This is a genomic window from Mesorhizobium sp. P2_D1, from assembly GCF_056404455.1.
In genome coordinates, this window is the sequence record NZ_JBFUDZ010000007.1 from 115,344 (window position 1) to 172,389 (window position 57,046).

Below are 57,046 nucleotides of genomic sequence, written 5' to 3' on the forward strand. Positions count from 1 at the left end.
CGCGGGCGTCGATTCTTTCCGGGTGGCGCGCGAAGCCATGCAGGAAGTCGGAGCATGACAACCCGTCCGCCGCTGGCCACGGAAAAGCTCTCGATGCTGATCGGCGGCCGCTCGGCCGCCGCGCAGTCGGGTGACTATTTCGAATCCTTCGATCCCTTCACCGGCAAGGCCTGGGCTCTCGTTCCGCGCGCCGGCGTAGCCGATGTCGATGCGGCCGTTCAGGCAGCCGCCGCCGCGTTCCGCGGCGAGTGGCGGACGATGACCCCAACCGCGCGTGGGCAGATCATGACGCGCTTTGCCGACCTCGTGGCGGAGGAGGCCGAAAACCTGGCCGTTCTCGAAACCCGCGACAACGGCAAGCTGATCAATGAAATGCGGATGCAGTGCAAATACATTCCGCAATGGTTCCGCTTCTTTGGCGGCCTTGCCGACAAGATCGAAGGGCGTGTGATCCCGATCGACAAGCCGGGGGTGTTCAATTACACGCGCCGCGAGCCGCTCGGGGTTGTGGCCGCGATTACGCCGTGGAACTCGCCCTTGATGCTGGCGACGTGGAAGCTTGCCCCGGCGCTCGCTGCCGGCAACACGATCGTCTGGAAGCCGTCGGAATTTTCCTCGGTGTCGGCATTGTTCTTCGGCCGGCTTTTCGAGAAGGCGGGCTTTCCCAACGGCGTCGTCAACATCGTCACCGGCTTCGGCCATGAAATCGGCGACCGCCTCGTCACGCATGCCGATGTCGCGAAAGTGGCGTTCACCGGTGGTGATGCAACCGGCCGCCGCGTCTATCAGGCTGCCGCCGGCGGGCTTAAGAAGGTGACGCTCGAACTCGGCGGTAAATCCGCCAACATCGTTTTCGCCGACGCCAAGATGGATGCCGCCATCCCCGGCCTCGTTTCCGGTATCTTCGCCGCGACGGGGCAGACCTGCATCGCTGGCTCGCGCGCGCTTGTGCAGCGCTCCGTCTACGACCAGGTGACGGAGAAGCTGGTCGCCTTCGCAAAGACCGCGAGGATTGGCGATCCGCTCGATCCCGAGACCCAGGTCGGTCCGATCACCACCCTGCCGCAGCGCGCGAAAGTGCTCGACTACATTGGCATCGCCAACGGTGAAGGCGCCGCGCAATTGCTTGGCGGCAAGATACCCGAGGACACATCGATTGCCGACGGCTGGTTCGTCGAGCCGACGATCTTCGGTAACGTGAAGCAGTCCATGCGCATCGCCCAGGAAGAGGTCTTCGGACCGGTGCTGTCGGTCATTCCCTTCGAGGATGAGGACGAGGCGGTGGCCATCGCCAATGACACCATCTACGGGCTTGCGGCCGGTCTTTGGACGCAGGACCTCGGCCGCGCAATCCGCCTGCCCGAGCGGCTCGAAGCCGGCAGCGTCTGGGTCAACATGTACCGCGCCACCAGCTATCTCTCGCCTTTTGGCGGCTACAAGCAGTCGGGCATCGGCCGGGAGAACGGCCAGACCGCTATCTACGAATATCTTCAGGAAAAGAGCATCTGGATTGATGCCGGGAACTCCATTCCCGCGCCGTTCGTCCAGCGCTGATCGAAGAGACCCTTCGGAGGAATCATGAACATACGTTTCGATGCCGTGCCGCCGCTCGCTCCGAAGGTGGCGGCGTTCGTCGGCGGCAGGCACGCGATGCTGATCGGCAGCGCATGGCTTTCTGCGGCCTCCGGGCAGTCGCTCGACGTCATCGATCCCTCGAACGGCCGGGCCATCGCGAGGGTGCCAGCCGGCGATGACGCCGATGTCGATCTGGCGGTCAAGGCCGCGCGGACTGCGATCGACGGTCCTTGGTCGAAAATGGTGCCGGCCGAGCGCGCCAGGCTGATCTGGAAACTCGCCGATCTGATTGATGCCAATGTCGATATGCTGGCAACGCTCAATTCCTATGAGAGCGGCAAGCCGATCGGCGATTCCCGCAATGGCGAGGTGCCGTTCACGGCTGAGACGTTCCGCTATTATGCGGGGTGGGCCACCAAGATCAATGGCGAGACGATGACCATCAACGCGCCGGGTGACTGGCACGCCTACACCCGCCGCGAGCCGGTCGGCGTCGTCGGCCAGATCATCCCGTGGAATTTCCCGCTCAGCATGCTCGCCTGGAAGGTGGCGCCGGCACTGGCGGCCGGCTGCACCGTCGTGCTCAAGCCGGCCGAGCAGACGCCGCTCGGAGCGCTCTACTTCGGTAAGCTGGTCCAGGACGCCGGCTTTCCGGAAGGCGTGGTCAACATCCTGACCGGCTTTGGCGAAACGGTTGGGGCGGCGATGGCGGCCCATCCAGATATCGACAAGGTGGCTTTCACCGGTTCGACCGAAGTCGGCCGGTTGATCGCGCGCGCCGCGACCGGCAATCTCAAGAAGGTCAGCCTGGAACTTGGCGGCAAGGCGCCGATCATCGTTCTCGGCGACGCCGATATCGACATGGCGGTGGCAGGCGCATCGAGCGCGGCATTCTTCAATGCCGGCCAGAGCTGCGGCGCGGGAACACGGTTCTTCGTTCACAAGAAGATCTACGACAAGGTCATGTCCGGCATTGCCGAGCGTGCCGAAAAGCTGAAGCTCGGCGCCGGGCTTGATCCCTCAACCGAGCTCGGCCCCGTCGTCTCTCAGCAGCAGATGGAACGCATCACCAGGTTGATCTCGGAAGGCAGGAGCGACGGTGCCGAAATCGTCACCGGTGGCGCGCGTGCCGGCGACGTCGGCTATTTCGTCGAGCCGACGGTCATTTCCAGGACGCGGCCGGACATGTCGGTGATCCGCGAGGAGATATTCGGGCCGGTGGCCTGCGCGATGCCGTTCGACGACGAGGATCTGGACCAACTTGCCAGGGATGCCAACGACACCGAGTATGGCCTGGCTGCATCGATCTGGACCAACAATCTGGGCGCCGCGCATCGGCTGGCCGCGAAAATCAAATCCGGCACGGTCTGGGTGAACTGCCACAACTTCAACGACGTCACCATGCCGTTCGGTGGTTTCAAGCAATCGGGGTGGGGGCGCGAACTTGGCGAACAGGCGCTGCAGCTCTACACCGAGACCAAGACCGTCGCGATCCGGCTGCCATAGGCGAGGCGGTCGATGTCCTGCTACGAGACGATCGATGCGCGGTTCGGGGAGCTGATCGATCCGGTCGCATTCCTCGAAACCATCCATACGGGAAATCGCTGGGCGGAGGGGCCGGTCTATTTCGCCGACCTTCGCTCGCTGATCTGGAGCGATATCCCCAACGACCGCATGCTGCGGTGGGACGAGGAGACGGGGGCGGTTTCGCTGTTCCGAAGCCATGTCTCAAATCCGAACGGCAACACGCGCGACCGTAGTGGAAGGCTGGTCACCTGCATGCAGGGGGAACGCCGTGTGGTGCGCACCGAATGGAACGGCTCGATCACGGTGCTGGCCTCCGCATACGATGGCAAGCCGTTGAACTCGCCGAACGATGTGGTCGTGAAGTCCGACGGCAGCATCTGGTTCACCGACCCCAACTACGGGATCATTTCGGACTATGTCGGGCGCAAGGGCCTGCAGGAGCAACCGGGCTGCCGCGTCTACAGGATCGATCCCAGCTCGGGAGTAGTCACCGTTGTTGCCGATGATTTCTCTATGCCGAACGGGCTAGCCTTCTCGCCCGACGAGAAGCACCTTTATGTTTCGGACTCCGGCTTCCTCACAGACCGCAGCGCCCCGCATCACGTCAGGCAGTTTGACGTTGACGGTGACAAGTTGGTAAATTCCCGCGTCTTCGCCGACATATCGCCTGGCATTCCGGATGGCTTTCGCGTTGACGTTGCGGGCAATCTCTGGATCAGCGCGTGGGATGGCGTACAGTGCCATACGCCCCAAGGTGAGCTCATCGGGAAAATTCAGGTGCCGGAAATGGTTGCGAACCTGACCTTTGGTGGACCGCGCAACAATAGGCTGTTCATCACAGCGACAACGTCGGTCTATGCCGTTTTCCTAAATGTCCGGGGCCAGCAGTACCCGTTCGGCATGTGACACGGACACCACTGAGTCAGCCTGGAAGCTCTGTAGCAGTGGATGGTTAGGGCGAAAGTTGGACACGAAACAGCTACAGGTATTCATCGCCGTCGGTGCGGCTGGCAGCTTCTCGAAGGCCGCGCTCGACCTCAACGTCACCCAGCCGATGGTCACGCGCCATATTCGCGGGCTTGAGGAGGAACTCGGCGTCGAGCTGTTCTATCGCAACGGCCGCGGCGTCGTGCTGACCGAGGCGGGCGTGCTTCTGAAGGCCCATGCCGACGAGATCGTCGAGCGGATGCGGCTGGCGCAGAATGCAGTATCGAACCTCAAATCCTCGCCGAAGGGGAGGTTGGTGCTGGCCGTGCCGCCCTCGGTTGGCACCGTGCTGACCGTGCCCTTGGTCAAGAAGATCAAGAACGAGTTTCCCAATGTCGCGCTGCAGGTGATCGAAGGCTTCAGCGGCCATATCCTGGAATGGCTGATCGCCGGTCGCATCGATGCCGCCGTGCTCTACAATTCGCCGAACCATCCTTCCGTGCTGACCGAACCGCTGGCCGATGACGAGCTGTTTCTGATCGGGCCGGTCTTGTCCGAGCGCGTGCTGCCGCGCGGGCCGGTCGGCCTCAACATCTTCGCCGAGCTGCCGATGATCCTGCCCAGCCGCCCGCACGGACTGCGGCGGCTTATCGATAACACCTTGGCGGAGCATGGCATCTATCCGCGTGTAGAGATGGAGCTGGAGGCAATGCCTTCAACCTTGCTTCTGGTCGAGGAGGGAACTGGCTATACGGTTCTGCCCTACGCTTCCGTCCACCTCCTTGTGGAGGCTGGCCGCATCGAGGTCTGGCCATTCGACCCGCCGATTACCCGACAGCTGATCCTCGCGACCTCCTCGCAGCGACCGATGTCCTCGAACTTTCGCCCGCTCTTCCGCACGGTTCGCACCGAGCTGCGCGACATCATATCGACACACATCTGGAAACCGACAAGCCATATCGAATAGCTGCACGAGCAGGATAGTGTGCAATTCGGCTGCCTGCTGCCAACCAATAGCTCCCGATGGAAAGAATTTGATGCGGAACACGATGCTGGGCTTCGCGGCACTTGCCCTGGCCGCGTGCCAATCGGCTCCTGTGGAGCCGCGACCCGCCGCTGTCGAACCTCCTTCAGGTCCCGTTGCCTGACTACGAGGGGATTCAGGCACAGCGCAACCGCGACTGGAAACCGACTTTCGGACGATAGACTAAGCGGGCCTTTAGAGCCGGCAGACCAAGGACTTCAGTCTTACAATGGTAGTTGTGACGACTATTCTGGCCGCGCTGCGTTCCCCTTTAGCCCTTGCGGCATCGCCATTTCCTGATTAAGCGGCAACATCCAAAAAGAGGTACAGTTAGCAGCCAAAAGCATCAGCAGGGGGCCGGCGCTCGCGCGGGAAAGTGGCAGCACGATCGCAAAGGATAAGTCTGATCACAACGCGGTGCGAGCCCGTCTGTGCTCTTTAGGCTGCTGCTGTTCTTTAGGCTGCGCGGGCGAAGCGATCGACCCTGAAGTCGTCGAGCGGCGTTTCGCAACGGTCGGTCATGACGAGTTCGGCCATGGTGTCGCCCACGCCCGGACCAAGCTGGAAGCCGTGTCCGCTGAAGCCGAAGGCGTGGAACAGGCCTGGCGTCGTCGCCGAGCGTCCCATGACCGGCAGCATGTCGCGCACATAGCCCTCGCAGCCGGACCAGGTGCGGATGACCGCGACCTGCGCGATTGACGGCAGCAGCCGCGCGACCGCGCGCAATTGCAATGGAAGGCGCATGGGATCGGCGACCGCGTGGCCTGGATCCAGGTCCACCGGCACCCTTTCGGCCGCGCCGCCGAAGACGATGTTGCCCCGCTCGACCTGACGCAGATAGGCGCCATGGTGCTTATCGCGCGTCCAGATGCCGACCACCGGCAGGACCCGATGCGGCAGCGGCTCGGTCACGCCCATCTGCGGGCCGCGGGCGTCGAGCGGGATCACTTCGCCAAACTGCGCGGCGATGCGCGCGCCCCAGGCTCCGGCAGTGTTGAGCAGGCAGCCGGCGGCGAATGTACCTTTTGAACTGGCTACAAGGAAACCGGAGCCCGTGCTGGTGATCTTCCCGACTTCGGCTCCCTCGACGATTTCCGCGCCCAGCTTGCGGGCAGCCTCGGCAAAGGCAGGTGCGATCAGCCGCGGATTGCCGCTGCCATCTTGCGGAGAGAACGACGCCGCGATCGCTTCGGGACCGAGGCCGGGAAAGCGGGCATGGATCTCGCGCGGGCCGAGTTCCTCTAGCTCAAGGCCCCAGGGGCGCGCCGCCTCGGCATAGGTCCGCATGTCTGCGAGCCCGCCTTGATCGAAGATCAGCCGGATATGACCGGTGGCGCGGAATTCCACGTCGCGGCCAAGCATTCTTTCGGCCTCGCCCCACAGCCTGAGCGAACGGTGGGCCAATGGAAGCTGGGAGAGATGGCGCCCGGTGCGCCGGATGTTGCCGAAGGAGGCGACGGTTGCACCGGTGCCGATCCGATTGCGCTCGACCAGCGTCACGCGTGCCCCGCGCCTGGCGAGGAAATAGGCCGAAGCCGTCCCCATCAGTCCGCCGCCCAGCACGATCACATCCATAGTCGTTCCTTAGCGTAGAGCAGCTGATCCTTGGATGTATCCATCTTGTCTGCGCCACGGCATTGCGTCAAAGATGGGTTTGGATAACAGCCATAAGCTTTACCTATGGAGTGGCAATGCGGGCCCGGCAGCTCGAAGTGTTCATCGCCGTCATGCGTGCGGGCACCGTGACCGCCGCGGCGCGGATGCTGAACATCTCCCAGCCTGCGCTCAGCCAGATCCTGCTCCACACCGAGGACGAACTCGGCTTCACGCTGTTCGAGCGGGTGAAGGGCCGGCTACGGCCGACCCCTGAGGCGCTGGAGATTTTCGCCGATGCCGAGAGGCTGTCGGCAGGGCTCGAGGGCTTGCGCCGCAAGACCACCGACCTGCGTCTGGGCCGAACTGGGCTGGTGCGGGTCGCGGCTTCGCCGCCGCCGGCCATGGCGATATTGCCGCGCGCGTTCACCGGATTCCGGGCGCAGCATCCCGATATTTTGCTACGTTCCCATATGGCGCCGATCGCCGCGATCATCGACATGCTGCGCGCCGGCGATGCCAGCCTCGGCGTGGCCATGGACGACCGTCTGCCTCCCGATATCGAGGCGGAAGTGATCGGCAGCGTCGGATTCGCATGCCTTTTGCCCATACGGCATGCGTTGGCCAGGAAAACCGAGCTGCGGCTCGCCGATCTCGCCGGCGAGGGATTGATATCCTATCGCGGAAACACCCGTCCCGCCGACGAACTGGCCCATGCGGCCCGCGCGCAGGGTGTGGCGCTTTCGCTGTCGCTCGAGATCGACGTGTCCATCTCCGCGGTGGGCTTCGTCCAGGCCGGTCTGGGTATCGGCCTCGTGGACGCGCTGCTGCCGTGGCACCAGTTCGCCGGGCTTGCCGTCAGGCCGCTCGCGGCGGGGCCGGAATTTCCGATCGCGCTGCTGACCTCGCGCACACGGCCACTTTCGCGGGCCGATGAGATGATGCGCGAGCAAATCCGTGCTGCCTGTTCGGTGGTCCTCGGCGAACATCGCGCCAAAGCATAAGCAAGACTTATATCCTTGCCTCTCATCCATCTTGGACCCTGACCGTCCGCTCGTGCCAGTTTTGGTCGACAGACAGGAAGGGACGCATCATGGACGGTGGCATCGCGGTAAATGGGGCGCGGAAAGAGGCCGACTGGAAGGTCGGCGTCGATATCGGCGGGACATTCATCGACTTTTGCGCGCTCGAGGCCCGGTCTGGACGGGTCGCCTCGCTGAAAGTGCTGACGACGCCGGAAGATCCGGGCGCCGAACTGATGACGGGCCTCACCCTTCTGGCTGAACGCGAGGGTTTTGATCCAACTCTTATGACGCGTTTTGTGCACGGCACGACCGTCGGCATCAACACGATCATCCAGCGAAAGGGTGCGCCGCTCGCGCTGTTCACCAATGCCGGCTTCGAGGACGTCATCGAACTCGCGCGGCTGCGAATGCCGGACATGTATTCGCTGTTCTGCTCGCGGCCGGATCCGCTAATCTCGCGTGACATGGTGTTTGGCATTCCGGTTCGCATGCGTGCCGATGGAAGCGAATCCCAGGCACCGGACATGGCGGCGGTGGCCACCGCGGTGGCACTGGCGAAAGCGAACGGGGCGCAAGGGATCATCGTCTCCTTCCTCCATTCGTGGCGCAACGCCGCGCAGGAGGCCGCCGTCAAGGCAACGATCGCGCGTCTCGCGCCAGACCTCTTCGTCTTCTCCTCGGCCGAGGTATGGCCGGTCATCCGCGAATACGAGCGCAGCTCGACCGCCATCCTCAATGGCTATGTCCATCCGCGCGTCTCGTCCTATCTGACGGCGCTGGAAGAGAGACTGAAGGACCGCGGCGTGCCGGCCCGCCCGATGCTGACGAAGTCGAACGGTGGGCTGATGAACGCTGCCGAAGGCAAGCGTGCCTGCGTGAACATGCTTTTGTCGGGAACGGCCTCCGGCGTCATCGGCGCCTCGTGGCTGGCGCGCCAGGCAGGCGAGGACAAGGTCCTTACCCTCGACATTGGCGGGACCTCGGCCGACTTCGCGCTCATCATCGGCGGCGAGGCGCAGTTCGGGACAGGCGAATTGATCGGCGAATTTCCGCTCCATATCCCCTCCGTGTCGGTGAGCTCGATCGGCGTCGGCGGCGGCTCGATCGCCAGTGTCGACGCACAGGGGGTGCTGCGGGTCGGGCCGGAGTCGGCCGGTTCCACGCCAGGACCGGCATGCTACGGCCGTGGCGGCGAGCGGCCGACGGTGACGGACGCCATGGTGGTGTGTGGATGGCTTGGTCACAGCGAGATGGCCTACGGCCAGCTCAGGATCGATACCGGGCTGGCGCATCGCGCAATCGGCGAACTTGCCGCTCGCCTCGGCCGTCCAGTCGAGCAGACCGCGCAGGCGATCCTCGACATTGCGGTGTCGGAGATGTTCGTCGAGGTCGAGAAGCTCGCATCGCGCGCCGGCGTGGACTTGCGCGATTTCACGCTGATGCCCTTCGGCGGCGGCGGTCCGATGCTCGGCGCCTTCCTTGCCCGCGAACTCGGGATGAAGCGTGTCATGGCACCGCGCCGCCCCGGCGTGGTGTCGGCGCTGGGCGGGCTGGTGTCGGATCTGCGCGGGGACTTCATTCGCACCATCTTCAGCCCTCTGTCGGGCATGTCGCTCGCCGGAATTCGCAATGCCTTCGAGGCCCTCGCCCAAGAGGGTCGCGACTGGCTCGCGGCGCAGGGGCATGAGGGGGCGGCCGAACTCAGTCTATCCTGCGACATGCGCTATGTCGGGCAGAGTTATGAGATCGAGGTCGTCCTTCAGCCGGAATGGCTGACGGACGGCAATGCGACCGCCATCGCAAAAGCCTTCCACCTCACCCATGAGCAGCTCTACGATTTCCACGACCCGGACGGCGAGATCGAACTTGTGAATGTCCGGCTGTCCGCAGTGGGCGCGGGGCCGAAACTCCACTTCCCGGTGGTCGACGTGATCGACGCCCCGGCCATTCCGGCGCGCCGTCTCCCGGTCTACACGGGCGCGAGCGTAGAGACCGTCGATCTCCACGACCGGCAGGCCCTCGTGCCGGGCAGCACGTTCCATGGGCCTGCCGTGGTCGTTCAGGAAGACACCACTTTTGCCATTCCCGCGGGAGCGCAGGCAAGGGTCGACCGTCACCTCAACCTTCTGCTGACCTTCCCGGAGTGATGCCATGTTTGACCGGACAAATCTGCAGGTTCTGGCGAACCATGCCCGCGCGGCCGCCGAGAACATGGCCCACACGTTGCACCGCACCGCGCACTCCGCCTTCGTCAAGGAGACGCAGGACTTTACGGTGATGCTGATGGACCGTTCAGGCGCGACCTTCGCCGTGCCGATGGACCTCGGCGCCACATGGTATCCGGGGCTTTCGTATCACCGCGCTATCGCGATGGTCGACAACTACCGGCCGGGAGACGTCGCGTTCACCAACGATCCCTATTCCGGCCACGTCGCCACGCACGCGCCCGACACGCATCTGTGGAAGCCGGTCTTCGTCGACGGCGAGATCGTCGCCTGGACCGGAGGGCATATCCACAACACCGACATGGGCGGGGCTGTGCCGGCTTCGCTCAGCCGGGCGCTGACCGAAATCCATCAGGAAGGTATCCGCTTTCCCCCGATGAAGCTTGTGAACGAGGGCGTCTTCGACGAGACGATCCTGCGGATCATGAGCACCAATGTGCGCAAGCCCGACCTCAACATCGGCGACATCAAGGCGCTGGTCGGGGCGCTCAACACCGGCGAGCGCAAGATCCAGGCAATGGTGAGGAAGTTCGGCAAGGCCGGCTTCATCGAAGGCGTTTCCGCTCTTCTCGACCATGCCGAGGCGCAGGCGCGCGACGTGCTGCGCTCCATGCCCGACGGGACGTGGGAATTCGCCGACTATGCCGACGAGGATTCGGTCGAGGCCAATCCCTGCCGGCTGAAGCTGACGCTGACGATCAGGGGCGACGAGGCGGTGCTCGACTTCACCGGCTCCGATCCGCAGCTCGGCTCCTCGCTCAACGTGCCTTCAGGCGGCGACCCGCGCCACACTATGCTGCTGGTGGGCGTCTACTATGTGCTCTACACGATCAACCCGAAGATCCTGCTCAATACGGGCCTCACCCGACCGTTCACCTGCATCGCACCCACGGGTTCGGTGCTGAACCCGGTATACCCCGCCGCCGTAGGCATGCGCTCGCTCACCTGCGCCCGGCTGCGGTCGGTCATCTTCGGCGGCTTCTCGCAAGCGGTGCCGGAGCGCCTGCCAGCGGCACCCGCCGGCAACAACTGCATCGTCAATGTCATGACCACGGACGAGCGGACCAGCCGGACCGTCATCGCCGCGGTCAATCCCGTCGTGGGCGGCGGCGGCGCCATGCCCCATCGCGACGGAACCAACGGATCGGGCGCCGATGCGGCCTATCTCAAGAACACGCCGATCGAGATCACCGAGACCGAGACTCCGGTCGAATTCGTGAAATACGGGCTCGCCAGGGACAGCGGCGGCGCGGGCCGCTGGCGCGGCGGGCTGGCGACCGAGATGGCCTTCCGTGTCTTCGCCCCCGACTCAAGGATCACGGCGCGCAACCGGGACCGCAGCTTCTTTCGTCCCTGGGGCGTGCTGGGCGGCAAGGCGGCCGGCCTGTCTGACATGGTCGTCAATCCGGGAACCGAGCACGAGCGGCGACTGGGCAACATCGACACGGCGGTGCTGCAGCCCGGCGACGTGCTCGATATCCGTTCCGCCGGAGGCGGCGGGCGCGGCGATCCGCATGGGCGCGAGCCCTGGCGCGTCGCGCAGGATGTGCGGCGAGGCTATGTCTCGCCAACGGCTGCCGAGCGCGACTATGGCGTCGTCATCCGCGACGGCGAGGTCGACGAGCAAGCGACGGAAAGGCTGCGCGCACGCCAGGGGCCAGCCGCCGGCCATTTCCATTTCGGTCCGGAGCGCGACGGTTACGAAGCGCAGTGGACCCCAGCGGCCTATGACCGGCTTACCGCCATACTGAGGGACTTGCCGATCCATTGGCGGTTCTTCGCCAAGACGGAGATCTTCCGCCGCATGAAGGGACGTTCGGGGCCGGAGGGCGTCCAGGCGGCGTTCGATGCGGCCTGCGAGCGGTTCCCCGAACTGCCTCGCCCGAACCCGGTACGAGAGGCGGCGGAATTATGACCGCCGGCCGCATCGTTCGGCTGGCCGAGTGCGACCGGGCCGAGGTGTATTTTTTTCTCGACGGGCAGATATGCAGTGCTCTGGTGGGCGACACCGTGCTGACCGCCATGCTGGCTTCTGGGTACGCGCTGCGAAAGTCCGAGTTCGGACCCGAGCCGCGGGCCGGGTTCTGCCTGATGGGAGCCTGCCAGGATTGCTGGGTGTGGCAGGACGAGGGACCGCGGATAAGGGCGTGCTCGGCATTTGTCACCCAGGGCATGCGTTTACACACAACGCAGCCGGAGAGCTGGCCGTGAGCGAGACCTCATCGCAGCGGGTCGTGATCGTGGGCGCCGGTCCAGCCGGCATAAGGGCCGCTGCGGCGCTGGTCGAGGCCGGACTTCACCCGGTGGTGATCGACGAAGGGCATTGCGCGGGCGGGCAGATCTATCGCCGCCCCCCTGCCGGCTTTACCCGCACGGCAGAGCAGCTCTACGGGCCAGAAGCGCCGAAGGCGCGCGCGCTGCATATGCTCTTCGATCGGCTGGCCAAGGAAGGGCGGCTCACCCATTGCGCGGCGAGTTCGGTCATCGCAGCGCAGGAGGGTCGGCTGCACGTGCTGGGGGAAGGCCGCGTGCAGATGATCGGCTATGACCGCCTGATCCTTGCCACCGGCGCATCCGACCGCGTGGCGCCGGTTCCCGGCTGGCAGAATGCCGGCGTCTATAGCCTTGGCGCGGCGCAGATCGCGCTCAAGGCGCAGGGCGTCGCTCTTGGGCGGCGGATCGTCCTTATGGGATCGGGGCCTCTGCTGACGCTGGTCGGCGCCCAACTGGTCAAGGCTGGAGCGGATGTGGCAGCAGTGCTCGACACGTCTCCCTGGCATCAGCAGATGCGCGGGTTCTGCCAGCTTGCCGCCCGGCCGTTCGTCACGCTGCGCGGTCTGGCCCTGCGGACGAGACTCGGCGGCCGCTACCATGCGGGCGTGACGCTCGAACGGATCGAGGCCGACAAGCAAGGTGTCGCGGCGATGCGCTGGCGCGACGCAGGCGGCCGGGAGCACCGCACCCCTTGCGACATGATCGGCATGGGCTGGCACCTGCGGGCGGAGACGCATCTGGCCGACCTGGTCGGATGCGCCTTCATTTATGATGAGCAGTGGCGGCAATGGTTGCCGAAGACCGACCCGATGGGTCGAGCCGGCAACGGAGTCTATCTTGCCGGCGATGGGGTTCGTCTTCTGGGAGCGGATGGCGCGGAGATCGCTGGGCGTCTCGCGGCTGCGGCATGCCTTGCCGATCTCGGAATTCCTGCGTCCGCCACCGGCGTCGATTTGCGCAAGCTGGCACGGCTCGAGCGCTTTGCTCGCGGCCTGGCTTACGCCTTTCCCTGGCCGGCAGCGATGGCGCGGGCACTTCCCGATGAGGCGGTCGTCTGTCGCTGCGAGAATGTGACAGCCGGAGCCGTACGCCAGAGCGTGGATTTCGGCGGCGGCGAGGCCAACAGGGTGAAATCGCTATCGCGCGTCGGCATGGGGCGATGCCAGGGGCGCTACTGCCAGTTGGCTGCGGTCGAACTCGTGGCGGCGCAGGCCGGCTGTACGGCCGACGCTGTCGGCCGGTTTCGCGGACAGGCGCCTGTCCGACCGGCGCCTGTCGGTGCCTTCCTCCGGGACGGCTGATGCAATTCCGGAGTCGACACCAGGAAGACATGGATCACGTCTTAGAAATCGGCGACCTTCCCCCAGGCTGAAGCGTCGAAGCGCTGGGGATCATAGGAATTCGGATCGACGATCGGTTCCGACCCGGTCACCAGATCGGCGACGAGGTGACCGGCGCCCGGGCCGATGCCGAAGCCGTGTCCCGAAAATCCGGCAGCCAGGAAGAAACCCGGCACCGTTTGAATCTCGCCGATGGCGGGCACGCCGTCCGGCGTGCTGTCGATGTAGCCGGCCCAGGCCGCGCTGATCTTTGTTTGGCGCAGTGCCGGCAGCAGCTCGAGCGCCCGGGTGTGCGTCAGGCGGATGGTCGCCTGATCCGGGGTCGGATCGAGGATGCGCATCCGTTCCATCGGCGTCGGCTGGTCGAGCCGCCAGCAACCGAGTGTTTCGTGGCCCGAGCGCATGCCCTGCAGACCGCCGGGTGCGAGGCTGCGCCAGCGCTTCAGGAACATGGGCAGGAACTGCGACGAGAAGCGCAACTGCTGCGGCGTCACGTCCACCCGGCCGCGTCCGCTTATGGCGAGCGTGTAGCCGCCGTCGCCGCGACGCGTGGCCGAGATCCTTGCCGTGTGCAGCGCATCCGGCAGACCTTCGGCACCCGGCGAGACGGACAGGATGGAGGAACGGATCGACGCCTGCGGAAAGCGGAAGTCGAACTGCCGGCAAAAAGAGGAGGCCCAGGCGCCGCCGGCTAGGACGGCCAGCTTCGTCCGGATCGTTCCGCTTTCGGTGACCACGCCGCTCAGGCGGCCGCCCTCGATCTCGATACCGCGCGCGGCGCAGCTCTGGTGCACGGAGCCCCCAAGCTTGAGAATGGCACGGGCGACCGAGGGCGCGGCGCGCGACGGGTCGGCGGTGCCGTCGGTCGGCGAGAAGACGCCGCCCTTCCAGGTCCGGCCCGTGGCGCGGCCCCGCTCGCTGGCCGCGGCGCTGTCGAGCATATGCGTGGTAACGCCGGCCGTTTTGGCGAAATCACGCCAGCGCGCCCAGCCGGCCAGTTCCGCCTCGTCGTCGCTGAGATAGAGCAGGCCGCAGCGGCGAAAGCCGGTGTCTTCGCCGGTTTCCGTCGCGAAGCTGTCCCACAGATCAAGGCTTCGGGTTGCCATCGGCAACTCGCGGGCGTCACGATTCTGCTGGCGGCACCAGCCCCAGTTCCTGGAGGACTGCTCGGCGCCGATGCGTCCCTTTTCGACAAGCACGACCTGCATGCCGCGCCTGGCCAGATAGTAGGCCGCGAAGGCACCGACAATGCCGCCGCCGATCACCACCGCGTCCGCGGACTTGGGCAGTTCGCCGGATGTCTCGATTTGCTGCAGCGGCGCGCGCATGGTCCCTCAACCTTTGAAGCGCCAATCCTAACGCGTTGCGCAGGCAGCCGCTGCCGCAGTTGAGGCCGAAGCAGAATTTTATTCCGGCAGCCCGGTTGAAATCGGGAGTCGCTGCGTTTCAATGCGGCATCGCTTGGATGGACAGGCCAGCGGGCTGTGGTAGTGTCAATGGCTACTTGCAAGGCAGCATTTTGTGCTGTGGCGTGCGTTCTGCGGAGACGGCCGTGAAACTGGATCGGATCGATATCAAGATCCTATACGAGTTGCAGAAGAACGGCCGCATCACCAATGTGGAATTGGCCGATCTGGTGCATCTGTCGCCAAGCCCGTGCCTGATGCGGGTGAAGAAACTCCAGTCGGAAGGCTACATCGAGGGCTATTCCGCACAGGTCAATATCGGCAAGCTCGGCCAGACGCTGACCGTGTTCACCGAAATCACCTTGAAGAACCATCGCCAGGTGGACTTCGCCCGTTTTCTCGCCGTCGTCGAGAAGATCGACCAGGTCATCGAATGCCACCTCGTGTCGGGCGGCTACGACTATTTGATGAAATTCGTGACCGCCGGCATCGGTGAGTACCAGACGATCATGGAGCGGCTGACCGACATGGACATCGGCATCGACAAGTATTTCAGCTTCGTGGTGCTCAAGTCTCCCATCGTCAAGGCGCACATGCCGCTGCCCAGCCTGTTTCCCAGATAAGGCGGCTGCTTCCTGAAACGGTGGCCCCTTTGTCGATGTAGTCAGCGGTGGCCGTACTGGCTGACGAGTTCGGGGTCGCGGACGAGGCCGTCCAGCCAGGTCGGGTCAAGCTTCGGCACCGAGGAGAACAGAAGCTTGGAATAGGGGTGAGTGGGCGCCGTCAGCTTGTCTGGGGTGATCTGCTCCACCCGTTCCCCGTTGTACATGACCATGATCTCGTCGCAGATGGCCTCGACGACGGAGAGGTCGTGGCTGATGAAGATGTAGGAGAGTCCCAGCTCGCGCTGCAGCTCCTTGAGCAGCTCGATCACGGCAGACGCCACCACCGTGTCGAGGGCCGAGGTGATTTCGTCGCAGATGATCAGCTTGGGGTTGGCCGCCAGCGCCCGTGCGAAATTCACGCGCTGCTTCTGGCCGCCAGAGAGCTCCGACGGGTGACGGTAGCGCAGGCCCCTTGGCAAGCGCACCATGTCGAGCAGCTCGTCGACGCGCTTCGCGCGCGCCTGCCTGTCGAGCCGGTGATAGAAGGCGAGCGGACGGGAGATGATGTCCTCCACCGGCTTGGCCGGATTGAGCGCAGTATCGGCATATTGGAACACGATTTGCATCTCGCGCAGCTGGTCCTGGCTGCGCTTCCTGGCGGCTCGCTGCAGTTGCTTGCCGTCGAAGACGATGTCGCCGGCCGCCGCCGGGTGGATACCGGCGATGACGCGCGCCAGGGTCGATTTTCCGCAGCCGGATTCGCCGATGACGCCGAGATTGCGCCCCTTCTCGACGACCAGGCTGACGGAATCGACCGCGCGGATGAGTGGCAGTCCGTCATCCCGAACCGGGCCGTAGCCGGCCGTCACATTGTCGATACGCAGCAACTGCTTGGTCCCGGCATCTGCGTCCGCATGTGCTTGCCGCGGCTTCGGTTCGAAGGCGGCCAGCAGTTCGCGCGTATAGGGATGCTGGGCAGCCGAAAGGATTGCCGCGGTAGTGCCGGTCTCCTGCACTTCGCCGCCCTTCAGCACCACGATGCGGTCGGCGATCTGGGCCACGACCGCGAGGTCATGGGAAACATAGACACCCGCCACGCCGCCCGCCCGCATGACCGACTTGAATGCCTTCAGCACGTCGATCTGCGTCGTCACGTCGAGTGCCGTCGTCGGCTCGTCGAAGATGACCAGCTTGGGATCGCTGATGAGCGCCATGGCCGCCGACAGCCGCTGCAACTGCCCGCCCGAAACCTGGTGCGGATAACGGGTACCGATCCCTTCCGGGTCGGGCAGCGACAAGGCCCTGAACAGCTCGACCGCGCGCTGCCGCGCCTGTTCGGGCGGCATCAGCTTGTGGATCCGCGTGACCTCGATGACCTGCTCCATGATCGTGGAGGAGGGGTTGAACGAGGCGGCTGCGCTTTGCGGGACATAGGCAATGTCGGTGCCGCGCAGCCTGGCGCGTTCCTTTTCGGAAAGGGTGGCCATGTTCTTGCCGCCAACATTGATCTCGCCGCTGGTGATCCGGCAGCCGGGCCGCGCATAGCCCATCAGCGAGAGCGCCACCGTGGTCTTGCCGGAGCCGCTTTCTCCGATCAGGGCGACGATCTCGCCGTCGGCGATGTCGAGGCTGACGCCCTTGATGATTTCGACAAGTCGTCCGGAGTCGGTTTTCGCCTCGATCCGCAGGTTCCTGACCTCGACGAGATTGCTCATGCGTCCCGGTCCCTGATCTTTTGCGGCAGGTTGTCGATCAGCAGGTTGACGCTGATGGTGAGGCTGGCGATTGCCAGCGACGGCACGATGACGGCGGGGGCCGCGAAAGGCAGGCCGCCGATGTTCTCGCGCACCAGCGCACCCCAGTCGGCGAGCGGCGGCTGGAGACCGAGTCCCAGGAAGGACAGGCCGGAGAGCAAAAGCACGATGAAGACGAAGCGCAGGCCGAAGTCGGCCAGCACCGGGCGGATGATGTTGGGCAGGATTTCGGACCCGATGAGGTAGAGCGTGCTCTCGCCGCGGACACGGGCGACGGTGATGAAGTCCATGGTGTTGATGTTGACGGCGAGCGCGCGCGCAAAGCGGTAGGCGCCGGGGATATAGATGACGGCCAGCGTCAGAATCAGCACCGGGATCGACGAGCCGACCGCGGCGACGACCACAAGGCCGAACAGCTTGCTGGGGATGGAGTTCATGGCGTCCAGGAAGCGGCTGAGGCAGGTGTCGAGCCAGCCACCGGTGACGGCCGCAATCATCCCCAGCACAACGCCCGAAAAACAGGCGATGGAGACGGCGGCGAGCGATATGCCGACGGTGTAGCGGGCGCCCATCAGAACTCGCGAGAGCATATCGCGCCCAAGATAGTCCGAGCCGAGCCACAGTCCCTGGCGCATCGGGCCGAAATAGTCGTCGTCGACTATGTCGCCGATCGAATGGGGAATCACGTAGGGCGCAAGGATCGCGACGAGCGTCCAAGCCAGAATGACCAGCGCGGCCAAGACGCCCACGAGGCTGTAGCTGTGGCCCAGGAAGGACCGCCGGGAGGTTGTCACGCGCGCTGTCGTCATCTGAGCCTCGGGTTGGACATGATGGCGACGACGTCGGCGGCGGTGATGAGAAAGAGATAGCCGAGGCAGAAGATCATCGCGCAGCTCTGGATCAGCGGCAGGTCGCGGGTGGCGACCGCATCGACCATCAGCTTGGCGATGCCGGGATAGTTGAAGATCGTCTCGACGATGATGACGCCGCCGACCAGATAGGAAAGCGAAAGCGCTACCGCGTTGACGATCGGCCCGAGCGCATTAGGGAGCGCGTGCCTCAGGACCATGCGGCTGCGCGAGGCGCCTTTCAGAAGCGCCATCTCGACATAAGGCGTGGAGAGCGTCTCGATCACCGCGGCGCGGGTCATGCGGATCATCTGGGCGGAGATGACGAAGGTGAGCGTGATCACCGGCATTGCATAGATGCGCACGAGATCGGTCAGCGAATGCGCCTCGTTGACCGAGGACAGCGCCGGCAGCCATTTGAGATAAACGGCGAAGAGCAGGACCGCGAGGGTCGCGACCATGAATTCCGGCACGGAGATGACGCCGATCGACAGGATGGTGACCGTGCGGTCGTAGACGGAGCCGCGCAACATGGCGGCGGTGATGCCGAGCGTCAGCGCCAGTGGCACCGAAAGCAGCGTGGTGATGCCGGCGAGCTTCATGGTGTTGACCAGGCGCCCGCCGATCAGCGCCGCAACAGGCATCTCGTTGGCATAGGAGGTGCCGAGGTCACCATGGAGCAGGCCGAGAAGCCAGAGCAGGAAGCGCAGGATCGCCGGATCATTAAGATGCATAGCCTCACGTAGGCCGGCGACCGCTTCAGGAGTCGCCGCCTGGCCGAGCAGGATCGACGCGGTGTCGCCGGGTAGCATGCTGGTGGCGAAGAACACGGCGAACAGCACGATCAAAAGTGTGACGGCCGCGATCCCCAGCCGCTTCAGCACGAGGTTGAGAACCCCAGATGTCATGGAAGCGCTCCCTGCGGTTGTTCGGCCAAGCAATCTTGCGCAATGAACTGCCGGGGGCTGGCTGACCGGCCCCCGGCAGGCGTCTCTCAGGCTTCAAGCCAGAGATATTCCGCCATTGCGTAGCCCATCATGCCACCGAGCGGGTTCGCCTCCAAACCCTTCACCTTGCTGGAGAGGGCATCCACGTTGGAAATGTAGGCCGGGATGATGGTGCCGGCCTCCTCGGAGACCATAGCCTGCATCTGGCCGTAGATCTCCTTGCGCTTGGCCTGGTCGAGAGAGCCGCGCGCCTCGATGAGCATCTTGTCGAACTTTTCGGACTTGTATTGGCTTTCGTTCCAGGGCGCGTTGGAAGCGTAGAGGAGCGAGAACAGGATGTCCGGCGTCGGGCGCGGATTGATGTTGCCGAAATGGATCGGCGCCTTGAGCCAGTAATTGTCCCAATAGCCGTCGGCCGGGACGCGCTGGACGTCGAGTTTCATGCCGATATCCGCGCCGGCGGCCTGGATGATCACCGCCATGTCGATCGACGAGGTCGCCGCGTCGGAAGCGATCACCGGGATGGACTGGCCGAGCAGGCCTGCCTTCTGGAAGTGGAACTTCGCCTTGTCCGGGTCGAAAGCCTTCGGCTTGATATCGGGATTGTGGAAGATGTTTGCCGGCGAGACAGGCTGGTCGTTGCCGATTTCGCCAAGGCCGCGCAATGCCGATTTGACGATCTGCTCGCGGTTGACGAGATACTTCATGCCGGCAACGAAGTCGGCCTTGCTGCCCGGATCCATGTCGAGCCGGATGTTGAGGTCGGTGTAGTTACCCGAGGTCGTCTTCGACAGCTCGAAGCCCTGCTGGCCGCCGATGAGCTTCATCGCGCGCGGATTGATCGAAGCCGCAAAATTGATGTCGCCGGAAAGCAGGGCGTTGACGCGGGCACTGTCGTCGCTGATGGCGATGAATTCGAAAGAGTCGAGATAGGGCTTGCCCGACTTCCAGTAGTTCTTGTTCTTGGTGACCACCGACCGCACGCCCGGTTCGAAAGCCTCGAGCACGAAGGCGCCGGTGCCATTGCCCTTGGAGAAGTCGGTGGTGCCGTCCTGGACGATCATGAAGTGATGCAGCGCCAGGATGGTCGGGAGGTCGGCATTCGGGTCGGCGAGCGTGATTTCAACGGTCGACTTGTCTACCGCCTTGAAGCCGGTCATCTGCGCGGCGATCTTGGCGACCTTGGAGCCGACCGCTTTGTCGAGATGGCGCTTCAGCGAGTAGACGACGTCGTCGGCGGTAAGGTCCTTGCCGTCGTGGAAGGTGACGCCCTTGCGCAGCTTCACCGTCCAGGTCTTGGCGTCCTTGCTGTCGAAGCTCTCGGCAAGCTCCATCTGCGTGACGCCATCCTTGTCGAGGAAAGTCAGGCGGTTGTAGAGCGAGCAGCAGCGGACATAGTCGGTGGAGAGCGACGCCTTTGCAGGATCAAGCGTGTCGGCGGTCGATGACGACCAGCCGGCGGCTTTGAAGTTTCCGCCGGAAACCGGCTCAGCGGCGACGGCATTGGTGGCGCGGCCGAGCACCAGGCTGCCCGCGGCAACCGCGGCGCCGCCGGCCAACAGCATCTTGAGAAGTTCGCGGCGGTTCGCGCCCCGCCGAATGGCGTTTTCGACCATGGCATCGTCTGCGCTGGTCCAGTTCGTGATCTTGTCGGTCATGTTATTCCCCTTTCTGTTTGTTTGGTCGGGATGCTCGTCTTGTTGCGGCTTTCCGGGCTTGGGCTCAGGTTCGTTCCTTCAGGCTTTGCCGCACGGCCGACGCCAATGCGGCCATTGAGGTGAAGTGGTAGTCCGGGGCGGTGAAGCGCTCCGGCTCGATCGTGCCGCCATAGCCCTTCTGGGCGTGCCGGCGTTCGATCCAGCAGTTGGTCAGGCCAAGTGTCCGGGATATGCCGATGTCGTGATACTGGCTCTGCGCGACGTGCAGGATGTCGTCCTTGCGGTCACCCCGGGAGGCGACGAAATCAACGACCTTCTGGAAGAACGCCGGATCCGGTTTCTCCGTTCTGGTATCGTCGGCGGTAAAGGTGGCGAAGAAGGGCGATCCCAACTGCTTCTCGAAATGATTGAGCGCCCAGCGCCGGGCATTGGTCATGGCAATCAGCTTGTGTGACTTCGCAAGCTCGGCCAATGCCGCCGCGCTGTCKGGAAAGCCTTGCCAGGTGCTGGCGGAGTCCCGCAGGCGGACGCCGTATTTCTCCTCGGCCGGCAGGCCGAGCCGCGCCGCGATGACCATGTAGACACGGACGAGATCGTCAGGGAACAGCCCTGCATCGGGCATGTAGCGGGCCTGCCGGTACAGGGCCAGCGCGGCTTCGCCATCGATGGAAACGCCAGCGTCACCGGCAATCCCGGCCAGGCAGGTGGTAATGCCGCCTTCGAAGTCGATCAGCGTGCCGACGACGTCGAAGGTCATGTATTTGAATTCGCTAAAGCCCCTGGCCAAGACTGGCTCTCCTCTGCGCGCGGCCGAATGTCATGGTGTTGAACAGAACAAAATTCCGTGCTGTCCGGGGCGTCGGCCTTTTCAAAAGCTCGGAAATTCGGGCCTTCTGGCCTTGTCTTAAGGACAGTCTGGCACTTCCCCCGCGCTGGATTCGCCGAAAAGGCGTGAGGGGGCGGCACAAAATTGCGAAATCGTCTGCCCCGGCGCTATTTCGAAACACGCGGTATTCGTCGCCCGTCATGCCAGGGCCTGGCGGACATCAGCATCGTCCAATGTTTGGTCGAGCGTCCGGCGCGTGCGCTCGATGATAGCATCGATGTCGTCGTCGGTGCAGCAGAGCGGGGGAGCGTAGCCGATAACCCCATTCGCAAAGGCACGGATGATGAGACCGTTGTCCCACGCCCTGTCGAAGACGCGCCGCGCCGGCATGGCCGATGCGGGAAGCGGTGTCTTCCTCCTTTTGTCGACCACCAGTTCGATCGCGGCAAGCATGCCGCGACCACGCACGTCGCCCACCAGCGGGTGGTCTCTCAGGCCCTCCAGCCCCGCCATCAGGCGAGCGCCGGCCTTGATGCCGTTCTCCAGCAGGCCGTCTTCGTAGAGCTTCAACACCTCGAGCGCGACGGCGGCGCTGACGGGATGGGCGGAATAGGTATAGCCGTGGCCGACCGCAGAAGCGCCCGCGCCATCGGCGATGACGTTGTAGACATGATCGGCCATGAATACGGCGCCCATTGGAACATAGCCCGAGGTCAGCCCCTTCGCGGTCGTCATCAAGTCGGGAACGATGTCCTCGTCCGTGCAGGCGAAGAGAGGGCCCGTGCGGCCGAAGCCGGTGATCACCTCGTCGGCGATGAACAGGATGCCGTACTCCCGGCAGAGTTCGCGCATCGCCTTAATCCAGCCCTTCGGCGGGACGATCACACCACCCGACCCCTGGATCGGCTCGGCATAGAAGGCAGCGACCCGCTCCGGTCCGAGCTCCTCGATCTTGGCCTTCAGCGCGGCGAGCGATGCGGCGGTGATCGCGCTCGCGTCCTCGCCTACCGGGTTGCGATAGGGGTAGGGCGAGGGGATCTTGTGTTGCCATTCGAAGGGAATGCCGAAACCGGCGTGAAAGGCGGGCAGAGCGGTCAGGCCCGCGCCGACCACCGACGATCCGTGATAGCCTTGCTCGATGGAAATAAACTGGTCGCGTTTCGGCTCGCCCCTGGCATTCCAATAGTAGCGAACGAAACGGATCGTGCTGTCGACCGCGTCAGACCCGCCGAGCGTGAAATAGACGTGATTGAGGTCGCCTGGCGCGCGCTCGGCCAGCTCCGAGGCGAGGCGGATGGCCGGCTCCGAGCCGAGGTCGAAATAGGCAGTGGCGTAGGGAAGCTCGCGCATCTGCCTTGCCGCCGCCTCGACGATGCTGTCGTGGCCGTAGCCGGCATTGACGCACCACAGTCCGGCGAAACCGTCGACAAGTTGCCGGCCGGATGCATCGGTCACGGTCGCCCCCTTCGCCGATTTCAGCACGCGCACGCCGAGGGCCTCATGGCCACGGTATGAGGAGACCGGATGGATGAGATGGGCGCGGTCGAGTTCGATCAGGGAATTGGCGAGCATTGTTTTCCTCCGCGCTAGCCGAGCGCCTGGTTGGCGAGGGCGTAAACTTTTGGCCTGGTCTGTTCCGCGCCCGTCTTGGGCGGACGGTCCATGGCGACGCCGCCGCCGGCATGGGCGAGGCCGATGTCTTCGAGCCAGCCGGCAATGCCGGTCCGGCTGTCGGTATCCACACGCAGAAAGGCGCCGGGGCGCGGCGCGGCGAAGAAGCTGATCAGGGCCCTGGCGTGCGCGGCACTTCCCGCGATGACCGGACCAATCACCTCGCCGCGTCCAAACGGGCGAATCGCGGCATAGGCTTCGATGGCGCCGCTGCGGCGGATAACCGCGAGTTGGCCGTGCTCGGCCAGCGCATCGATCAGGGCTTCGCGGTCGGCGCTATAGGCGTCGCGGTCCAGCGCTTTGATGTCCGACAGATCGTCGATGCGTGCGGCTTCCACGCCGTCGGGCGCGACGAGCTGTGCTACCGTGCCCTGATGCTGCAGGATCGTGCCGGAGGGCACAAAGCCCAGTTTCTGATAGAGAGGCATGCCGTCAGTCGTCGCGACGAGCCGCAGCGGACGGTCGCCGGCGAGGGCGAGAGCCTGGTCCATAAGCCGGCGCCCGAGCCCCTTGCCACGCACGTTCCTGTCGACGATCACCATGTTGATCATGGCGCAATCCGCGCCGTAGGGCGTTACCAGGATGGTTCCGGTGACACGGCCCTCGTCGTCGAGCGCGACCGCGCCGCTTGAGAGCTGCAGCGCCATCTGCCAGTCCTGGGGGCGATGCGGCCACTTCTCCTGGCGAGAAAGCGCTACCGCTCCCTCGATATGGTCCGGCCCGAAGTCCTGGATTTCGATCTCGCCCTGCGGCATGAGGTGTCCCTATCGTCTGAGGCCAAGTCTCGGCCATCAGCGCGCCGCAGATCATCTGAAGGCTTCGGCTTCGACAGTATCTTTCGCCGTAGCGCGAGGCGTGCGCCGCATCTTGTGCTGGCACCCTCCACGGCGGACTTGCTTCACATCTCGCACGGCGCCGCTTCGGCACGGCAGATGCTACAGCGTGCCAAACCGGATGGTGGATACGGAACTTTCTGCTTTCGGGAGGGCGATTTCGGTCAGGTGGGCCGCCACCAGCCGTCCTATGATGAAATACATCCCAGCGCGGATGTGCTTCCACCGGAGATCAACGGACATGGCTTCCTTCAGGCCCAAATACATCACCTTCGACTGCTACGGCACGTTGACCCATTTCCAGATGGCGGAAGCGGCGCGAGACCTCTACGGCAGCCGGCTCGACGAACCGCGCATGCAGGAGTTCATCAAGAACTTCGCGGCGTATCGGCTCGACGAGATCATGGGCGACTGGCAGCCCTATGCCGACGTCGTTCACAACGCGCTCGAGCGCTCCTGCAAGCGCAATGGCGTCGCCTTCAGCGCCGACGACGCCAGGATGGTCTATCAGCGTGTCCCGACCTGGGGACCGCACGCGGACGTCCCGGCCGGCCTGGCGAAGGTGGCCAAGGAGATTCCGCTGGTCATCCTGTCCAACGCCATGAACGCGCAGATCATGTCCAATGTCGAAAAGCTAGGCGCGCCGTTCCATGCCGTCTACACGGCCGAGCAGGCACAGGCCTACAAGCCTCGCTTCCAAGCCTTCGAATACATGCTCGATATGCTGGGCTGCGGCCCGGAGGATATTCTTCACTGTTCGTCTTCGTTCCGCTACGACCTGATGTCGGCGCACGATCTCGGCATCAAGAACAAGGTCTGGGTCAACCGTGGCCACGAACCGGCCAACCCGTACTATGGCTATGTCGAGATATCAGACATTTCGGGTCTTCCAGGCGTGGTCGGTCTCTGAAATAGGCGGATTGCCGATGAAATTTGTCTCCTACTGGCACGACACGGCCCCTGTCTTTTCCGGCGGGGCGCAAGGCCCGGTCGAGGGGCACTACGATGCCGCCATCATCGGCGGCGGCTTCACCGGTCTCGCCGCAGCGCGCCAACTGGCGAAGGCTGGCGCCAAGGTGGCCGTGCTGGAGGCGGAGCGGGTGGGCTGGGGCGCATCCGGTCGCAATGGCGGGCACTTGAACAACGGCCTCGCCCACAGCTATCTCTCGGCCAAAGCGGAGCTCGGCAAGGAACGCGCAATCGCGCTCTACCGGGCGCTCGACGACTCTGTCGATACCATTGAGGCGCTGGTCGCCGAAGAGGGCATCGACTGCAATTTCCGCCGCGCCGGCAAGCTGAAGCTCGCCTCCAAGCCGCAGCATTTCGAAGCGATTGCCCGCAACTTCGAAGCCCTCCATGCCGAAGTCGATCCGGATACGGAGCTGCTGTCGACGGCCGATCTCAAGTCCGAGATTGGCTCGCCCTTCCACGGCGCGATGCTGTCGAAGAAGAGCGCCATGATGCATATGGGCCGCTATGTGGCAGGCTTGGCCACGGCCGCCGCCCGCCACGGTGCGGTGATCCACGAGAACGCGGCGGTGACCGACCGCAAGCAGGCCGGCAACAGGCATGAGCTGACAACCTCCCGCGGGCGGATCAGCGCCGACAATGTGCTGGTGGCGACCGGCGCTTACACGACGCCGAATTTCGGCTATTTCCGCCGCAGGATCATCTCCGTCGGCAGCTTCATCATCGCTACAAGGCCGTTGAGCGACGCCGAGATCGCTGCGACCATGCCCGGCAACCGGACATGCGTGACATCGATGAACATAGGCAACTACTTCCGGCTTTCGCCGGACAGGCGCCTGATCTTCGGCGGTCGCGCACGCTTCTCGGCGACATCGGACCAGCGCTCCGATGCCAGGAGCGGACAGATATTGCAGGCAGGCCTTGCGGCGATCTTCCCGCAACTGGCCAAGGTCGAGATCGACTATTGCTGGGGCGGGCTGGTCGACATGACCAAGGACCGTTTTCCGCGGGCCGGCTACCATGACGGTGTCTGGTACGCGATGGGCTATTCGGGCCACGGCGCGCAGCTTTCCACCCATCTCGGCATGATCCTGGCTGATGCCATGCTCGGCCGCGAAGACCGCAATCCGATGAAGGGGCTCGAGTGGCCTTCCATTCCCGGCTATTCCGGCAAGCCCTGGTTCCTGCCGATGGTCGGCCTCTACTACAAGGCGCTCGACCGAATTCAGTGATCGTCGATCCGGCCCGGTCGGGCTTCAGCCAATTGCCTCAGCTGAGCCCGCCCATGTGGAAGCTCTTCATCTCGAGATATTCCTCGATACCGGCCTGCGCCCCCTCGCGGCCGAGGCCTGACTGCTTGACGCCGCCGAAGGGGGCCACTTCCATCGAGACCGAGCCGGTGTTGAGTCCCACCATGCCGAACTCTAGCGCCTCGCCAACGCGCCAGGCGCGTTTCAGGTTCTCTGTGTAAAAGTACGAGGCAAGCCCGTAGGGCGTGCCGTTGGCGAGCGCGATCGCTTCCTCTTCCGTCTCGAACCGGAAAAGCGGCGCGACCGGGCCGAACGTTTCCTCGCCGGCGAGCTGCATGTCTTTCGTGGCGCCGGTCAGCACCAGCGGCGCGACATATTGAGGACCCTCCGGCAGCGCCGGCTTCTCGCTGATGATCACAGCACCTTTGGCGATCGCGTCGTCGACATGGCGGTTGATCTTCTCGACCGCCGCCATGTTGATCATCGGTCCGATGGTGACGCCAGGCTGCGTGCCGGGCCCCACCGTCATGGCGTTGACGCGGGCGGAAAGCTTCGCGGCGAAGGTTTCGTAGACAGTGGCCTGGACGAGAATGCGGTTGGCGCAGACGCAGGTCTGGCCGCCGTTGCGGAACTTCGAGACAAGCGCGCCCTCGACGGCGAGATCGAGATCGGCGTCGTCAAAGACGATGAGAGGCGCGTTGCCGCCGAGTTCGAGACTGAGCCGCTTAACGCTGTCCGCTGCCCCGCGCATCAGCAGCGAACCGACCCGCGTCGAGCCGGTGAAGGAGATCTTGCGAACGGTCTCGTTCGCCATGATCTCGTTGCCGATCTCGGCCGGCATGCCGGTGACGATGTTGATGACGCCCGCGGGAATGCCCGCCCGTTCGGCCAGCACGCCAAGCGCCAGCGCGGAATAGGGCGTGAACTCTGACGGCTTGATGACCACCGTGCAGCCGGCGGCCAGCGCCGGCGCGACCTTGCGGGTGATCATCGCATTGGGAAAATTCCACGGCGTGATGATGCCGCATACCCCGACCGGCTCCTTCAGCACGATGATGCGCCGGTCGGATGTCGGTGAGGGGACGGTGTGGCCGTTGATGCGGCGTGCCTCCTCCGCGAACCATTTGACGAACGACGCGCCGTAACGGATCTCGCCCTTGGCCTCGTCCAGCGGCTTGCCCTGTTCCGTCGTCAGGATCAGCGCGAGATCGTCCAGATGCGCGAGCATCAGGCCATGCCAGGCTTCCAGCAGGGAAGCGCGCTCGGCGTTGGTCTTCTTCTTCCAGTTCCCATAAGCGGTAGCCGCGGCCTCCACGGCCGCGCGGGTCTCCGGACCGGCCATGTCGGGCACAGTGCCGATCGCTGCCTGGGTCGAAGGATCGACGACATCGACCGTCCTGCCGGAGCCGGAAGCGACCCATTGGCCGCCAATCAGACCGGCTTCGCGGAAGAGACTTTTGTCTTTCAGGTTTTTCATCGAAAACGACCTTGCAATCAGGGGAATGCCGCGACGATGGCGGCCGTGATGGTTTCCGTGGTGTCCTTGCCGGCAGTTGTTCCAACACCTCGCGCGGTCGTCGCCTCGATCGCCTTCATCACGCGGCTGGCCGCGGCCTTTTCGCCCAGATGGTCGAGCATCATTGCGCCGGACCAGATGGTGGCGATCGGATTGGCGATGCCGAGATGGGCGATGTCGGGCGCGGAGCCGTGCACCGGCTCGAACATGGATGGCGCCGAGCGATCGGGGTTGATGTTAGCGGAGGCCGCGTAGCCGAGCCCGCCCTGGATCGCTGCGCCGATATCGGTCAGGATGTCGCCGAAGAGGTTGGAGGCGACGACCACGTCGAGGCTCTCCGGCGCCATGATCATGCGCGCGGCGAGCGCGTCTACATGATAGCTGGTCACTTCGACGTCGGAGTACTCGGCGGCCAGCTTGCGGGTAATCTCGTCCCAGAACACCATCGAATATTTCTGCGCGTTGGATTTGGTGACGGAGGCGAGCTTGCCGCGCCGCGCCCGCGCCTGCTCGAAGCCGAAGCGCAGGATGCGCTCGACGCCGGCACGGGTGAAGATCGAGGTCTCCACCGCGACCTCGTCCGCAGTGCCTTGATGCACGCGCCCGCCGGCGCCCGAATATTCGCCTTCGGTGTTCTCGCGGATGCACAGCATGTCGAAGTTTTCCGCCCGCAGTGGTCCGGTGACGCCCGGCAGCAGGCGGTGCGGCCGGATGTTGGCGTACTGCACGAATGCCTTGCGGATCGGCAGCAGCAGGCCGTGCAGCGAAACGGAATCCGGCACCTCCGCCGGCCAGCCGACCGCGCCGAGAAGGATGGCGTCGAAGCCGCGCAAGGTCTCGATGCCGTCCTCGGGCATCATGCAGCCCGTCTGCTTGAAGAAGCGGCAGGACCAGGGCAACTCGGTTCTCGCTAAGGCAAAGCCAAAGTTTCTGGCCGCCGTTTCCAGCACCGTCCAAGCGGCGGCGGTCACATCGCGGCCGATGCCGTCACCAGGGATCAGGGCGATCGAGTAGGTCGTCATCGGCACCACTTCAAAGGCTGATCAGGACACTCTTGGTCCTGCGGTTGGCGAGATAGGCCTCACGGCCAAGATCCTTGCCGATGCCGGACCGCTTGTAGCCCCCGGTTGGCAGGATATGGTCGCGCGAGCGGCTGTAGCGGTTGACCCAGACGGTGCCCGCTTCGAGCTTGCGCGCGAAGCGGATGGTGCGGGACAGGTCGGAGGTGAACAGGCCGGATGCCAGTCCGTAGATCGGGTGACTGGACAGCGCCAGCGCCTCGTCCTCGGTCTCGAAGGTCTGGACGGTCAGGACCGGACCGAAGATCTCCTCGACGATCGCTGGATTGGCCTGGTCGACATCTGTGATCAGCGTCGGCTCGTAGAAATAGCCGAGGCTGTCCATCGCGGCGCCGCCGGTCAGGCATTGGCCGCCGGCTTCGACCGCGGCCCGCACGATGCCGTCGACACGCGCCCGCTGCCGTTCCGAGATAACAGGCGAATACTGCGTCGCCTCGTCCCAGGTCGGGTCGGGCCGCACAGCCTTCATCTTCTCCAGGATCGTGGCCGTCAGCCTGTCGGCCACGCTCTTCTCGACGATCAGGCGCGTGCCGGCCACACAGGCCTGACCGGCATTGAAGGTGACGCTGCCGGCGATCGCCGTCGCTGCCTTCTCCAGATCGGCATCGGCAAAGACGATCTGCGGGCTCTTGCCGCCGAGTTCCAGCGTCATCGGCTTGACGCCGGTGCGAGCGACGTTTTCCATGATGGCCGAACCGGCGCGGGTCGAGCCGGTGAAGCTGACCTTGGCGATCTCGGGATGGCCGGTCAGCGCCGTTCCAGTCGTCGGGCCGTCTCCCAGGACTACGTTGATGAGCCCTGCCGGTAAGCCTGCCCTCACGGCGAGTTGTGCCATGTAGACTGCGGAAAAGGGCGTCATTTCCGACGGCTTCAGCACGACCGCATTGCCCGCGGCCAGTGCCGGACCGAGCTTCCAGCCAGCCATCGAGATGGGGAAGTTCCACGGCGTGATCGCGCCGACCACGCCATAGGGCTCGCTCATGATCATGCCGAGACTGGCGTCGTCGGTCGGCACCAGCTCGCTGCCTTCCTTGTCGGCGAATTCGGCAAAGAAGCGGATCTGCTCGGCGGTTATGGCAATGTCGCCGGCGACGAGCTGGCCGACGGGCCGCGTCGAGCACAGCGCCTCGATTTTTGCCAGCGTTTCGGCTTCCGCCTCGATCAGGTCGGCCCAGGCCTGGAGCGCCCTGGTGCGCTCGCGCGGCCGAACGCCGCCCCAGTTGCTGGTCTTCAGCGCCGCCTTGGCGCCCGCTACCGCCCGGTCGACCATTTCGACGCCGGCCACGGGGCTAAGGGCGTATGCCTTGCCATCCGACGGGCGGCGCATCTCGATCGCACCCTCGGCCGCGATCAGCTCCCCGTCGATAAAATGGCCGACGGGAAGGGAGACGGTATTCGGGTCGAAGCTCAGGCCCATAGGCGCTCACTCTCAGATGTTCTGGAGGAGCCTAGCCCGCGCAACAGCGCAGCATGCACCGTTCGAAGATCGGTCGCGGATGATTGTTGCGTGCTGGCGATGAGGGACGGCAAAATCTGTTGCGGCGGCGCCGGCTCGCGCAGACCCACTACCCTACCGTGACGTAGATCTTGCGCACCGTTTCGATGGTCTTCCAGACACCGGTGAAGCCGGGCTTCATCACGAAGCTGTCGCCGGCGCGGTAGGTCACCGTCTCGCCGGCGTCGGGCGTGATCTCGATCACGCCGGAAAGGATGTGGCAGAATTCGAAAGTCTCGCCCTTGATCGAGCGCGTCTCTCCCGGCGTCGCTTCCCAGACGCCGGTATGGACGAGATCGTCCTTGGCGGCGTCCTGCGCCCAGGTCTTGAAGGCGGGGTCGCCGGCTATCAGCCGTTCGGGCAACGCCTTGGACTGGCGTGGTGGGAAAGATGGGGCGGTGTCGACGGTCTTGAGCAGGGACAAGTGATGGCCTTTCAGGTTGGATTTCAATAGCCGCGCGACCGGTCGACGAGCCCGATGGGATCGATCCCGGCGCGGTGGCGTCGGATGCTTTCGATGACGGCGCGTGCGGCGCTCGCGGGCTGGGTGACGCTGGCGACATGCGGGGTCAGCATGATCTTCTGATGCGACCAGAAGGGATGGCCTGCGGGCAGCGGTTCGGGATCGGTGACGTCGATCATCGCCGCCGAGAGTTGGCCGCTGTCGAGCGCAGAGACAAGCGCTTCATGATCGAGCTGTGGCCCGCGTCCCGTGTGGACGAGCGCCGCGCCTTTTGGCAGCCTCGCAAACAGGTCGGCATCGAGGAAACCGTGCGTGTCCTCGGTTAGCGGCAGCAGGCAAACCAGTATGTCGCTGGCCACCAGCGTCCGCTCCAACCCGAGCCCGCCGTGGTGACAGGTCACGCCGTCAATCTGCCGTGGCGAGCGGCTCCAGCCGGCGAGCGGGAAACCGAAGGGCTTCAGCCGGTCGAGGACGGCCTGGCCGAGTTGCCCGAGGCCAAGCACGCCGATCCGGCGCGACCCGGCCTGCAACTGTGGGATGTCACGCCATTCGCCGGCGCGTTGCTGTGCCAGATAGGCGGGCAGGTTGCGATGCAGGGCGAGCACGGCCAGCGTCACATACTCCTGCATCATGCGCACGATGCCTTCCTCGACCGTGCGCACGATCTTCACCTGTTCCGGTAAGGTATCGAGGCGGAACTGGTCTACGCCGGCGCCAATGGAGAACAGGATCTCCAGGTTCCTGTAGCGCGCGAGGTCTTCTGGCGCGGTCCAGGTAATGAGATAGCGTACGGAGCCAGGATCGACTGTTGCGGCATCCATCGTGAAGGGGACGTCCGGCAGTTCCTCGGCGAAGGCATCGGCGAAGATCGCTCCGCGCCGCGCATCGGAATTGAACAGGAATGTCATTCCGGTTCCCCTTCAAGCCGCGCAGCGGGCGCCCAGCGCCTCGATCAATCGCTGGCAGGCGGCGAGCTCGCTGGTAAGAATGTACTCATCCGGCTTGTGGGCGCGATCGATGTCGCCGGGGCCGCAGATGATCGCATCGACCCCGGCAGCCTGGTAAAGTCCGGCCTCCGTGCCGTAGCTGACGGCAGCAAGCGGCGCTTCGCCGGTCAGCTCGGCTAACAGTGCCGCCAGAGCCGCGTCCTGCGGCAGCGACAGCGCCGGATAGGCGCTTATCGGCGTCCACTCGACCCGAAAGCCTTCGGCCGCAAGGGCCTCGGCTCGCGCCTTGACCGGCGTGAGCAGGCTGGCCGGGTCGACGCCAGGAATGGCGCGCGCCTCAAGGTCCAGCGTGCAGGTGCCGGGAATGATGTTGACCGACTGTCCGCCCGCCACCACGCCCGCTTGCAGCGAGGAGTAGGGCGGCTCGAAGGCAGGGTCGAACGGACCGTTCGCCAGCCGCTCGGCTTCGCTCACGGCCGTGCTCAGCGCACCGGCCATGGCGTGGATGGCGTTGAGGCCGAGATCGGGCCGCGAGGAATGGCCTGAGCGCCCGTTGATCGTCACGCGGCCGGCCGCCTTGCCCTTGTGGCCGCGCACGGCGCGCATGCCGCTCGGCTCGCCGACGATGACACCGAGCGGCTTTGCGCAAAGTTCGGGGAGGCGGGCGATCAAATGCGGCACGCCGCGGCATCCGACCTCCTCGTCATAGGAGAAGGCGAGGTGGATTGGCCTGGCAAGGCGCAGTCTCGCCAGCACAGGCACGGCCGCGAGCACTGCAGCCAGAAACCCCTTCATGTCAGTTGTGCCGCGTCCGTAGAGTCGCGTGCCTTCTCGGCGCAGCGCGAAAGGAGCCGAACTCCATTGCGGCTCGCCGGCGGGGACGACGTCCATGTGGCCGGACAGGATGTAGCCCGGGACATTGGCGGGGCCGATCGTCGCGAACAGATTGGAACGGTCGCCTTCTGGCCCTGGGAGCACCGTGACCTGCGCCCCGTGCTCTGCGAGATGGGCCTCTATCCAGCCGGCGATATCACCGTTCGGCTTGCCGGCGACCGATGGAAAGGCGACGAGACGGTCGAGGATGTCGAAGACGTCCATTCCAGCCCTCAAAGCATTTCAGGTTCACCGGGATCGATACCCTCGACCATACGCTGCTAGATTTCCGGAGAGGATGTGCGCGTTCTTTCGCGATTGCGTGCCGAAAGCGGAAATGTTTCAGTTGAATCTAGCGTTGGTGCGCGGCTTTCGAGCAAATCGTACCGGTCTGCTTGTTTAGCGTTGGTAGGGGCAGAGGGTGGCCATCGGTGCGTCGCCCTCTGGTACGATAATCTTGCAGGGGCATGGAATTGAAGCCGTCCGGAAGCTTGAAAATCGATACCTTCTCGATGCGCGTCGGCGCCATCGAAAGCGTCGAACTGGATCGCTTGCACGCACTCTCGCTCTCCGTGGGATGGCCGCATCGCGCCGAGGACTGGCAATTCCTGCGCGGATCGGGACAGGGGTTCGTGGCGCTTGACGAGATCGGCCGGGTCCTCGGCTCGGCCATGTGGTTCGCGCATGGCGCCGGTTTCGCGACCGTGGGCATGGTCATCACCTCGCCGCGGCTCCAGACCCTGGGGGCGGGGCAATGGCTGATGAAGCGGGTCTTCGACAAGGTCGTCGGCCGTGATCTGCGCCTCAATGCAACGCGCGCGGCAAGGCGGCTCTATCTCTCGCTCGACTTCCAGCCGGAGAAGACCGTTTATCAATGCCAGGGCATCGCCCGCGTGCCGACGACGGGTTGGCCGGCAAATATTCGAGGTGATGTCCGGACTTTGGACGCAAGGGATATTCCCGCCGCGATCGCGCTCGACGCGGCAGCATTTGGCGTAAGGCGGACGGCGCTCGTCGAACAGCTTTTCGCCCACTCGGCCGGCTATGGTCTTTTCAAGAATGGCAGGCTGAACGCATTCGCGCTCTGTCGGCCGTTCGGGCGGGGCCATGTCGTGGGGCCGGTTGTGGCGGAAAGCGACGCGGATGCCGTGGCGATCGTGCGGCCGCACGTGGCCGACCATTCGGGGGCCTTCCTGCGCATAGACACCCACATGGACAAAGGCGAGTTCGCCGCCTTTCTGTCGCACAGCGGAATGCCGGTTTTCGACACGGTTCTCACCATGTCGATGGGCAAACGCCTCGCCGATTTTGCCGTCGGCGGCGCATCTGCGCCGGTGACCTATGGCCTCGCCAGTCAAACTCTCGGGTAGTTTAATCCAGGGCGCGGGCCGGCGCGGCGGTTCACGCCGGCACAATCGCGGCGCTAGCTGGGAGAACCGACATCGAGGCGAGACGGCTTTTTTGCAACCATGCTGGACCAAACGCAGCAGACCAAACTGGAAGTGTTACAGCCTTCCAAATTGCTTAAGGGGGCGTGGATCAATAGGGGTCATAGAATTAGCCGAGTTTCGATGGTGAAGCGTCGCTTTGAGTGTACTGGTTGGAGCCGGCTAGCGACCCCAGATGACGGCATTCTCGTGCCGCTTGATGATGTGCTTCAGATTCTCGAAGGCGGTCGCGACGTGGCCCGCGAAGCGCTCTGCCGCTGGAGAGCGTGGCCCGCTAACGCGGCGCAGGATGCCGAGTGAGCGGCTGGGCTGGGGGATTTCATAGGGGAGCACGGTCACCCGGTTCTCCTTGCGCTGCGCGAAGACCACGGAGAATGGCAGCACGGCCAGCGCATCGGTTTCGGCAAGGAAGTTGATCACGCTCATCAGTGAGCCACCTGAATAGCGAACGTTCAGGTCCGACATGCCGATGCTCATCAGGATCATCTGCAGGTCCGACATCAGCGGAGAGCCGGGCAGGGGGGCCACCCAGGGAAAACTGGTCAGGTCGTGCGCCCTGAGGCGTCGATTTCGCAGCAGCGGATGGTCGGGCCGGCAAGCCACGACGTTGCGTCCGGGCAGGATTTCGGTGAACTCGAAGCCGGGTCCGAGGTCAAGCACACCGATCGGCACGATCCCGAGGTCGATCTGGTTGCTCTCCAGCGCCGCGACCATTTCGGGTAGGTTCATATAGCTTTGCTGAACGGTGACCTCGGGTTCGAGTTTCTGAAATTCTCCGATCATCCTGCTGATCATCGCATCCATGAAGAAAGGCACGCCGCCGACACGGACCACACCCTTCGTGCCCTTCATGAAGCCCTGCACCGCATCGGACGCCTTACGGGAGGCGGTGATGATCGTGCGGCCTTGCGCCGCTAATTGGAAGCCGAGCGGTGTCGCTTGCAACGGCCGACGGCCCTTGAGGAAGAGGGGCTCGCCGACCCGGGCCTCCAGCATGGCCAGCGATCGGCTGACCGCAGGCTGGGTCAGGCCCAGCATTGCGGCTCCTTCCGAAACGCCGCCGGCATCCAGCACCGCGGCGAGCTGCATGAGGTGGCGCTCGTTCAGCTTCATAGCAAAACGCTATACAAGGGACGTCACATCTCATCAAGCACAGCGTCAGGCCATGCTATCCCGTTTGGCAAGGGGAAGGGAGGCCCCGGCGGAATGGACGGCCAGCACGACCCTCAGAGGGATGTTCCCCCCAAGGCGATCTCGACGCAGGCCGAGGAATTCTCGCGGCGCCTGGCAGCAATGGGCCAGTCCCGCCTGGCGGCGGCGGCGCAGGCTGCCGTGGATGGTTTGCACGCGCTGATCGTGGAGTTGCGACCCTCCGGCGAGGAATTCCGGCTGGCGATCGATTTTCTCACCGAGGTTGGCCATTACGCCGATGCACGGCGCCAGGAATGGGTGCTGTTCGCCGATGTCCTGGGCGTGTCCTCGCTGATCGAGGATCAAAACAGCCCGCGCCCCGCCGGGGCGACTCCCAACACTCTTGCCGGACCCTTCTACCGGGCCGACGTGCCGGAGATGCCGCTCGGCGGGAATATTTCGCGCGACCATAAAGGCGAGCCGCTGGAGGTTACGGGCCGGATCGTCGCGCTCGACGGCGAGGGGATCGGCAATGCGATGGTCGAGATCTGGCAGGCCAACGCCGAGGGTCTCTATGAGAACCAGGAACCGGACAGGCAGCCGGAATTCAATCTGCGCGGACGGTTCCGTACCGATCCGCAGGGGCGGTTCCGCTTCATGACGGTGAAGCCAAAGGGTTACACGCTGCCGTCGGACGGACCAGTCGGTCAATTGATGTCAGCGCTTGGCCTTGGCCTCGAGCGACCGGCCCATATCCATTTTCGCGTCTCGGCAGAAGGCTTCCAGACGCTGACGACCCACGTCTTCGACCGGTCGGACCCTGCGATCGGCCGGGATGCCATCTTCGGGGTCAAACCCGAACTCATGGCCGAGTTCCGCGCGCTGCCGCCCAATGGAGGAAAGCGGGAGCACTCACTCGACCTAAACCTCGTGCTCTGTCCGCAGCGGCGGGGCGAAACCGCACCCTCTGGGAGGAGATGACCGATGGCCCGTATCAGCGGCTACCACCATTTGACGCTGTCGACCGACGGCGCTCAGGAAGATTTCGATTTCTATACGAAGGCACTGGGCCTGCACTCGGTGAAGCGCACCGTCTTGTTCGACGGCGTCATCCCCGTCTATCACCTCTACTACGGCTCGCCCGACGGCGATGCCTCGACGATCATCACCACTTTTCCGTTCCGCAAGCCAGGCGTCTATGGTCGCCGCGGCACCAACCAGTCACGCACCATCATGCAGTCGATCCCCAAGGGCGCTGCGGATTTTTGGGTGGAGCGGTTGAACGCGCGCGGCATCGAGGCCATCAAGATCACGCGTTTCGGTGCCGACCGTGCGGCATTCGCACATCCCTGCGGCATCTCGCATGAGCTGGTGGAAAGCGACAGCGATCCGCGCGCGCCCATCACCAACGAGGCGCAGGGCATCGGCAAGGCCCACGGCATCAAGGGCATATACGGCGCCGTCGTGGCGGTGATGGATCGCACCGCAATGGACGACTTCCTGACCGTCGCCTTGCCGCTCGAGAAGGAGGCGGACAATCACGAGGGGCTCGTGTTCCGTGTGCCGGACGCGACCGGCGTCAATCAGCGGGTTGAGGTGATCGTCGATCGCGACAGCGCACAGGGCACCTGGACGCTGGCGGGCGGGACGATCCACCACCTCGCCCTCAACACGGGCGACGAAGAGAACCAGTTGAAGTTGCGTGCTCATATCGAAGGCCTCGGCTTCACCGATATCTCGGAGCAGAAGGACCGCAACTATTTCAAGTCCTGCTATGTCCGCTCGCCCGGTGGCGCGCTATTCGAACTTGCCTGGACCACGCCGGAAGGCTGGGCCAAGGACGAACCTCCGGGCCAGATCGGCAAGACGCTGGTCTTCCCACCGTGGTTCAAGGACCGCGAGGGCGAATTGCAGGCTGGTCTGGAACAGGCGGATTTCGCGTGAGTTCAGGCAGCGGTCCACTCCGGCTCGGGCCAAAGGGCGCGGAAGCGAAGGCGATTTGCGTCTTCGTCCACGGCCGCGGCCAATCGCCGGAGGAGATGCAGTCCCATGTGCTGTCGCGGCTTTCCGCGCCGGCCGTGGCATTCGTCCTGCCGCGCGCGCCGCTCGGCGTGTGGTGGGAGGCGCGCGCCGTCGACCCGTTGACGCCGGTCGCCCGCGCGCACCTTTCCGGCGCGCTCGATCACCTAGCCGCCGCCGTGGTGGCGGCGCGGGCGGAATTGCCCGGACTGCCGCTCCTCCTGGCGGGCTTTTCGCAAGGGGCATGCCTGTCGATCGAATATCTCTGTGCCGGGCTGCCGCCGCCGGACGCGCTTGCGGCCTTCACGGGCTGCCGCGTCGGTGTTCCAGCGGACGGGCGCTCCGAAGCCGTGCCGGCGGGCGTGCCGGTCTATCTTTCCGGCAGCGACTCCGATCCCTGGATTCCGGTCTCGGCCTTCGCCGATACGGCGCAGTCGCTGGGCCGCGGTGGCGCGAGCCTGCGGGCCGATCTGTTTCCCGGCCGGAGCCATGAGGTTTCGGATGCCGAGATTGCGATGCTGGGCACCATGATTGCCGACCTGGAGGCCGGCCGGGGCACACGCATGGGGGCGGCGCGATGATGGACAGTTTTACCTTTCCCGGGCTGACGACGCGGGTGATCTTCGGCGCCGGCACGATGGCCCGCGCTGAGGAGGAGGTGCGGCGGCTCGGCCATGACAAGGCACTGGTGCTGTCGACGCCACATCAGAAGGCCGATGCGGAAAAGCTGGCTGAAAGCCTTGGCGGCCTCGCCGCCGGGGTCTTTGCCGGCGCGGTCATGCATACCCCCGTCGAGGTCACGGAAAAGGCCGTCGACGCCTTCCGCGCCAGCGGCGCCACGGCGGTCGTCAGCCTCGGCGGCGGCTCGACCACCGGGCTCGGCAAGGCCATTGCCGTGCGCACCGGCGCCGATCAGGTGGTGATCCCGACCACCTATGCCGGCTCGGAAATGACCGACATCCTCGGCGAGACGGCGGCCGGCGAGAAGACCACCCGCCGCTCGCCGGACATCCGTCCCGAGACGGTGATCTACGACGTCAATCTGACACTGAGCCTTCCGGTTGGTCTCACCGTCACCTCGGCGATGAATGCGATCGCCCACGCCATGGAGACCTTCTACGCCCCCGACCGCAACCCGGTGATCGTGCTGATGTGCAGGGATGCCATGGTTGCCTTCCGGGAGGGCATTCCGCGGCTGATCGACGACCCGCAGGATCGCGCCGCGCGGACACAGGCGCTCTATGCGGCCTGGTGCTGCTCGACCGCGCTCGGCTATGTCTCGATGGCGCTGCATCACAAGCTGGCGCATGTCTTCGGCGGCTCGTTCGACACGCCGCATGCTGAAACCCACGCCATCCTGCTGCCCTACACGACCGCCTTCAACGAAGCGGCGGTGCCCGATCTGCTGCGGCCGATGGCCGAAGCATTCGGTGGTGGCTCGGCGGGCGGCGGACTCTGGGATTTCGCGCGCTCCGTCGGCTCTCCGCTGAGCCTGAAGGAGATCGGCATCAACGAAGCCGATCTCGACCGCGCGGCGGCGATCGCGGTGAAGAACGCCTATGCGAATCCGAGGCCAATCGACCCGGGCTCAATAAGGGAACTCCTCCAGGCGGCGTTTGAGGGACGCCGTCCGGGGGGCTGAAAAGAGGCAAGAGGGAGGAAGAGCAAATGATTACGAGACGGAGCTTACTGAAAGCGTCGGCGGCGACAGGTCTTGCGCTTGCCGGTTCTCGGCTGGCGACCCCGGCGCTCGCGCAGGGCGCCAAGATTCGCCTGGGCTATGTTTCGCCGCAGACGGGGCCGCTCGCCGGCTTCGCCGAAAGCGATGCCTACAACATCAAGGCCTTCCTCGCGTCCGAGGCGGGCAAGAATTTCGACGTCATCGTCAAGGACAGCCAGTCGAACCCCAATCGCGCAGCCGAAGTGGCGAAGAGCCTGATCGTCGACGACGAGATCAACCTGATGCTGGTCGGCTCGACGCCCGAGAGCACCAACCCGGTCGCCACCACCTGCGAGGCGGAGGGCGTGCCGGTCATCTCGACCATGGCGCCGTGGCAACCCTGGTTCATTGGCCAACAGGGCAACCCCGCCGATCCGTCATCGTGGAAGCCTTTCAAGTTCGCTTATCATTATTTCTGGGGCCTTGAAGACATCATCACCGTCTACACCGGCATGTGGAAGCAGCTTTCCACCAACGGCAAGGTGGCCGGGCTGTTCCCCAACGATGCCGACGGCAATGCCTGGGGCGATCCGAAGAACGGGTTGAAGCCCGGCCTCGATGCCGCCGGCTTCGACCTCAGCGATCCCGGTCGCTATCAGAACCTCTCGGACGATTTCACCGCGCAGGTCAACGCCTTCAAGGCGGCGAATGCCGAGATTGTCACCGGCGTGGTCATCCCGCCCGACTTCACGACCTTCTGGAACCAGGCCCGCCAGCAAGGCTTCAAGCCCAAGGCGGTGACGGTGGCCAAGGCGATCCTCTTCCCGCAATCGGTCGAGACGCTCGGCGACGCTGGCCACAACCTCTCGTCCGAGGTCTGGTGGTCGGCCTCGCATCCGTTCAAATCGTCGGTGACGGGCCAGAGTTCGGCGGACCTCGCGGCGGATTTCACCGCCAAGACCGGACGTCCCTGGACCCAGCCGATCGGCTTTGTCCATTCGCTGTTCGAGGTGGCGGCCAATGTCATGGGCCGCGTTTCGGATCCGACGAATGCCGAGGCGATCGCGGCGGCCGTAGCGGCCACCGACATGACGACCGTGGTCGGCAAGGTGGCCTGGAGCGGTGCGGGGCTGCCGCCTTTCGCGGCAAAGAACGTCTGCAAGACGCCGCTCGTCGGCGGCCAGTGGCGCAAGAAGGCAAGCGGCGGCTTCGATCTGGTGATCGTCGAAAACGCCACCGCGTCCGAGATCCCCACCGCCGGCAAGATGGAAGCCCTGGCCTGACGCTGCCGAGGGAGGCGGATGCCGCCGCCCTCGTTCGGCGCGACCCGAGGATGACTGTGATGATACTCAGGCTGGAAAACGTCTCGAAATCCTTCGGCGCCCTGAAGGTTGCGGATTGCGTGACCTTCACGGTGCCGCGCGGCGAGGCCTTGGGCATCATCGGCCCGAACGGCGCCGGGAAGTCGACGCTGTTCAACCTGATCACCGGCAATCTGCTCGCGGATGGGGGCCGTATCGAATTCCTCAGCCGCGACGTGACCCGCGCTCCTGCTATGGAACGGGTGCGCATGGGCGTCGGCCGCAGCTTCCAGATCCCGCAGCCCTTCGAGGGGCTGAGCGTGTTCGAGAACCTCTTGACCGCCGCCGCTTTCGGCCGGGGCGGCCGCGAGGCCGAGATGGTCGACGATTGCGCAGGTATCCTCGAAGAGACCGAACTTCTCGGGAAGGCCAATGTCCTGGCCGGATCGCTGAGCCTTCTCGACCGCAAGCGCCTGGAGCTCGCCCGCGCCTTGGCGACGGGACCCGAACTGCTGCTTCTGGACGAGATCGCGGGCGGACTGACCGAGGGCGAATGCAAGGCGCTGGTCGCGACGATCAAGGCCATCCACGCCAAGGGAACCACGATCATCTGGATCGAGCATGTCCTGCATGCTTTGACGTCGGTGGTCGAGCGGCTTCTCGTGCTGGATTTCGGGCGCGTGATCGGGATCGACGCGCCGGATGCAATCATGGCCTCCCAGCAGGTTCGCGAAATCTATCTGGGGCTCGAGGTCTGATGCTGCTGGAGACGCGCGCCCTCACAGCGAATTATGCCCAGCTCCGGGCGCTGTTCGGCGTGGATATCACCGTCGCGGCGGGCGAGTGCGTGGCGATCATCGGCGCCAACGGCGCCGGAAAGTCCACGCTGATGCGTTCGATCACGGGCGCGATCCGCAACGAGGCCGCCATGGTTCTGCACCGGGGCGAGCCCATCGGCGCGCTGTCCTCGGCCGAGATCATGAAGCGCGGCATCGCCATGGTGCCGGAAGGGCGCCGGCTCTTTGCCTCGCTGAGCGTCGAGGAAAACCTGCTGATCGGCGGGCAGGCGCGCAAGGCGCCGGGGCCGTGGAGCCTGGAGGCGGTCTACGACCTCTTCCCGATCCTGCGCGAGCGGCGCAAAAACCCCGGCACGGCGCTCTCGGGCGGCCAGCAGCAGATGGTCGCGATCGGCCGGGCGCTGATGTCCAATCCCGAATTGCTGCTCTGCGACGAGATCAGCCTCGGCCTAGCGCCCGTCGTCATCCGCGACATCTACGCAGCACTTCCCAAGGTCCGCGAAGGTGGCGCCGCGATCGTGCTGGTGGAGCAGGATATCGGCAAGGCGCTGGCGGTGGCCGACCGTGTCTATTGCATGATGGAGGGCCGCGTCACGTTGATGGCCGAGGCGGCCGAGGTCACCCGCGAAGAAATCCATTCCGCCTATTTCGGGGTGGCGGCATGACGAGGCAGCCCGGACTCTGCATGCCCGCGCAATTTTCCCGCCGCCTGATAACGGGCGCGCGGCGATGATCTGGCTGGACACCCTCGTGCAGGGGATTTTGCTGGGCGGGCTCTATGCGCTGTTCGCGGCCGGACTGAGCCTCGTCTTCGGAATCATGCGGCTGGTAAACCTCGCCCATGGCGACCTTATCGTCTTTGCCGCCTATCTGGTGCTGATGGGCGTCACACTGCTTGGCCTGTCGCCCTGGGTCGCCGCCCTGATCGCCATGCCGGTGATGTTCGCGCTTGGCTGGCTGCTGCAGGCCGCTGTGCTGAACCGGGTGCTTGGCAAGGATATCCTGCCGCCGCTTCTCGTCACGTTCGGCCTTTCGGTCGCTCTGCAGAATGGGCTGCTCGAGGCTTTTTCCGCCGACAGCCGGCGCATTCCGGCAGGCGCGCTGGAGGGGGCATCTCTGGATCTCGGGCTGGTCACGGTGGGGGTGATGCCGCTGATGACCTTTGCGTCCGCGATCCTCGCCATCGTGGCCTTGAACGGGCTCTTCTATCACACCGCCCTCGGTCGTGCCTTCCGCGCCACTTCGGACGACGCCGTGACGGCGGGCCTGATGGGGATCGAGCCGAAGCGGGTGTTCGCCATGGCCACCGGGATTGCGATGGTCGTGGTGACGCTGGCGGCGCTCTATCTCGGCATGCGGGCGAACTTCGATCCCTCGATCGGGCCGGCGCGGCTGATCTATGCCTTCGAGGCGGTGATCATCGGCGGCCTGGGCAGCCTGTGGGGAACGCTTGCGGGCGGGATCATCATCGGCGTGGCCCAGACGGCCGGCGCGGCGGTGAATCCGGAATGGCAGATCCTGGCGGGCCACATCGCCTTTCTGGCCGTGATGCTGCTCAAGCCGCGGGGCCTGTTCCCGCGGGCAGTGGATTGAGGGCGGCATGTATCGGCTGACAACCCGCACCCGCGCCGGAACCGCCACGGAGATCGCCGTGATCGTTCTCGTCGTGGCCGGGCTCGCTTTGCCCGCCGTGACCTCGCGCGGTGTCATACAGGATCTGTTCTTCATTCTCACCATGCTGACGCTGGCGCAGATCTGGAATCTGCTGGCGGGTTACGGCGGTCTCGTCTCGGTGGGCCAGCAGGCCTTCGTCGGCATCGGCGCCTATGCGATGTTCGCGGGCGTGATCCTGCTGGGCTGGAACCCGGTTGCCGCGATCCCGCTGGGCGGCCTTGCGGCGCTGGCTCTGGCCGTTCCCACGGCCTTCTTCGCCTTCCGCCTGCAGGGCGCCTATTTCGCCATCGGCACCTGGGTGATCGCCGAAGTGACGCGGCTGCTGATCGCGCAATGGAAGGCGCTCGGCGGCGGCACCGGCACCTCGCTGCCACGCGAGGCAACGAGCAACATCATGGGCACGGATGCGATCCGGACGCTGTTCGGCGTGCGCGAGGCGGCCGCGCGCGACATTCTCGCCTATTGGCTGGCCCTAGTGCTGGTCGTGGCCGTCACCGGCTGCATCTACTGGCTGCTGCGCAGTCGCCTCGGGCTGGCGCTGGCGGCCGTGCGCGACAATGTCGAGGCGGCCCAATCGGTAGGCGTCGATGTCGGGCGGCTCAAATGGGCGGTGTTTCTGATCGCCGCGGCCGCCACCGGACTGACCGGCGCGCTGATCTTCGTGCAGACGGCCCGCATCTCGCCGGAGGCGGCCTTCGCCGTCACCGACTGGACGGCCTACGTCATCTTCATCGTCGTTATCGGCGGCATCGGCACCCTCGAGGGACCCATCGTCGGGGTGCTGGTCTTCTTTGCGCTGCGTTCGGCGCTGGCCGACTACGGCAGCTGGTACCTGATGACACTCGGCCTCGCCGCCATCGCGGTGATGCTGTTCGCACCGAAGGGGCTGTGGGGGCTGATTTCGGCCCGCACCGGCCTGCACCTGTTTCCGGTCCGCCGCAGGCTGGCCGGTCCGAAGATCGAGGGAGGAAATTGATGGCGGATATCGAAACCGACGTGCTGATCGTGGGCACGGGCCCGGCCGGCTCGGCCACGGCGGCACTTCTATCCAGCTCCGGCGTGGCCAACATGGTCGTGAACCGCTACCGCTGGCTGTCGAATACGCCGCGTGCCCACATCACCAACCAGCGCACCATGGAGGTGCTGCGCGACCTCGGGCCGGAGGTCGAGGCCGAGGCCGAAATGCACGCCTCGCCGCAGGAGCTGATGGGCGAGAACGTGTTCTGCGAAAGTCTGGCCGGCGAAGAACTCGGCCGAATGAAAAGCTGGGGCACGGACCCGCTCTCCAAGGCCGAACATCTCCAGTCGTCGCCGTCCTTTATGAACGATCTGCCCCAGACCTTCATGGAGCCGATCCTGTTCAAGACGGCGTGCGCGCGCGGCACGCAGGCGCGCATGAGCACCGAATATGTCAGCCATGTCCAGGATGCGGACGGCGTCACCACGACCTGCCGCGACCGGCTGTCGGGCAGGGACTTCACCGTGCGGTCGAAATTCCTGGTCGGTGCCGATGGCGGCAACTCGCTGGTGGCCGAACATCTGGGCCTGCCTTTCGAGGGCAAGATGGGCGTCGGCGGGTCGATGAACATCCTGTTTCGGGCCGATCTTTCGAAATACGTCGCTCACCGGCCGAGCGTCCTCTACTGGGTCATGCAGCCCGGTGCGGATGTCGGGGGGATCGGCATGGGTCTCGTTCGCATGGTGCGGCCGTGGAATGAGTGGCTCATCGTCTGGGGCTACGACATCAACCAGCCGCCGCCCGATGTGACGCCGGAACTGGCCACCGGCGTCGCGCGCCAGCTGGTCGGAGATCCCGAGCTCGAGATCGAGCTCCTGGGCGCCAACACCTGGACCGTCAACAACTGCTTCGCCACGCAGATGCGGAAGGGGCGGGTGTTCATCATGGGCGACGCCGCGCACCGGCATCCACCCTCGAACGGGCTTGGCTCCAACACGTCGATCCAGGACGGGTTCAACCTCGCCTGGAAACTCGCCAAGGTCGTCAAGGGGCAGGCGGGGATCGGGCTTCTGGACAGCTACTCGGCCGAGCGTGCGCCGATCGCGCGCCAGATCGTGACGCGCGCGAACCAGTCGATCGCCGAATTCGGCCCGATCTTCGAGGCGCTCGGCATGGATGGCGGCGTGGATCACGACAAGATCCAGCGGAACATGGAAGCCCGCGCCGACGCCACACAAGCCGCCGAAGCGCAACGAGAGGCGCTGCGCAAGGCCATCGCCTTCAAGAAATACGAGTTCGATGCCCATGGCGTCGAGATGAACCAGCGCTATGCGTCGGGCGCCGTGGTGGCCGACGGCCAGCGCGAGCCGGCCTTCGAGAAGGATCGCGAGCTGCACTATGCACCCACGACCTGGCCGGGCTCGCGCCTGCCGCATGTCTGGGTCTTCGAGCGCTCGGGCCGGAAGGTCTCGACACTCGACCTTTGCGGACATGGCGAGTTCACGCTGTTGAGCGGCATTGGCGGCGAGGCGTGGGTTGCCGCTGCCGAGACGGTGGGCGCGGAACTCGGTCTGCCGATCCGCACCCATGTGATCGGGCCGCGCCGCGCGATCGAGGACCATACCGGCGACTGGGCGCGCGCACGCGAGATCCGCGACGCGGGCTGCCTGGTGGTGCGCCCCGACCATCACGTCGCCTGGCGTTCCGAAACGCTGGCGGCCGATCCGGCGGCCGAGCTGCGCCGGGTCTTCAAATCCGTTCTGGCGCGCTGAGGAGGATCCCATGATCGACGAACACGAACACGGCTATTTCACTGAATCCAACTCGGCCGAAGTCGTCGTGGCGCGCAACAAGAACGCCAAGGACAAGCGGCTTGCTCAGGTCATGGAGGTCATCACCCGCAAGCTGCACGAGGCGGTGAAGGAGATCGAGCCGACGCAGGAGGAATGGTTCGACGCGATCATGTTCCTGACGCGGACGGGCCAGATCTGCAACGAGTGGCGGCAGGAGTACATCCTGCTGTCGGATGTCCTGGGCGTCTCGATGCTGGTCGATGCGATCAACAACCGCAAGCCGTCGGGCGCCTCGGAATCCACCGTGCTGGGGCCATTCCATGTCGCCGACGCGCCCGAACTGCCGATGGGCTCGAACATCTGCCTCGACCAGAAGGGCGAGCCGATGTTCGTGCACGGCCGCATCCTCGACACCGAAGGCAATCCGATCGCGGATGCCAAGATCGATGTCTGGCAGGCCAATGACGAGGGCTTCTACGACGTGCAGCAGAAGGGCCTCCAGCCCGACTTCAACCTGCGGGGCGTCTTCCGCACCGGTGCTGACGGACGTTACTGGTTCCGCGGCGCGAAGCCCAAATACTATCCGATCCCGGATGACGGGCCGGTCGGCAAGCTGCTCGGCGCGCTGGGACGCCACCCCTATCGGCCGGCGCATCTCCACTACATCGTCGAGGCCGAGGGCTTCGAGGCGCTGACCACGCACATCTTCGATCCGGACGACCCGTATATCGATACCGACGCCGTCTTCGGCGTGAAGCAGAGCCTGCTCGCCGAATTCCGCAAGGTCGACGATGCCGAAGCGGCGGCCAAGGCCAAGGTTGCCGCGTCGTTCTACGACGTTGAGTTCGATTTCGTGCTTTCGCGAAAGAAGAAGTGAACCGCCGCGCCGCGGGGGCCGCGAAGGCGCCCGCACGCAGGTCGGTATCGCGCAAATGGGAGGAAACTGATGGCCGCACTTGAGAAGATGTTCGATGTCAGAGGCAAGTCGGTGATCGTCACCGGCGGCGCCAGCGGCATTGGCCAGGCCTATGCAGAGATCATGGCCGAGCATGGCGCGAAGGTCTGCATCTTCGACCTGAATCCCGCCGGGCTGGAGAAGACCGTCGCCGCGATCAGGGCCGCGGGCGGCGAGGTCTGGGGCCAGATCGTCGATGTCGGCGACCGCGCGGCGATGGCTCGAGCCTTCGACAAGGTGGCCGAGAAGGCGGGCTCGATCGATGTCGTGTTCGCCAATGCCGGGATCGACGCCGGTCCCGGCTTCAACACCCCGACCGGCGAGAGGAATCCCGAAGGCGCCATCGAGAACCTGCCCGACGAGCACTGGGACAAGGTCATCGAAATCAATTTGACCTCGGTCTACACCACCATCAAGCACGCCGTCCGGCACATGAAGCCGAATGGCGGCGGCCAGATCATCGTCACATCATCCATCGCCTCGCTGATCAACGAGAGCATCGTGGGCACGCCCTACATGCCCGCCAAGGCCGCGGTGAACCATCTCGTGCGCCACATGGCGATGGAACTCGGCGCCTACAATATCCGCATCAACGCCATCCTGCCCGGACCGTTCATCACCAACATCGCCGGCGGCAGGCTGCGCAACCCGGCCGACCGCAAGGCCTTCGAAGCCCAGTCGCTCGTCGGCCGGATCGGCGATCCGGAAGAAATCAAAGGCCTGGCGCTTTATCTGGCGTCGCCCGCCGCGTCCTACGTGACCGGCTCGCTGATCGTCATCGATGGCGGCTCGCTGCTGCGCATGACTTGAACAAGCTTTGAACTGACGCCGGTTTCGTCGAGGGGACGGGCCGGCAAGACTTAACCAAGGGAGGAAACGACGATGACCTACTACAACAAACTCGTGAAATCGGGCTTGCCCAGCCGCCGGACCGTGCTGAAGGGAATTGGAGCCGGTATGGCCGCCAGCGCGCTGGCCATGCCGGCCTATGTGCGGGCCGCGACGGCGGGCAAGATCAAGCTGGGCTATCTCAGCCCCACCACCGGTCCGCTCGCCCTCTTCGGCGAGACAGACGGTTACACCTTGCAGAAGATCCGCGCCCTGCTCGGCGGCCAGCTGCAATGCGCCAACGGCAATACCTACGAGATCGAGATCCTCGATCGCGACAGCCAATCCAATCCGAACAAGGCATCGGAAATCGCCGGCAACCTCATCCTGAACGACGAGGTGCACCTGCTCGTTCCGGCTTCGACCACCGACACGATCCTGCCTGCGGCCGAACAGTCCGAACTCTATGAGACGCCGTGCATCTCCTCCGGCGCGCCCTGGCAGGCAGTGATCATGCCGCGCGGCGGCGGCAAGCAGACCTTTGACTGGACCTACCATTTCTTCTGGGGCCTCGACGAGGCGCTGAACACCTTCGTCGGGCTCTGGAACCATCTGGAGACCAACAAGAAGGTCGGGATGCTGTTCCCCCAGAACATCGACGGCGAGACCTGGGGCAACGACGAATACGGCCTGCCGGCACCGACCCGCAAGGCCGGCTACGAGGTCGTGGTGCCCGGCTATTTCCAGCCGCGCACCAATGATTTCTCCGCCCAGATCGCCGAGTTCAAGAAGCAGGGTTGCGACATCATCGGCGGCATCACCTATCCGGACGATTTGAAGACGTTCGTCACCCAGTGCAACCAGCAGGGCTACAAGCCGAAGGCGGTCACCGTGGCAGCAGCACTGCTGTTCCCAAGCGGCGTCGAGGCGATGGGTCCGCTCGGCAACGGCATGTCCTCCGAGGTCTGGTGGACGCCGGCCTTCCCGTTCAAGTCGTCGCTGACCGGGCAGGTCAGCCGCGACATCGCCGACCAGTGGGAAGCCGATGCGAAGCGGCAGTGGACGCAGCCGCTGGGCTATTCGCATGCCTTGCTGGAGGTCGCGCTGGACATATTGAAGCGCTCGTCCAATCCGCTCGACCGCCAGGCCAATCGCGACGCGCTGGTCGCCACCGATCTGCAGACGCTGGTCGGCCACATCAAGTTCGACGGTTCGCCACACAAGAACATCTGCAAGACGCCGATCTTCGGCGGCCAGTGGGTGAAGGGCGAGAAATGGCCCTACGATCTGAAGATCGTCGACAACACGGTCAATCAGCTCTTCGCACCGCAACAGGCGATCAAGCCGATCGCCTGGTGACATGAGCAGGGGCGCGGACGGATCCATGGACAGGGAAATCCTGCTGGCAGCGCGCGGCGTGTCGAAGTCCTTCGGCGCCGTCCGCGTCCTGCATGAGGTGAGTTTCGACGTGCATCGGGGCGAGGTGTTGGGCATCCTCGGCCCGAACGGGGCGGGCAAGACGACGCTGTTCAATATGATCAGTGGCGATTTGAAGGCGTCCGGTGGCGAGATCCAGCTCGGCGGCACGGCGCTCCGCCGCGAGCCGCCCTTCCGTCGCTGCCAGATGGGGATCGGGCGGACCTATCAGATCCCGCGCCCCTATTCCGGCATGACCACCTTCGAGAACCTGCTGGTCGCCGCCGCTTTCGGCGGCGGCCGGTCGGAGAAACAAAGCTATGCTTTCTGCGCCCAGGTGCTGCGCGATTGCGAGCTTTCCGACAAGGCCAATGTCTCGGCCGGCGCCCTGACGCTGCTCGACCGCAAGCGGCTGGAACTGGCGCGCGCGCTGGCCTCGGATCCGAAGCTGCTGCTGCTGGACGAGATCGCGGGCGGGCTGACCGACGATGAATCGAAAGCGCTGGTGGCGCTGGTGCGCCGCATCCGCGACCGCGGCATCACCATCGTCTGGATCGAGCATGTGCTGCACGCGCTGCTGGCGGTGGCCGACCGGCTGTTAGTGCTGAACTTCGGCGAGAAGATCGCCGAAGGCGTGCCGGCCGAGGTGATCGCGCTGCCCGAGGTCCAGCGTGTCTATATGGGGATCGAGGCATGACGGCCGTTCTTTCCACCCACGGGCTCCTGGCCCGCTATGGCGATTTCCAGGCGCTCTACGGCATCGACATCGAGCTGCACCAGGGTGAGGCCGTGGCTCTGATCGGCGCCAACGGGGCAGGCAAGTCCACCCTGCTGCGTTCGATCATGGGTCTGCTCCCGGTCGGACGCGAGATGGTGCGGCTGCACGGCGACCCCGTCGGTGGTACCGCGACAGACCGCATGGTGCAGAAGGGCGTCGCCATCGTGCCGGAGGGCCGCCGCCTGTTCACCGGCATGTCGGTCGAGGACAATCTGCGCGTCGCCATCGACCAGGCCGCGCGCATGGGCGCCAAGGGCGGATGGACGCTGCCACGGCTGCACCAGCTGTTCCCCATCCTCAAGGAGAAGGCCCGCACGCAGGTGCAGAGCCTCTCGGGCGGGCAGCAGCAGATGGTGGCCATCGGCCGCGCGCTGCTGTGCCAGCCGCGCGTCCTGCTCTGCGACGAGATCAGCCTCGGTCTTGCGCCCAAGGTGATCCGCGAGATCTATGCCGCCTTGCCCGAAATCCGCGCCACCGGGACGGCGATGATCGTGGTCGAACAGGATGTCGGCCTCGCCCGGACTGCCTCGGACCGTCTCTACTGCATGCTGGAAGGGCGCGTGACCCTGACCGGCAGGTCCGCCGAAATCACGCGCGAGCAGATCGGCAAAGCCTATTTTGGAGCGGGCCATGGAGTGGTTTGACGCCTTGGTGCAGGGAATCCTGCTGGGCGGCATGTATGCCCAGTACGTGCTCGGCATGGCGCTCATGTTCGGCGTCATGCGCATCGTCAACATCAGCCATGGCGATCTGGTGATCCTTCTGTCGCTGCTCGGTATCTCGATGGCGACGGCCTGGGGCCTGGGACCGCTGCCTGTGCTGATCGTGTTGGTGCCGCTGGCGGTGCTGATGGGCTGGGTGCTGCAGAAGGCCGTGCTGAACCGGGTGGTGGGCAGCGATCCGCTGCCTTCGCTGATCGCGACCTTCGGACTGTCGATCGCGCTGCAGAACCTGATGCTCCAAATCTGGTCCGCGAACAGCCGGTCGCTGCCCGGCCATGGGATCGAGAGTCAATCCATCGAGATAGGCAGTGTCTATATCGGCCTCTTGCCGCTGATCGTGCTGGCGGTCGCCACGGGTCTGACCTGGACCCTCGACCTGATGTTGAAGCGCACGCGCTTCGGCCGGGCGCTGCGCGCCGCTTCGGCCGATGTCGAGGCTGCGGCGATGACCGGTATCAACCCGCGCGCCGTCTATGCGATGGCGACGGCGGCGGCGGTCGGCATCCTGGGCTTTGCAGCCGTCTTCCAGGCGCTGCGGTCGACCGTCGCGCCGGCCGATGGACCTGCCCAGCTGATCTACGCGTTCGAGGCGGTGATCATCGGCGGCATGGGTACGGTATGGGGCGCCTTCGTCGGCTCGATGGTCCTCGGCATCTCGCAGGCCATCGGCTTCCGCATCGATCCGGGCTTTGGCGTGCTCGCCGGACACATCGTCTTCCTGATCGTGCTGGCGACCCGGCCGCAGGGTCTGTTCGGAAAGGCATTGTCATGAGTGCGATTTCCTATGTGGAAACCGAGGCGCCCGAGGTCCTGGTCCAGCGCCAGACTCGCTCCGGTCGGGTCGCGATGACGCTGGCGGTGCTGGCGGTGATCGCTGTCGCGGCCATGCCGTGGTGGGCCTCGACCGGCACGATCCGCTCGATCCTGGTGTTATGCTGCTACATCGCCGTGGCGCAGATGTGGAACCTGCTCGCCGGCTATGCCGGCCTTGTCTCGGTGGGCCAGCACGCCTTCATGGGCGCGGCCGGCTACGCGCTTTTCGTGTTGGCGCAGACTTACGGCATCAATCCTTTCGTGGCGGCCTTTCTGTCGCTGCTGGTGCCGGCCGCGCTGGCCGTGCCAATCTACCTTTTGCTTCATCGCCTGGACGGCCCGTATTTCTCGATCGGCACCTGGGTGGTGGCCGAGGTCTTCCGGCTGACCGCATCGAACCTGCCGCTGGTCAATTCCGGCGCGGGCATGTCGCTGCGCGTGATGAAGGACTATTCGGCCTTCGAGCGCAATGTCGCCATGTCGCTGCTCTGCGCCGGCATGCTGCTGGTCACGCTGGGCGGCAGCTACTGGCTGCTTCGCTCGCGCTTCGGCCTTGCGCTGATCGCCATGCGCGACAATCCGGTCGCGGCTGCCAGCCAGGGCGTGAATGTCGCAAAGCTGCGCTTCCTGGTCTACGTCGCGTCGGCGGTCGGCTGCGGCCTTGCGGGTGCGATCTACTTCATGGCGCAGTTGCGGATCACCCCGGGTTCGGCCTTCGATCCGATGTGGGCGAATGTGGCGATCTTCATCGTCATGGTTGGCGGGATCGGCTCCATCGAGGGCGTTCTGATCGGATCCCTGATCTTCTTCATCGCTGACCGCTGGTTCGGTGAATACGGCGCAACCTATTTCGTCGTCCTCGGCCTGATGACGCTGCTGGTGGCCCTCTATGCTCGCACCGGCATATGGGGCCTGATCTCGAAACGGTGGGATGCGCCATGGTTCCCGATCCGACGCAAGCTCGTCGATCCGGACCGCTGAGGGGAGGTTTTCATGAAAGCAGCCATCTTCGATACGGTCGGCAGTCCGCTGCGCGTCGGCACGGTGCCTGACCCGACCCCTGCGCCCGACGAGGTCGTCCTGCGTGTCGCCGCTTGCGGCATCTGCGGCAGTGACCTGCACATCACCGAGGATCCGGTGCCTTTCGGCATCGGGGGAGGTTTCGTCCTTGGCCATGAATTCGCCGGCGACATCATCGCGCTGGGATCACGCGTGGCGGACCTTCGGATCGGTGACCGTGTTGCCGTCGTGCCGATGCGCGGCTGCGGGCAATGCCAGGCCTGCAGGCGCGGCGATCCGGGCCGCTGTCCGGACATGGTGCTGATTGGCGGCGGCTATGCGCAATACGCGGCCGTCGCCGCGCGCCAATGCCATGTCCTGCCCGAAGAGGCGGCGATAGAGGATGGCGCGCTGGCCGAGCCGCTCTCGGTCGCGCTGCATTGCATCGTCCGCTCGGGCATGAAGCCGGGAGACCGGGTCGCCATACTGGGCGCCGGACCGATCGGCCTGCTCGTCGCCTTCTGGGCGCGGCGAATGGGGGCGTCGTGCGTGGTCGTGGCCGATATACACAGCCATCAGCGGGACCGCGCGCTGGCGCTCGGCGCGACCGGTTTCGCGCTATCGGGCAACAGGCTGGCCGAGAACCTTGCCGATCTCTGTGGCGGTGCGCCCGATATCGTCTTCGAATGCGTCGGCAAGCGCGGCCTCATCGACGCGGCCGTCAAGGCGGTCCGGCTGCAGGGCACGGTGGTCGGCGTCGGCCTGTGCATCGGCGGCGACGAATGGGACCCGTTCATCGCGCTGACCAAGGAAGTGAACCTGCTGTTCTCGGTCTTCTTCCATCAGCGCAACGAGTTCGACGTCGCCCTTGATGCGCTACGCGGCGGACCTTTCGCGCCGCAGGCGCTGATCACCGATCGGATCGACCTCTCACCGGTTCCGCAGGTCTTCGAGAGCCTTCGACGTCGCACGACGCAGTGCAAAGTGCTGATCCAGCCCGACCTTGTCTGAGGAGAAATAAGAATGACCGTCCAGTTCGAAACGCTCGAATACGATGTCGGCGGCATAAAAACGGTGGTGAAGGCCATCGGCAAGGGCAAGCCCGTGCTGTTCCTGCACGGCGCCTCGACCCTGGAAGGTTTCGACTTTGCAGCAGGTCTCGCCGACCGGTTCCGCGTTCTATGCCCCAGCCATCCGGGCTTCGGCTTTTCGGATGCCGCGCCGCATGTGGCCGCGATGTCCGACATGGTTCTGCATTACCTGAACCTGCTCGACGCTCTGAAACTGTCGGAGAAGCCTCATCTCATCGGCTTTTCGATGGGTGGCTGGATGGCGACCGAGCTGGCTGGCCTTGCCCGCGAGCGTTTCGAAAAGGTGGTGCTGATCGCGCCGGCAGGGCTCAACGATCCCGCACACCCGGCCACCGATCTCGGCGCGGTCGCGCCGCAGGAGCTGCCGGCCTTTCTGGCGCATGACGTCTCGGTGGCGTTGCGCTATTTCCCCGACGGCTCGGACCCGGCCTTTGCGGAGGCCTTCGGCGCCGATCGCGTCCGTGAGGGCGAGACGCTGGGCCGCCTGCTGGCGCCATTCGGCATGGGCCACCCGAATCTGCGCCGCTTCCTGGCGCGCATCACCAATCCGGCGCTGGTCGTCTGGGGCACCAAGGACCGTCTGCTGCCCGCAAGCCAGGCGCCACTCTTCGTCAAGTCGCTCCCGGATGCACGCCTGATCCTGGTCGAGGATGCCGGCCATTTCGTCATGCAGGAAAAACCCGAAACGCTGAGCAAGATCGGCGACTTTCTCGCCGGCTGATCACATTTCAAACAAGGAGGAGAAAACGATGAACAAACCCATCAAGCATGGCTCGTGGGGAACGACCGTCGACCATCGCGACCTGCTGAAGAAGATCGCGGAGATCGGGCCGATCCTGGAAGCCAATGCCGCCGCCGACGAGGAGAGCGGCGAACTGACCCAGCCTACCTTCGAGGCGCTGAAGCCGATGCGCATGTCGCATATCTTCGCCGCCGAAAGCCTTGGTGGCGCGCAACTGCCACCCACGCAGGGTCTTGAACTGATCGAGGCGATCACCTGGCATTCGGGCGCGGCGGGCTGGGTTTCGATGGTGCATTGCTGCATTGGCGCGATGTCGGCGGCCTTCCTGCCTGACAGTGCGGTCGCGCGGCTTTTCGCGCCGGGCACCGACAACCGCTTCTCGGGGCAGGGCGCGCCACTGGGCATGCTGAAGAAGGTCGACGGCGGCTACCGGCTGAACGGCAAGTGGAGCTATGGCAGCGGTTTCAGCCACGCCACCTACAGCCACAGCGCCGCCTTCGTCGACGACGGCGCCGGCAAGCCCGCCAAGGACGAGAACGGCAATGTCATCGTCATGTGCGCGCATGCGCCGATCTCCGAGCACAAGCAGCTCGGCAATTGGGACGTGCTGGGCCTCGGCGGCACCGGCAGCATCGACTATGCGGCCGAGGACGTCTTCATCGCAGACGATCTCGTCTTCCCGATCCTGACCGCGCCGCCGCTGCGCCAGAAGGAGTTCTTCAGCCTCGGTGTCGTGGGCCTTGCCGCCATCGGCCATACCGGCTGGGCGCTGGGTGCCGGCCGGCGGATGCTGGACGAGATCGCCAAGTTCGCCCGCTCGAAGTCGGGCCGCGCCGGGCTGATCGGCGAGAGCGAGAAGTTCTGGCACGACTATGGCCGCGCCGAGGCCCGCTATCGTGCCGCCCGCGCCTTTGTCTTCGAAACCTGGCGCGACGTCGAGGCGACGGTCGAGGCCGGCAACAGGATGTCGACGCGGCAGATCAGCCTTGTCCATCTGGCCAAGTCCGAGATTCACGAAGTCGGCGTCGATATCTGCAACTTCGCCTACCGCGCGGGTGGCGGCGCGTCGCTGCGCGCCGGCGTGATCCAGCGCACCTTCCGTGAGATGATGGTGGCGGCCAACCATTTCACGATCGCGCCGTCGATCGTCACCTCGGCCGGCCGCGATATCGGCGGCATGTGGAGCGACCGCGTCTGGCAGTTCTACGACCTGATCGAGAAGAAGTAGTCCGAAGGGCCGGACAGCGGACGCCGTCCGGCCCTCCTTTCCAAGCAGCAGAAGAGACATGTCGATGAGCTTGCCGCATCCGATGACCAACGCCTTCCGCGAAGCCTTTCGTCGCCATCCGGCGGGTGTCGCTGTGATCACGGCCGACCCCGGCGACAGACCGGTGGCGATGACCGTGTCCTCGCTGATCTCGGTGAGTGCCGCGCCGCCGGTCGTCGCCTTCTCGCTGTCGATGAAATCGACCTCGTCCGAGCCCTTGCTGCGGGCCGAGACCATGGTGATCCACCTGCTCCGCTTCACCGATATAGACTTGGCGCAACTCTGCGCGTCGAGCGGCGCGGAACGCTTCCCGCCCGGGGGCGCCTGGGCGCGGCTGCCCACCGGCGAGCCGCGCTATACCGGCGTTTCGACCTGGTTCCGCGCGCGCCGGCTCGGCCTGCTGCCGATCGAGGGCGCGACGCTGGTCGCGGCGGAACTGCTGGAAGGCGAGGTACAGCCGGACGAGGTCCCTCCGGAGGCGCATTCGCTGGTCTATCTCGACCGTCGCTGGCATCGCCTGCACAAGGAACTGGACGGCGTGGCCGAGCTTCTCGATTCGTCGCGGTTCCTCTAACCAGCAAGGCAATCGTGGTTCAAGCTCAAGCTCTGTCTTCGCGCACGGCATGCTTGCGTCAGTTGCTGTAACCCTAGATCAGCCCGCGCATCGTCAGTTCAGCCTTCAAATAGGCATAATAGATCGGCGCAGCAACAAGACCCGGCATACCGAACCAGGCCTCCATGAAAACCATCGCCAGAAGAAGCTCCCAGGCACGCGCATTGATCCGCGAACCGATAATCTTGGCGTTTGCGAAGTATTCGAGCTTGTGAATGACGATGAGAAAGGCAAGCGAGCCTAGAGCTGCAAGGAAGGAGATGCTGAGGCTGACAACCACGATCACCGTGTTGGAGATCAGATTGCCGATGACCGGCAGAAGTCCGGCGACGAAAGTCAGCGCTATCATCGTCCTGATGAATGGCAGATCGATGCCGAAGGACGGCAGCACAGCGACGAGATAGATCGAAGTTAGAAACGTATTCAACGCCGAAATCCGGATTTGCGAGAACACGATGTTGCGAAAGGCCTTGCTCAGTAAGTYGACACGATCCGCCAGCGCGTCCGCCAATGGGCCGCGCTCGCCCGATGGCGYCGCCGAGCTTACCGCGATCAAGCCGCCGATCACCATGCCGACGAYAATGTGGACCACCAGGACGCCGAAATCCCGACCGACGAGTTGAAGCTGGCCGGCATGCTCGCGGAGCCATTGGGCAGCGAAGACTTCCAGTTCCTCGATGTTCGACGGAAAATAGTCCATCGCCCAAGTTGGGAGATGGACGCGCGCGGTATCGATGATCTCGGCCATCTTCTTGAGGAGTGTCACGACGTTCTCCGAACCGCCAGTCAATTGCGACACGCCGCTAAAGATAGCAGCGGCTATCAGGAGCACGAAAGTCAATGCCACCAAGGTCAGCGCAAGGCTTTTCGTCAGGCTGCTGGAGACCCCGATTCGATGGAGCATCGGTGCGGCGAAATGAACGAGGTTGAACACGAGAAGGCCCGAAAGCAGTGCCGGAAGCAGGCCGAGTTCGAGAACGGCGACGAGCGCAACAAGCGCGAGCAGGCACGACGCGAGATAGAACCCTGGGAAGGTCAGCACTTTTCACCTGCAGAGGCAGCCAAGTCCTCTTCGGTTTCAGTTAATTGGATACCCGGTGATGCGCAAGCGAACAAGCGCCCAATACGTTTGTGAAGCTAGGCAGGTCGATAGCCGCCCCGGCTAACGTCCGGCCTTCGGATCCGCGTCTTCGGATGGATAGGGTCAAGAACTCCCGCAACGGCGCAGTCGCGAACGAAGTCGCGGAGCATCGTTTATGGGAGAGTCTGAGCGCCGAATGCGCTTAACCAACGCTCGCCGAATTCCGGCCGGATGATCGTCTGGGAATAATATCTCTGGCCCGGCACATGGTAAATGTACTCGCCGGTGTCGATGGAAATATTCCCCTTAA

Annotated in this window: 54 protein-coding genes (2 of these 54 only partly in view); 35 read left to right on the forward strand and 19 right to left on the reverse strand. The window is 64.8% G+C overall.

All coding sequences use genetic code 11. The features are described 5' to 3' along the window. The 5 genes in view from AC1D0I_RS08550 to AC1D0I_RS08570 are tightly spaced (at most 58 nt apart) and all read left to right on the forward strand, a layout consistent with a single transcriptional unit that may run on beyond the window. Positions 1–58 carry the 3' portion of a carboxymuconolactone decarboxylase family protein gene (locus AC1D0I_RS08550; RefSeq protein WP_112619578.1) on the forward strand. Its footprint begins 320 nt before the window's first position, so the window shows 58 of its 378 coding nt (coding positions 321–378); the start codon falls outside the window, past its left edge; the stop codon is at positions 56–58. Continuing rightward, complete coding sequence (locus tag AC1D0I_RS08555; protein WP_477394340.1) at positions 55–1,554, forward strand: aldehyde dehydrogenase; 1,500 nt, start codon at positions 55–57, stop codon at positions 1,552–1,554. Before AC1D0I_RS08550 ends, AC1D0I_RS08555 begins: the two co-directional genes overlap by 4 nt. 24 nt (positions 1,555–1,578) lie before the next feature. After that, positions 1,579–3,081, forward strand: coding sequence for an aldehyde dehydrogenase family protein (locus AC1D0I_RS08560; protein ID WP_477394342.1), 1,503 nt, complete (start codon positions 1,579–1,581; stop codon positions 3,079–3,081). A gap of 12 nt (positions 3,082–3,093) precedes the next feature. After that, positions 3,094–4,008, forward strand: a complete 915-nt coding sequence (locus AC1D0I_RS08565) for an SMP-30/gluconolactonase/LRE family protein (RefSeq protein WP_477394344.1) — start codon at positions 3,094–3,096, stop codon at positions 4,006–4,008. A 58-nt stretch (positions 4,009–4,066) separates the two neighbouring features. Beyond that, complete coding sequence (locus AC1D0I_RS08570; protein WP_477394346.1) at positions 4,067–4,996, forward strand: LysR family transcriptional regulator; 930 nt, start codon at positions 4,067–4,069, stop codon at positions 4,994–4,996. A 513-nt stretch (positions 4,997–5,509) separates the two neighbouring features. Here the strand turns inward: AC1D0I_RS08570 and AC1D0I_RS08575 are convergent. Then, positions 5,510–6,628 carry an NAD(P)/FAD-dependent oxidoreductase gene (locus AC1D0I_RS08575; protein ID WP_477394348.1) on the reverse strand — a complete coding sequence of 373 codons (1,119 nt, stop codon included), beginning with the start codon at positions 6,626–6,628 and terminating at the stop codon, positions 5,510–5,512. 116 nt (positions 6,629–6,744) lie between these two features. Here AC1D0I_RS08575 and AC1D0I_RS08580 point away from each other — a divergent pair, with 116 nt between their 5' ends. The 5 genes from AC1D0I_RS08580 to AC1D0I_RS08600 all read left to right on the forward strand — a co-directional run bounded on the left by AC1D0I_RS08580 (position 6,745) and on the right by AC1D0I_RS08600 (position 13,471). After that, a complete protein-coding gene (locus tag AC1D0I_RS08580) occupies positions 6,745–7,650 on the forward strand; it encodes a LysR substrate-binding domain-containing protein (protein WP_477394350.1) in 906 nt (301 codons plus the stop codon). 89 nt (positions 7,651–7,739) lie between these two features. Further along, the gene (locus AC1D0I_RS08585; RefSeq protein ID WP_477394351.1) at positions 7,740–9,818 is read left to right on the forward strand and encodes a hydantoinase/oxoprolinase family protein; all 2,079 of its coding nucleotides are present in this window, start codon (positions 7,740–7,742) and stop codon (positions 9,816–9,818) included. A gap of 4 nt (positions 9,819–9,822) precedes the next feature. Then, a complete protein-coding gene (locus AC1D0I_RS08590; protein ID WP_477394353.1) occupies positions 9,823–11,811 on the forward strand; it encodes a hydantoinase B/oxoprolinase family protein in 1,989 nt (662 codons plus the stop codon). Further along, the gene (locus AC1D0I_RS08595; protein WP_477225460.1) at positions 11,805–12,107 is read left to right on the forward strand and encodes a (2Fe-2S)-binding protein; all 303 of its coding nucleotides are present in this window, start codon (positions 11,805–11,807) and stop codon (positions 12,105–12,107) included. Before AC1D0I_RS08590 ends, AC1D0I_RS08595 begins: the two co-directional genes overlap by 7 nt. Next, a complete protein-coding gene (locus AC1D0I_RS08600; RefSeq protein ID WP_477394355.1) occupies positions 12,104–13,471 on the forward strand; it encodes an FAD/NAD(P)-dependent oxidoreductase in 1,368 nt (455 codons plus the stop codon). The genes AC1D0I_RS08595 and AC1D0I_RS08600 overlap by 4 nt, the downstream gene beginning before the upstream one ends. Positions 13,472–13,512: 41 nt before the next feature. Here the strand turns inward: AC1D0I_RS08600 and AC1D0I_RS08605 are convergent, their stop codons facing one another. Next, on the reverse strand, positions 13,513–14,838 hold the full coding sequence (locus AC1D0I_RS08605) for an NAD(P)/FAD-dependent oxidoreductase (RefSeq protein WP_477394357.1): 1,326 nt from the start codon (positions 14,836–14,838) through the stop codon (positions 13,513–13,515). Between the two features lie 224 nt (positions 14,839–15,062). Here AC1D0I_RS08605 and AC1D0I_RS08610 point away from each other — a divergent pair, with 224 nt between their 5' ends. Next, the gene (locus tag AC1D0I_RS08610; protein WP_095091725.1) at positions 15,063–15,539 is read left to right on the forward strand and encodes an Lrp/AsnC family transcriptional regulator; all 477 of its coding nucleotides are present in this window, start codon (positions 15,063–15,065) and stop codon (positions 15,537–15,539) included. Between the two features lie 41 nt (positions 15,540–15,580). Here AC1D0I_RS08610 and AC1D0I_RS08615 read toward each other — a convergent pair whose 3' ends face one another. The 8 genes from AC1D0I_RS08615 to AC1D0I_RS08650 all read right to left on the reverse strand — a co-directional run bounded on the left by AC1D0I_RS08615 (position 15,581) and on the right by AC1D0I_RS08650 (position 24,301). Further along, positions 15,581–17,236, reverse strand: coding sequence for an ABC transporter ATP-binding protein (locus AC1D0I_RS08615; protein WP_477394359.1), 1,656 nt, complete (start codon positions 17,234–17,236; stop codon positions 15,581–15,583). Beyond that, positions 17,233–18,084 (reverse strand): ABC transporter permease, encoded by an 852-nt coding sequence (locus AC1D0I_RS08620; RefSeq protein WP_477394361.1) that lies wholly within the window; start codon positions 18,082–18,084, stop codon positions 17,233–17,235. Before AC1D0I_RS08620 ends, AC1D0I_RS08615 begins: the two co-directional genes overlap by 4 nt. After that, positions 18,081–19,031, reverse strand: coding sequence for an ABC transporter permease (locus AC1D0I_RS08625; RefSeq protein WP_095091041.1), 951 nt, complete (start codon positions 19,029–19,031; stop codon positions 18,081–18,083). The genes AC1D0I_RS08620 and AC1D0I_RS08625 overlap by 4 nt, the downstream gene beginning before the upstream one ends. An 86-nt stretch (positions 19,032–19,117) precedes the next feature. Beyond that, positions 19,118–20,728, reverse strand: coding sequence for an ABC transporter substrate-binding protein (locus AC1D0I_RS08630; RefSeq protein WP_477394363.1), 1,611 nt, complete (start codon positions 20,726–20,728; stop codon positions 19,118–19,120). 64 nt (positions 20,729–20,792) lie between these two features. Continuing rightward, a complete protein-coding gene (locus AC1D0I_RS08635; protein WP_477394425.1) occupies positions 20,793–21,485 on the reverse strand; it encodes an HAD-IA family hydrolase in 693 nt (230 codons plus the stop codon). Positions 21,486–21,752: 267 nt separating this feature from the next. Beyond that, positions 21,753–23,126, reverse strand: a complete 1,374-nt coding sequence (locus tag AC1D0I_RS08640; protein ID WP_477394365.1) for an aminotransferase class III-fold pyridoxal phosphate-dependent enzyme — start codon at positions 23,124–23,126, stop codon at positions 21,753–21,755. A 14-nt stretch (positions 23,127–23,140) separates the two neighbouring features. Then, positions 23,141–23,980 carry a GNAT family N-acetyltransferase gene (locus AC1D0I_RS08645; protein WP_477394367.1) on the reverse strand — a complete coding sequence of 280 codons (840 nt, stop codon included), beginning with the start codon at positions 23,978–23,980 and terminating at the stop codon, positions 23,141–23,143. A gap of 180 nt (positions 23,981–24,160) precedes the next feature. Further along, positions 24,161–24,301 carry a hypothetical protein gene (locus tag AC1D0I_RS08650; RefSeq protein WP_167392327.1) on the reverse strand — a complete coding sequence of 47 codons (141 nt, stop codon included), beginning with the start codon at positions 24,299–24,301 and terminating at the stop codon, positions 24,161–24,163. Between AC1D0I_RS08650 and AC1D0I_RS08655 the strand changes: the two genes are divergently transcribed. Beyond that, the gene (locus AC1D0I_RS08655) at positions 24,300–24,968 is read left to right on the forward strand and encodes a haloacid dehalogenase type II (RefSeq protein WP_477394369.1); all 669 of its coding nucleotides are present in this window, start codon (positions 24,300–24,302) and stop codon (positions 24,966–24,968) included. The two genes, AC1D0I_RS08650 and AC1D0I_RS08655, sit on opposite strands and share 2 nt — an antisense overlap. A gap of 16 nt (positions 24,969–24,984) precedes the next feature. Continuing rightward, on the forward strand, positions 24,985–26,259 hold the full coding sequence (locus tag AC1D0I_RS08660) for an NAD(P)/FAD-dependent oxidoreductase (protein ID WP_477394370.1): 1,275 nt from the start codon (positions 24,985–24,987) through the stop codon (positions 26,257–26,259). Positions 26,260–26,296: 37 nt separating this feature from the next. Here AC1D0I_RS08660 and AC1D0I_RS08665 read toward each other — a convergent pair whose 3' ends face one another. From AC1D0I_RS08665 to argE, 6 genes are all read right to left on the reverse strand, one after another. Continuing rightward, complete coding sequence (locus AC1D0I_RS08665; RefSeq protein ID WP_477394372.1) at positions 26,297–27,754, reverse strand: NAD-dependent succinate-semialdehyde dehydrogenase; 1,458 nt, start codon at positions 27,752–27,754, stop codon at positions 26,297–26,299. Positions 27,755–27,771: 17 nt separating this feature from the next. After that, positions 27,772–28,815 (reverse strand): tartrate dehydrogenase, encoded by a 1,044-nt coding sequence (locus AC1D0I_RS08670; protein ID WP_477394373.1) that lies wholly within the window; start codon positions 28,813–28,815, stop codon positions 27,772–27,774. Positions 28,816–28,825: 10 nt separating this feature from the next. After that, positions 28,826–30,289, reverse strand: coding sequence for an aldehyde dehydrogenase family protein (locus tag AC1D0I_RS08675; protein WP_477394375.1), 1,464 nt, complete (start codon positions 30,287–30,289; stop codon positions 28,826–28,828). A gap of 148 nt (positions 30,290–30,437) precedes the next feature. Next, positions 30,438–30,791, reverse strand: coding sequence for a cupin domain-containing protein (locus AC1D0I_RS08680; protein ID WP_477394376.1), 354 nt, complete (start codon positions 30,789–30,791; stop codon positions 30,438–30,440). Positions 30,792–30,814: 23 nt separating this feature from the next. After that, positions 30,815–31,738 carry a 2-hydroxyacid dehydrogenase gene (locus tag AC1D0I_RS08685; RefSeq protein WP_477394378.1) on the reverse strand — a complete coding sequence of 308 codons (924 nt, stop codon included), beginning with the start codon at positions 31,736–31,738 and terminating at the stop codon, positions 30,815–30,817. Positions 31,739–31,750: 12 nt separating this feature from the next. Continuing rightward, positions 31,751–32,875, reverse strand: a complete 1,125-nt coding sequence (argE, locus tag AC1D0I_RS08690; protein ID WP_477394380.1) for an acetylornithine deacetylase — start codon at positions 32,873–32,875, stop codon at positions 31,751–31,753. 242 nt (positions 32,876–33,117) lie between these two features. Between argE and AC1D0I_RS08695 the strand changes: the two genes are divergently transcribed. Then, entirely contained in the window at positions 33,118–34,020 is a 903-nt protein-coding gene (locus AC1D0I_RS08695; protein ID WP_477394382.1) for a GNAT family N-acetyltransferase, read from the forward strand. Positions 34,021–34,260: 240 nt separating this feature from the next. On the opposite strand, the gene AC1D0I_RS08700 is transcribed toward AC1D0I_RS08695, so the two are convergent. Then, positions 34,261–35,211: a LysR family transcriptional regulator gene (locus AC1D0I_RS08700; RefSeq protein WP_477394384.1), complete on the reverse strand. Its 951-nt coding sequence runs from the start codon at positions 35,209–35,211 to the stop codon at positions 34,261–34,263. A gap of 93 nt (positions 35,212–35,304) precedes the next feature. Here AC1D0I_RS08700 and AC1D0I_RS08705 point away from each other — a divergent pair, with 93 nt between their 5' ends. The 21 genes from AC1D0I_RS08705 to AC1D0I_RS08805 all read left to right on the forward strand — a co-directional run bounded on the left by AC1D0I_RS08705 (position 35,305) and on the right by AC1D0I_RS08805 (position 55,616). Further along, complete coding sequence (locus AC1D0I_RS08705) at positions 35,305–36,210, forward strand: dioxygenase family protein (protein WP_477394385.1); 906 nt, start codon at positions 35,305–35,307, stop codon at positions 36,208–36,210. Between the two features lie 3 nt (positions 36,211–36,213). Then, positions 36,214–37,173: a VOC family protein gene (locus AC1D0I_RS08710; protein WP_477394387.1), complete on the forward strand. Its 960-nt coding sequence runs from the start codon at positions 36,214–36,216 to the stop codon at positions 37,171–37,173. Further along, complete coding sequence (locus AC1D0I_RS08715; protein ID WP_477394389.1) at positions 37,170–37,829, forward strand: alpha/beta hydrolase; 660 nt, start codon at positions 37,170–37,172, stop codon at positions 37,827–37,829. The genes AC1D0I_RS08710 and AC1D0I_RS08715 overlap by 4 nt, the downstream gene beginning before the upstream one ends. Further along, positions 37,826–38,890, forward strand: a complete 1,065-nt coding sequence (locus AC1D0I_RS08720; RefSeq protein ID WP_477394391.1) for a maleylacetate reductase — start codon at positions 37,826–37,828, stop codon at positions 38,888–38,890. Before AC1D0I_RS08715 ends, AC1D0I_RS08720 begins: the two co-directional genes overlap by 4 nt. 26 nt (positions 38,891–38,916) lie before the next feature. Further along, entirely contained in the window at positions 38,917–40,191 is a 1,275-nt protein-coding gene (locus AC1D0I_RS08725) for an ABC transporter substrate-binding protein (RefSeq protein WP_477394392.1), read from the forward strand. Positions 40,192–40,247: 56 nt separating this feature from the next. After that, a complete protein-coding gene (locus AC1D0I_RS08730) occupies positions 40,248–40,967 on the forward strand; it encodes an ABC transporter ATP-binding protein (protein WP_477394427.1) in 720 nt (239 codons plus the stop codon). Beyond that, the gene (locus AC1D0I_RS08735; RefSeq protein ID WP_477394429.1) at positions 40,964–41,671 is read left to right on the forward strand and encodes an ABC transporter ATP-binding protein; all 708 of its coding nucleotides are present in this window, start codon (positions 40,964–40,966) and stop codon (positions 41,669–41,671) included. The genes AC1D0I_RS08730 and AC1D0I_RS08735 overlap by 4 nt, the downstream gene beginning before the upstream one ends. A 64-nt stretch (positions 41,672–41,735) precedes the next feature. Continuing rightward, the gene (locus AC1D0I_RS08740) at positions 41,736–42,599 is read left to right on the forward strand and encodes a branched-chain amino acid ABC transporter permease (protein WP_477394394.1); all 864 of its coding nucleotides are present in this window, start codon (positions 41,736–41,738) and stop codon (positions 42,597–42,599) included. Between the two features lie 7 nt (positions 42,600–42,606). Then, positions 42,607–43,656 carry a branched-chain amino acid ABC transporter permease gene (locus AC1D0I_RS08745; RefSeq protein ID WP_477394396.1) on the forward strand — a complete coding sequence of 350 codons (1,050 nt, stop codon included), beginning with the start codon at positions 42,607–42,609 and terminating at the stop codon, positions 43,654–43,656. Further along, positions 43,656–45,410: an FAD-dependent oxidoreductase gene (locus AC1D0I_RS08750; RefSeq protein WP_477394398.1), complete on the forward strand. Its 1,755-nt coding sequence runs from the start codon at positions 43,656–43,658 to the stop codon at positions 45,408–45,410. The genes AC1D0I_RS08745 and AC1D0I_RS08750 overlap by 1 nt, the downstream gene beginning before the upstream one ends. A gap of 10 nt (positions 45,411–45,420) precedes the next feature. Then, positions 45,421–46,308 (forward strand): intradiol ring-cleavage dioxygenase, encoded by an 888-nt coding sequence (locus AC1D0I_RS08755; protein WP_477394400.1) that lies wholly within the window; start codon positions 45,421–45,423, stop codon positions 46,306–46,308. Positions 46,309–46,377: 69 nt separating this feature from the next. Further along, entirely contained in the window at positions 46,378–47,196 is an 819-nt protein-coding gene (locus AC1D0I_RS08760) for an SDR family NAD(P)-dependent oxidoreductase (RefSeq protein WP_477394401.1), read from the forward strand. Positions 47,197–47,268: 72 nt separating this feature from the next. Further along, positions 47,269–48,573 carry an ABC transporter substrate-binding protein gene (locus AC1D0I_RS08765; protein WP_477394403.1) on the forward strand — a complete coding sequence of 435 codons (1,305 nt, stop codon included), beginning with the start codon at positions 47,269–47,271 and terminating at the stop codon, positions 48,571–48,573. A 25-nt stretch (positions 48,574–48,598) separates the two neighbouring features. After that, positions 48,599–49,327 (forward strand): ABC transporter ATP-binding protein, encoded by a 729-nt coding sequence (locus tag AC1D0I_RS08770; RefSeq protein WP_477394405.1) that lies wholly within the window; start codon positions 48,599–48,601, stop codon positions 49,325–49,327. Continuing rightward, a complete protein-coding gene (locus tag AC1D0I_RS08775; RefSeq protein WP_095789856.1) occupies positions 49,324–50,052 on the forward strand; it encodes an ABC transporter ATP-binding protein in 729 nt (242 codons plus the stop codon). The genes AC1D0I_RS08770 and AC1D0I_RS08775 overlap by 4 nt, the downstream gene beginning before the upstream one ends. Beyond that, complete coding sequence (locus AC1D0I_RS08780; protein ID WP_477394407.1) at positions 50,039–50,902, forward strand: branched-chain amino acid ABC transporter permease; 864 nt, start codon at positions 50,039–50,041, stop codon at positions 50,900–50,902. Before AC1D0I_RS08775 ends, AC1D0I_RS08780 begins: the two co-directional genes overlap by 14 nt. Beyond that, positions 50,899–51,924 carry a branched-chain amino acid ABC transporter permease gene (locus tag AC1D0I_RS08785; protein WP_477394409.1) on the forward strand — a complete coding sequence of 342 codons (1,026 nt, stop codon included), beginning with the start codon at positions 50,899–50,901 and terminating at the stop codon, positions 51,922–51,924. Before AC1D0I_RS08780 ends, AC1D0I_RS08785 begins: the two co-directional genes overlap by 4 nt. A gap of 12 nt (positions 51,925–51,936) precedes the next feature. Then, positions 51,937–52,953, forward strand: a complete 1,017-nt coding sequence (locus AC1D0I_RS08790) for a zinc-dependent alcohol dehydrogenase (RefSeq protein ID WP_477394411.1) — start codon at positions 51,937–51,939, stop codon at positions 52,951–52,953. 12 nt (positions 52,954–52,965) lie between these two features. Beyond that, entirely contained in the window at positions 52,966–53,754 is a 789-nt protein-coding gene (locus AC1D0I_RS08795) for an alpha/beta fold hydrolase (protein ID WP_477394413.1), read from the forward strand. Between the two features lie 28 nt (positions 53,755–53,782). Further along, positions 53,783–55,003, forward strand: a complete 1,221-nt coding sequence (locus AC1D0I_RS08800) for an acyl-CoA dehydrogenase family protein (RefSeq protein ID WP_477394415.1) — start codon at positions 53,783–53,785, stop codon at positions 55,001–55,003. 64 nt (positions 55,004–55,067) lie between these two features. Continuing rightward, positions 55,068–55,616 carry a flavin reductase family protein gene (locus tag AC1D0I_RS08805; protein ID WP_477394417.1) on the forward strand — a complete coding sequence of 183 codons (549 nt, stop codon included), beginning with the start codon at positions 55,068–55,070 and terminating at the stop codon, positions 55,614–55,616. Positions 55,617–55,689: 73 nt separating this feature from the next. Here the strand turns inward: AC1D0I_RS08805 and AC1D0I_RS08810 are convergent, their stop codons facing one another. Then, positions 55,690–56,697: an AI-2E family transporter gene (locus AC1D0I_RS08810; protein ID WP_477394419.1), complete on the reverse strand. Its 1,008-nt coding sequence runs from the start codon at positions 56,695–56,697 to the stop codon at positions 55,690–55,692. 212 nt (positions 56,698–56,909) lie between these two features. Further along, positions 56,910–57,046, reverse strand: partial view of a hypothetical protein gene (locus AC1D0I_RS08815; RefSeq protein WP_477394431.1) — the 3' portion only. The gene runs 85 nt beyond the window's last position; 137 of the gene's 222 nt are visible here — the last part of the coding sequence; its start codon lies beyond the right edge, outside the window; it ends in the stop codon at positions 56,910–56,912.

Coding starts and splice junctions, on each gene's coding strand:
- AC1D0I_RS08770 (WP_477394405.1), top strand. CDS start 48,599: ATGGACAGGGAAATCCTGCTGGCAGCGCGCGGCGTGTCGAAGTCCTTC.
- AC1D0I_RS08640 (WP_477394365.1), bottom strand. CDS start 23,126: ATGCTCGCCAATTCCCTGATCGAACTCGACCGCGCCCATCTCATCCAT.
- AC1D0I_RS08790 (WP_477394411.1), top strand. CDS start 51,937: ATGAAAGCAGCCATCTTCGATACGGTCGGCAGTCCGCTGCGCGTCGGC.
- AC1D0I_RS08605 (WP_477394357.1), bottom strand. CDS start 14,838: ATGCGCGCGCCGCTGCAGCAAATCGAGACATCCGGCGAACTGCCCAAG.
- AC1D0I_RS08765 (WP_477394403.1), top strand. CDS start 47,269: ATGACCTACTACAACAAACTCGTGAAATCGGGCTTGCCCAGCCGCCGG.
- argE (WP_477394380.1), bottom strand. CDS start 32,875: ATGGACGTCTTCGACATCCTCGACCGTCTCGTCGCCTTTCCATCGGTC.
- AC1D0I_RS08620 (WP_477394361.1), bottom strand. CDS start 18,084: ATGACGACAGCGCGCGTGACAACCTCCCGGCGGTCCTTCCTGGGCCAC.
- AC1D0I_RS08670 (WP_477394373.1), bottom strand. CDS start 28,815: ATGACGACCTACTCGATCGCCCTGATCCCTGGTGACGGCATCGGCCGC.
- AC1D0I_RS08645 (WP_477394367.1), bottom strand. CDS start 23,980: ATGCCGCAGGGCGAGATCGAAATCCAGGACTTCGGGCCGGACCATATC.
- AC1D0I_RS08625 (WP_095091041.1), bottom strand. CDS start 19,031: ATGACATCTGGGGTTCTCAACCTCGTGCTGAAGCGGCTGGGGATCGCG.
- AC1D0I_RS08725 (WP_477394392.1), top strand. CDS start 38,917: ATGATTACGAGACGGAGCTTACTGAAAGCGTCGGCGGCGACAGGTCTT.
- AC1D0I_RS08755 (WP_477394400.1), top strand. CDS start 45,421: ATGATCGACGAACACGAACACGGCTATTTCACTGAATCCAACTCGGCC.
- AC1D0I_RS08720 (WP_477394391.1), top strand. CDS start 37,826: ATGATGGACAGTTTTACCTTTCCCGGGCTGACGACGCGGGTGATCTTC.
- AC1D0I_RS08630 (WP_477394363.1), bottom strand. CDS start 20,728: ATGACCGACAAGATCACGAACTGGACCAGCGCAGACGATGCCATGGTC.
- AC1D0I_RS08700 (WP_477394384.1), bottom strand. CDS start 35,211: ATGAAGCTGAACGAGCGCCACCTCATGCAGCTCGCCGCGGTGCTGGAT.
- AC1D0I_RS08705 (WP_477394385.1), top strand. CDS start 35,305: ATGGACGGCCAGCACGACCCTCAGAGGGATGTTCCCCCCAAGGCGATC.
- AC1D0I_RS08805 (WP_477394417.1), top strand. CDS start 55,068: ATGAGCTTGCCGCATCCGATGACCAACGCCTTCCGCGAAGCCTTTCGT.
- AC1D0I_RS08745 (WP_477394396.1), top strand. CDS start 42,607: ATGTATCGGCTGACAACCCGCACCCGCGCCGGAACCGCCACGGAGATC.
- AC1D0I_RS08780 (WP_477394407.1), top strand. CDS start 50,039: ATGGAGTGGTTTGACGCCTTGGTGCAGGGAATCCTGCTGGGCGGCATG.
- AC1D0I_RS08590 (WP_477394353.1), top strand. CDS start 9,823: ATGTTTGACCGGACAAATCTGCAGGTTCTGGCGAACCATGCCCGCGCG.
- AC1D0I_RS08775 (WP_095789856.1), top strand. CDS start 49,324: ATGACGGCCGTTCTTTCCACCCACGGGCTCCTGGCCCGCTATGGCGAT.
- AC1D0I_RS08615 (WP_477394359.1), bottom strand. CDS start 17,236: ATGAGCAATCTCGTCGAGGTCAGGAACCTGCGGATCGAGGCGAAAACC.
- AC1D0I_RS08580 (WP_477394350.1), top strand. CDS start 6,745: ATGCGGGCCCGGCAGCTCGAAGTGTTCATCGCCGTCATGCGTGCGGGC.
- AC1D0I_RS08710 (WP_477394387.1), top strand. CDS start 36,214: ATGGCCCGTATCAGCGGCTACCACCATTTGACGCTGTCGACCGACGGC.
- AC1D0I_RS08660 (WP_477394370.1), top strand. CDS start 24,985: ATGAAATTTGTCTCCTACTGGCACGACACGGCCCCTGTCTTTTCCGGC.
- AC1D0I_RS08575 (WP_477394348.1), bottom strand. CDS start 6,628: ATGGATGTGATCGTGCTGGGCGGCGGACTGATGGGGACGGCTTCGGCC.
- AC1D0I_RS08795 (WP_477394413.1), top strand. CDS start 52,966: ATGACCGTCCAGTTCGAAACGCTCGAATACGATGTCGGCGGCATAAAA.
- AC1D0I_RS08565 (WP_477394344.1), top strand. CDS start 3,094: ATGTCCTGCTACGAGACGATCGATGCGCGGTTCGGGGAGCTGATCGAT.
- AC1D0I_RS08655 (WP_477394369.1), top strand. CDS start 24,300: ATGGCTTCCTTCAGGCCCAAATACATCACCTTCGACTGCTACGGCACG.
- AC1D0I_RS08740 (WP_477394394.1), top strand. CDS start 41,736: ATGATCTGGCTGGACACCCTCGTGCAGGGGATTTTGCTGGGCGGGCTC.
- AC1D0I_RS08585 (WP_477394351.1), top strand. CDS start 7,740: ATGGACGGTGGCATCGCGGTAAATGGGGCGCGGAAAGAGGCCGACTGG.
- AC1D0I_RS08665 (WP_477394372.1), bottom strand. CDS start 27,754: ATGAAAAACCTGAAAGACAAAAGTCTCTTCCGCGAAGCCGGTCTGATT.
- AC1D0I_RS08785 (WP_477394409.1), top strand. CDS start 50,899: ATGAGTGCGATTTCCTATGTGGAAACCGAGGCGCCCGAGGTCCTGGTC.
- AC1D0I_RS08675 (WP_477394375.1), bottom strand. CDS start 30,289: ATGGGCCTGAGCTTCGACCCGAATACCGTCTCCCTTCCCGTCGGCCAT.
- AC1D0I_RS08750 (WP_477394398.1), top strand. CDS start 43,656: ATGGCGGATATCGAAACCGACGTGCTGATCGTGGGCACGGGCCCGGCC.
- AC1D0I_RS08685 (WP_477394378.1), bottom strand. CDS start 31,738: ATGACATTCCTGTTCAATTCCGATGCGCGGCGCGGAGCGATCTTCGCC.
- AC1D0I_RS08800 (WP_477394415.1), top strand. CDS start 53,783: ATGAACAAACCCATCAAGCATGGCTCGTGGGGAACGACCGTCGACCAT.
- AC1D0I_RS08650 (WP_167392327.1), bottom strand. CDS start 24,301: ATGTCCGTTGATCTCCGGTGGAAGCACATCCGCGCTGGGATGTATTTC.
- AC1D0I_RS08555 (WP_477394340.1), top strand. CDS start 55: ATGACAACCCGTCCGCCGCTGGCCACGGAAAAGCTCTCGATGCTGATC.
- AC1D0I_RS08560 (WP_477394342.1), top strand. CDS start 1,579: ATGAACATACGTTTCGATGCCGTGCCGCCGCTCGCTCCGAAGGTGGCG.
- AC1D0I_RS08760 (WP_477394401.1), top strand. CDS start 46,378: ATGGCCGCACTTGAGAAGATGTTCGATGTCAGAGGCAAGTCGGTGATC.
- AC1D0I_RS08695 (WP_477394382.1), top strand. CDS start 33,118: ATGGAATTGAAGCCGTCCGGAAGCTTGAAAATCGATACCTTCTCGATG.